We start from the raw sequence: 46,434 nt of genomic DNA, 5'->3' as shown, positions 1-46,434 counted from the left end.
TGTCCGGTCCCGGGAGATGCTTGACACTTCGGTCCCAGCTGATGCTTGACGGTGGCCGTGTTCGGCTTTTCTGTGCACGTCGTTGCGGCGTGTGGCAGGAGGCCGGGATTGGCGCTGGTGGAGTTGTCGGTTGTCGAGCAGAGATACCGGGCTGTGCTTGCGGTGCTGGCGGGTGCGACGGTGACGGAGGTCGCCGCCCAGTTGGGGGTGTCCAGGCAGACGGTGAGCGGGTGGAAGTCCCGGTATGAGGCGTCGGGTCTGGCGGGGTTGGCGGACCGGTCGCGTAGGCCGGCGTCGTGCCCGCATCAGGCTTCTGCCGAGGTGGAGGCGGCGGTGTGTGAGCTGCGGCGCAAGCATCCGAGGTGGGGTCCGCGGCGGATCGCGTTCGTGCTGGAGCGGTCCGGGACCGTCTCACCGGTGCCGTCGCGGATGACCGTGTATCGGATCCTGGTCCGGCATGGGCTGATCGAGCCGGGGGTGCGGCGCCGGAAGCGGTCGGATTACAAGCGCTGGCAGCGGGACCGTCCGATGCAGCTGTGGCAGATGGACATCGTCGGCGGGGTCATGCTCGTCGACCCGGTGACGGGTGAGCTGACCGAAGCCAAGATCGTGACCGGGGTGGACGACCATTCCCGGTACTGCGTGATCGCGCAGGTGGTGGAGCGGGCGACCGGTCGTGCGGTCTGCGCGGCCTTCGCGAGGGCCTTGGAGACGTTCGGGGTGCCGGAGGAGGTGCTGACCGACAACGGCAAGCAGTTCACCGACCGGTTCGGGCATGGCGGTGAGGTGCTGTTCGACCGGATCTGCCGGGAGAACGGGATCGCCCACCGGCTCACCCAGCCGGCCTCGCCGACCACGACAGGGAAGGTCGAGCGGTTCCACCAGACGCTGCGGCGTGAACTCCTCGACGACTGCGGTGCTTTCGAGAGCGTCGGGGATGCTCAGGCGGCGCTGGATCGTTGGGTGGAGGAATACAACTCGATGCGTCCGCATCAGGCCCTGGACATGCAGTCTCCCGCCGACCGGTTCACTCCCGTTCCAGACGAGGAGCGGGACATGCTGGGCTTGAGGGTGCCCGGGATGCTGGCGGTGGTGCCGCCGCAGCGGACACCTTCCGCGGAGCCGGAACCGGTCGACGAGGCGCCCGTGTCGCCCGGCCTTCCGGAGCTGGTCCCGGCGGTTCCGGTGGAGGCGGGTGGGCCGGTGGAGTTCGAGCGGGTGGTGCCGGCGAGTGGGAATCTGCAGGTCGCGGGCAAACAGTTCTGGCTCGGGCCGGCCCGGTCGGGGCTGACGGTGACGTTCTGGGCGGACACGTCGGTGATCCATCTGCTGATCGCCGGGACGCGGATCAAGACGGTGCGGTCGCACCTGTCCGTGGCGGACCTGGGTCGGCTGGCGGCCCGGGGCGGTCGTGCGGCCGGACCCTCGCCACTGCCGACCGGCGACGAGGCGGCGTTCGAGGTGGACCGGGTGGTGAACAACAGCGGCCTGGTGGGCCTGGGCGGGCACCAGGTGCTGGCCGCGGAGATCCTCGGCGGCCGCCAGGTGGGCGTCCGCATCGACGACGAGACTCTGTCGTTCTTCGACCCGGCCTCACGGGAACTGCTGCGGGTGCGGCCCAACCCGCTGACCGGTGAGGAAGTCCGCGGGCTGCGGGGCCTGCGGCCGGCCGGACCGCCACCACGGCCCCGCGTCGAGCCCGTGCGGGTGCAGCGGCGGGTCAGCGCGGTCGGCACCGTCATGGTCTGCCGCCAGGTCGTCTCCCTCGGCCGCCCCTACGCAGGCCAGACCGTGACCGTCCACGTCTCGGACACGACGATCACCGTCGAGCTGGACGGCCAGATCCGGGTCATCCGCCGCACGACCGACGTCCCGGTCCGTAACGTGAAAGCCAACAAGCCCCACAAGGTTTCCGATGTTGTCTAGGCCCAGCGTCAAACATCACCTGGGACCAAACCGTCAGGCATCACCTGGGACCCGACAGGCACGGCAAGGATCTTAGGGCTCATGTCACTCGGATGGCCCAGCTCCGGTGCACGCACGGGATCGTCACCCGAACGTGTGGTCCATTCCGGTCCCTCCCCGGTGGCTGCGGTGGGAAACGTAGCGTCAGGTGGCTGCGCCCGCAGCGGGCGGGAGGTCGCAGGCCGGCAAGGGAGAAGGTGGCATCGGGTGAGCGCGGGCACGGGTGACCGGGGCGGACTGTTCGTCGACGGCGCCGACAGCGGGCGTCAAGGCAGGGGAAAGCCGGATCGGGGCGCGGTGACCGGTGGGGGGTCGGTGATGTTCTCCCACGCCCCCGGCGTCGGTGGGTCGCCGTCGGCGGCCGCCGCCTCGGGTCGTCCCGGTGCGGTCGGTGCCGGGGCCCCCTCCGTCCCGCGCGCCCGGCCCGCCCCGCGTCCGCGGCCCGGTGGTGTCCCTGCCGGGCACCTGGGCGCGGGGCGGTGGGGGAAGATCGCCCAGCGGATCGTGCCGGACGACCTCCAGCCCGAGGTGCTGCGGCTGGAGCTGACCGAACTCGGGAACGCGTTCCGCGCGTACCAGCGGCGCCCCGAACCGGACCTCGCCGTCCTCGCCGAACTCCACGACCGCAAGGCCCGCGCCTTCGCGCTGTGGGCCGACGTCACCGACGACGCGTCCCTGCGGGAGGAGGCCGTACGGGCGGAGGCGGCGGCGCGGACCACCCGCGAGATGAACGCGAACCGCCTCGGCATCGAGGTGGACGGGGGTGGGCCGGTCGTCCAGCGGCTGCTGACCCGGGGGCAGGGCGCCCACGCCCGTGGCGTGCTGGAGCACGTCCGGGTCCACGCCCCGCTCCCCGGGGCCGAGGCGCGGCTCGCGGTGCTCATGCTCTCCCTGCGGGCCGCGCGCGCCGGCACCGGGAACGTCACCGGGCAGGATCTCAGTGGCTGGTTGCAGGGCGATGCCGAGCGGGTGCTCCACAATCTCGTCGACGTCGGCTGGCTGTGTCTGCCGGAGGGGGTCGACGCCGCCGACGCGCTGGACTCCCGGCCCGAGGAGCCCACCCAGGTCACCGTCCCCTCGCTGCTGCCCGCCGAGACCCGTCCGTTAGCCTTCGGCAAGGTCACCCGGGCGCGGCTGTCGGGGTGGGCGCAGAGGGTGGTGGGCGACCGGAAGCTGCGGAAGAAGAAGGCCTGCGCCGCCACCCGGCTCCTCGCCGTGTACACCGCCGCCCACAGCCGTCCCGACGGGCGTCTCGGTGAGCGGGCCGAAGGCGCCGAGTGCGACGGTGTCGGCCTGGACGCGGTCGCCTCGTTCTGTGGCCTGCGGCCCGAGGACATCACCGAGCACGCCGCGCTGCTGGTCGCCGCGGAATGGCTCGCGGAGGCCGACACCGCCGGGGGCAGGCTGCGGGGTCGGCTCGGCGAGCGGGTCCTGCCGCTGAGCGGGCTGCTGTGACCGACCACCCCGACAGACGGCGGACCGACCGCTACAGATGGCGGCCGTAGGGCCGAAACACCTGGTCAGGCAGGCGGGCGAAGCGGGATCTTCGAGGCATGACCACCGCTTTCACCGGCGTCACCTCCTTCACGGCCGTCGCCTCCTTCGCCTTCCGTTTCAGCGCCACCCCGCGCGGCGCCCGCCTGGCCCGGCGGCTGGCCTCGCACCAGCTCGACCGATGGGGGTGGCCGTATCGCACTCCGGTCCATGACGCCGTGGAACTGGTCGTGGGCGAGCTGGCGGCCAACGCCGTCACCCACGGGCGGGTGCCGGGGCGGGATGCCGAGCTGCGGCTGGCCCACGATGCCGCGGGGCGCCTCCTGGTGGAGGTGAGCGACGTGCGCGGGGAGCGACGGCCGGTGCTCGCGGAGGGCGGGCGGGGGCTCGCGGAGGACGGGCGCGGGCTGACGCTGGTGGCGGCGCTGGCCGAGGCGTGGGGTGTGGCCGAGCGGCCGGGCGCGCCGGGGAAGACCGTGTGGGCCTTGGTGGCGGACGGTCCCCTCCCTCGCGTCCCCTGAAGTGCCGTCCGGCGGGCCCCGAGCCCCGTCCGGCGTCCTCCCGCGGCCCCGCCCGCACCCTTCGTTCCCCTGCGGGATCTTTCCCGCTCCCTCCCTGCACCTCTGGGCAGCCTGGCAGGATAAGAGGGACTTGTGTGGGCTACGGGGAGCGGGAGCGGCTGATATGGCCAGGGGTGGCGACGGTGTCGTGCTGAGGGACGTCCTCGACATCAAGGAGGACGTGTACGCCGGCGATTTCAAGGTCGAGCTGTCCCAGGGGTTCACCGGGAAGGCCGCCGGGCGCGTCGAGGAGTACGTCGTCACGCCGCAGCTCCATGAGCAGTTCGGCAAGGCGCTGAAGCTGGTGCGCGGTGCCGTGCGCAAGAACGCGTCGTACGCCGCCTATCTCCACGGCTCCTTCGGCGCCGGTAAGAGCCACTTCCTGACCGTGCTGCACGCGGTGCTGAACGGCGACCCGTCCGTGCGCGCCAAGCCGCGGCTGCGGGAAATCGTGGCCGAGCACGACGACTGGCTGCGCGGAAAGCGGTTCCTCATGGTGCCGTACCACCTGGTGGGCGCCGCCAACCTGGACGAGGCGCTGCTCGGCGGGTACGTGCGGGTGGTGCGCGAACGCTACCCGGACGCGCCGACGCCGACCGTGTTCCGCTCCGACGCGATGCTCGCGGACGCGCGGGGCATGCGGGAGCGGCTCGGGGACGACGCCTTCGTCGGGCTGCTGCCCGCCGACGCCCCGGGCGGCGACGACGAGGACGGCGAGCTGAAGGTGATCGGCGCCGGCGGGTCGTGGACCTCCGCGGAGCTGGACGGCGCCTTCGCCGCGCCCGCCGGGGACGAGCGGCGCGAGCGGCTGGTGTCCGCCCTGCTCACCGGGCCGATGCGCTCGTACGCCGAGAGCGCGCACGGCGACGCGGCCAAGTACGTGCCGCTGGAGAACGGGCTGTCCGCCATCAGCCGGCACGCCCGCGGGCTGGGCTTCGACGGTGTGGTGCTGTTCCTGGACGAGCTGGTGCTGTGGCTCCAGGCGCACATGAAGGAACGCACCTTCGTCAACAGCGAGATCCAGAAGCTGGTGAAACTGATCGAGTCGGGGGACGCCGACCGGCCGGTGCCGATCGTGTCCTTCATCTCCCGGCAGCGCGACCTGTCCCAGCTGGTCGGCACCGACGTGCTCGGTGCCGACGTCAAGGCGATGGAACAGGCGCTGGAGTACCTCAACGAGCGGTTCGAGATCGTCGACCTGGAGGACCGCAACCTGCCGGAGATCATCAAGGAGCGAGTGCTGAAGCCGCTGCCCGGCAAGGAGCCGGTCCTGGAGACCGCCTTCGCGGGCATCGACCGCTCCAACCAGCAGGTCAAGGACATCCTGCTGGACGGCGGCGGTGCCACGCACGCCGACTGGGACGGCTTCCGGGCCGTGTACCCGCTCTCCCCGGCGCTCCTCAACGTCCTCGTCGCCCTCTCCGGCGCCCTCCAGCGCGAGCGCACCGGGCTGAAGCTCGTCCAGCAGCTCCTGCAGCGCAACGCCGACGCCGCCGTGGGCCGGCTGATCCCCCTCGGTGACCTGTGGGACGTGCTCGTCGACGGCACGGGCGCCGCCTTCACCGACCGGCTCAAGCGCGAGTCGGAGGCCGCCGTGAAGTTCTACGGCAAGGCGCGCACCCACCTGCTCGGCAAGTACGGCTCCGACACCCACACCGACTTCCTGGCCGACGACCGGTTCGTCAAGACGCTGCTGCTGGGCGCGCTCGCCCCCGACGTGCCCGCGCTGCGCAGGCTGACGGGAGCGCGGCTCGCGGCCCTCAACCACGGCTCGGTGCGCTCACGGACCGTGCCCGCCGGGGACGTCGTCGTACGGCGGATGCGGGACCTGCAGGCGACGTTCCCCTCCGAGGTGCGGTCCGACGGCGAGGCCGACCCCGTGTTCTCGCTCCACCTGTCCGACCTCGACATCGAGCCGCTGCTCGACGCCGTCGCCGAGGAGGACAAGGCGGGGGTGCGCCGGGTGTGGCTGCGCGACCGGCTGTGGGAGGCGATCGGGGTCCGCGACGGGCAGTTCGTCGCCGAGAAGGAGATCGTCTGGCGGGGCACCCGGCGCGTCGCCGAGTTCGTCTTCGGCAACGTGCGGGACCGCTCCGACCTGCCGGACGAGCAGTTCGCCCCGGCGACCGCGGGCAACGTGCGGTTCGTCGTCGACTATCCCTTCGACGACGGCGACCACTACCCCAGCGACGACTTCCACCGGGTGGAGGAGCTGAAGAAGGCCGGAGTCACCGCGCCCGTGCTGGTCTGGCTCACCGACTTCTTCTCCGACCAGCGCAAGGCCCAGCTCGGCCGGCTCATGCGGATCGGCTTCCTGCTGGAACGCGACCGGCTCACCGACTACACCGGCACCTTCCCGCCCGACGACCGGGCCAAAGTCCGGCGCCAGCTGGAGGTGGCCCGCGACACCCTCACCGACCAGCTGACCGGCGCGCTCGCCGAGGTGTACGGCATGGCCGGGCGGACCGACGCCAACCCAGGTCCCGAGGTGCCCGACGGGCGGCACGTGCTGTCGCTCCAGCCGGAGTACGCCCAGCCGCGCGAGGAGGGTGGCAAGGGCTTCGAGGCGAACGTGCAGCATCTGGCCGACGGCATGTTCTCCGCCCTCTACCCCAAGCACCCCGACTTCGGGCTCGACGGCAAGGGGCAGCGCAAGGCGGTGACGGCGGGTGAGCTGCGTACCGCCCTGGAGTGGGTCACCCGGGCCATGGACGAGGGCGGGCGCGCCCAGAACGTCGACAGCCACCACCTGAAGACCGTCAAGCGGATCGTGGAGCCGCTTGAACTGGGCACCGTCCATGACGGCCCCCTGGTCATGCGGCAGGACTGGCGCGCCCGCATCAACCAGATCGCCGCCGCGCACCACCAGCGCGGCGACCTCGCCGTCGAGGACATTCGCGGCTGGATCACCAAGGACCTCGGGTACGGCGGCCTCGACAAGCTCACCGGCAACCTCCTCATCACCGCGTACGCACTGCTCGACGACCGGGCCTGGGTGTACCAGGGCGGTCCGGAGCGGCAGGCGCCCGCCCTGCACGAGATCGGCCCCGGCTGGTCGCTGCGCGCCCAGCCACTGCCCAGCGAGGAGGAGTACGCGGCGGCACGGGAGCGCGCGGCGCGGTTGTTCGGCGTCTCCGCCAAACCGGCCATGTACGCGCGCACCGTCAACCGGCTGGCCGAGGACGTCAGGGCCAAGGCGGAGGTGTGGGAGAAGGACGTGGCGGGCGTGCGGACGTCACTGGAGCGGCACGCCACGCTGCTCGGCCTCGACGCGCCCGGCGAGCCCGCGCCCCGCCCGGTCATCCTGCGCGAGGCGGCCGCGCTGCTCGCTCGGCTGACCCGCCACGGCAGCGACGCCACCGCCCTCGTACGGGAGCTGGCCACAGCCTCGTTCACCGCGTCGGAACGGGACCTGAGCACCGCCATGGGAAGCGCGGGCGAGGTGCTGCGCGCGCTGGACGACGCGGCCTGGCCGGCCCTCACCAACGTGCGGGGCCTGGTCGGCCGCGAGGACGGTGTGGGCGACCGCGCGCGGCGGCTCTTCGACGAGATCGCCGTGGCGGCGCGTGCCTCCGAGTTCGAACGGTCGCTGGTGCCCGTACTCGCCGACTCCGGTGAGAAGGCCAACGCCATCATCAACGCGGCGCTGACCGTCGAGAACGTCTTCACCCCGCGCCAGCAGCCCGTCCCTGGGCCCGAGGACGTACGGATCGACGAGCCGGAGGTGGCCACGCACCACCCCGGGGGGCCGAACCGTGAGGTGCCACCGCCCGCCGAAACCGCCCCTGCCCCCGCCGGGCCGGGCGCGAACGGAACGTCCGCACGGACGCCCGGCACAGGGCGCCGGGTCGTCGCCCCCGCGGGGGCGACCCCGCTGGAGGAGCTGCTGGCGGGCGAACTGGCCGGGGTACGGGACGACATCCGGGCCTTCCTCGCCACGCACCCGGACGCCGCCGTCGAGATCAGCTGGCGTCCGGTACGGGCCGCCGAGGAGGCCACCGGCGCCGACTCCGCCGAGGGCGCCGGGGAGCCGCGCTGATGGGGGCACGGCCGGCCGCCGGGCGGCGCGCCGTCGAGGTGCTGCTGGAGGCGGAGCTGGATCGTGCCGACGGCCGGCGGCTGGTCCTCGTGGACGCCGTGTGGGCGGGCGCCGACGACGAGCGGGAGTTCAGCGTCCGGGTCGGGGACCGGCAGCGCCGGGTCCACGTCACCGACCAGGACTCACCGCTCGGCATCGCCGATGCCTGGCGGCGCCACCTCACCGAGACCGACCCCGGTGGGGACAGCGTCCTGGTCGTCACCGGCAGCGTCCCCGCCGACCAGCTCGGCTGGGACCTGCGGGGGCACGCGGTACGCCGTCGGCCGCTGGCCGTCGAACGGACGGACATCGTCAAGCAGCTCTTCGGCGCCGGTGATCTCGACACCCGCATGGTGCGGGAGACCTGGCTGCTGGACGCCCTGCTGGAGTCCGAGCCACCGGGCGGCTGGCCCAGGGCCGGGTCCGTCCTCACCCTCGACCGGGCCCTGCGCGCCCTGCTCGCCGCACGGGTGGGGCTCGGTGACACCGCCGGCGAGACACTGGACCTGGATGCCGACACCCTTTTCGAGTGGAGCCGCGCACCCGTCGGGCCGAGGCGCTTCGCCGAGCTGCACGAGCCGGAGCGTGCCGGGCTGACCGGCTGGCTGGAGCAGGTGGCCGGACCCGCGGCGCCCACCCTGCTCGCGCTCGCCGCCGACGGGCGCGGCGCCGACGCGCTGCCGCTCGGAGCGCTGGCCTCCGCGGCCCTGGCCTGTCCGGCGGCGGCGGACGCCGGGTTCGCCCTCGGCACCCTCTTCGGCCGGGCCCTGGGTTCCTTCGACGCGCTGACGCCGTTCGCGGCGGCGGCCACCGGAGTACTGACGCGCTGGATCGCCCAGGCGGAAGCGGGCGGTCCGGCCGGTGCCGACGCGCGCGTCCGGGTGCTGTCCGTATTGGAACGGGCCGACCAACTCGCCGACAGCGCACGGCTCACCGCCCTGCTGGCCGGGGACAGGCTGCTGCCCTCCGGATACCGGAGCAGGCTGCGCGCCGTCGCCGCCGCACTGGACGGCCGGTCCGCCGCGGCCCAGAACGCCCTGCGGGAGCTGGCCGACCACCAGCTCGCCGCACTGCACGCGGATTCCACCGAGCGGGCCCGCACAGCGATCCGCCTGCTGCGGTGGCTCGACACCCCGGCGCCCGAGCTGACGTCGGTCGGCCGGAGCGTGCGCCGGCACATCGAGTCCGCGGGCTGGGCGGACCTGGCCGTGGGGATACTCGCCGAGGGGGACATCTCGCGCGACGGTGAGGTCTCGAACGCCTATCACCGGCTGATCGGCCGGGTGCGCGACCGGCGCCGCCGCATCGACGAGCAGTTCGCCGCACTGCTCGCCACCTGGACGGAACGCGCCTGCCAGCAGGCGCCGGACGGGGCCCTGCTCATCGAGGACGTACTGGCGGAAGCAGCCGCGCCGCTCGCCCGGGACGGCGGCCGGCCGCTGATCCTGGTCCTGGACGGCATGAGCGCCGACGTAGCCGTCGAACTCGCCGCCGGTCTGGACCGGCGGACCTGGACCGAGATCGTCCCGACCGCGCCGACGGGCCGCCGTCCCGGCCGGCTCGCCGCCGTGGCGATGCTGCCCACGGTGACGCGGCTCAGCCGGACCTCACTGCTGTGCGGCGCCCCGACCGAAGGCGGACAGGACGCGGAACGCTCCGGATTCACCGCGTTCTGGAAGAAGCGGCACCGTGACGCGGTCCTCTTCCACAAGGGCGGTTACGAAGGGACCGCCGGACACCGGCTCGCACCCGAACTACTCGGTGCGCTCGCCGACGAACGCGCCATCGTCGGAGTGATCGTCAACACGATCGACGACGCACTCGCCGACGGACGCGACAACGGGCGTGCCCGGTGGCGCCCGTCGGACATCGCCAAGCTGACCGACCTGCTCGACGCCGCCCTCGGCGCCGGCCGGCCCGTCCTGCTCGTCTCCGACCACGGACACGTTGTCGACCGCAGCCCCCGGCACACCGGACCCACCGCCGCCGAAGGCGTGCAGGGAGCCCGGTGGCGCACCGGCCCGGCCCGGCCCGGCGAGGTCGAACTGTCCGGGCCACGCGTGCTGGCCCCGGGCGGGCGCATCACCGCCGCCTGGCGCGAGGACGTGCGGTACACCGCCCGTCAGGCCGGCTACCACGGCGGTGCCTCGCTCGCCGAGGTCACGGTTCCCGTCCTGGCGTTCGTTCCGGCGGGCAGCGAGATCCCGGCCGGCTGGACGGCCCTGCCCGCGGAGAACACCGCTCCCGACTGGTGGCGGGAAGGACACGAGACGACGCAGCCGCTCAAGCCCGCAGCGGCTCCGCGCGGCAAGGACGCACGGGCACGACAGCCGCAGCCCGAAGGGCTCTTCCCGCGGCCGGGACACGGCACGCCCGGTGAGCGGACCGTGCGCAGCAAGCCGTACGAGGTACAGCGCGAGTTCGTACGGAACGCACCGAGCGGTACGGCCGTCGCCGCCGCGCTCGACGCGCTGCTCGACGCGGGTGGCAAACTCTCCCCGGCCGCCGTGGCCTCGGCCGCCCAGTCCGCCACCGGCAAGTCGGAACGCAACCCGCAGCGGTTCGTCACCATGCTCGAACGACTGCTCAACATCGACGGCTATCCCGTGTTGCAGCTGATCGAGTCCGGACGCACCGTCCAGCTCGACAGGGAGCTGCTGCGGCAGCAGTTCCCGGAAGGTGACGCACAGTGAACGCCCTCCCCCGGTCCGACGGCCCCGGGATCAGTGCCGCCCGCGCCCGGGACGTCGTCGACGCGCTGCGCCGGGGCACCGTGCCGCAGCAGGGCCTCGGACTGTTCGCGGTCGGGCTCGACCGCTTCGCCGACGCGCTGGACGACGACCTCGCCACGGCCGCCCGCGGCGGCTCGGCGTTCCACGCCCTGCGGGGCGAGTACGGCTCGGGGAAGACCTTCTTCGCCCGCTGGCTCGCCGAGCGCGCCAAGCGGCGCGGGCTGGCCGTCAGCGAGGTGCAGATCTCCGAGACGGAAACGCCGCTGCACCGCCTGGAGACCGTCTACCGCCGGCTCACGGAACGGCTGACGACGTCCACGCACCCCCCGTCCGCCCTGCGCGCGGTGATCGACTCCTGGTTCTACGCGCTGGAGGAGGAGGTCCTCGCCGCCGGCGAGGCGGACGAGGACGACGAAGCCGCGCTGGGACGTGCCGTCGACGAGCTGCTGGAGCTGCGCCTGACGGGGGTGGCGCGCACCACGCCCGCCTTCTCGGCGGCGCTCCGCGGCTACCGTACGGCGGTCGCCGCCGGCGACGGCGCCCGCGCCGAAGCACTGATCGCCTGGCTCGGCGGGCAGAAGTCCGTGGCCGCCGGTGCCAAGCGAGCGGCCGGAGTACGCGGCGACCTCGACCACTTCGCCGCGCTCGGATTCCTCCAGGGACTGCTGACGGTGCTGCGGGACTGCGGGCACCCGGGGCTCCTCCTCGTCCTGGACGAGGTGGAGACGCTGCAGCGGGTGCGCGGTGACGTGCGGGAGAAATCCCTGAACGCGCTGCGTCAGCTCCTGGACGAGATCGACGCCGGCCGCTTCCCCGGACTGTTCCTCGTCATCACCGGCACCCCGGCCTTCTACGACGGGCAGCAGGGCGTACAGCGCCTCGCGCCGCTCGCCCAGCGGCTGGCGACGGACTTCAGCACCGATCCCCGCTTCGACTCCCCCCGCGCCGTCCAGCTCCGCCTGCCCGGCTTCGACCTCGCCTCCCTCGGCGACCTGGGCCGCAAGGTACGCCGGGTGTACGAGGCCACGGCCCACTACCCCGAGCGGGTCGCCGAGCGTGCCGACGACGCGTACCTCGACGAACTGGCCCGAGCCGTCACCGGCTCGCTGGGCGGGAAGGCCGGTATCGCCCCCCGACTCTATCTGCGCAAGCTGGTGGCCGACGTCCTCGACCGGGTCGACACGTTCGGTGACTTCGACCCCCGCGCCCACTACACGCTGACGGTCAGGGCCGCGGAACTGGACGAGGTGGAGCGCAACGCGGCCGCGAGCGCCGGGGACGTGGACCTGGAGCTGCCGTGAGCGCCGACGCGCTGGACCTGCTCGATCCGATCCTCACGCATCACATCGTCAACACGCTCGGCTGGCGCTCCCTGCGGCCCCTCCAACAGGAAGCCATCGGTCCACTGCTGGCGGGCCAGGACGCCGTGCTGCTGGCCCCCACGGCCGGCGGCAAGACCGAGGCCGCAGCCTTCCCGTTGCTGACCCGTGCCCAGCGGCAGGGGTGGAAGGGCACCGGCATCCTCTACGTCACGCCGCTCAAGGCACTGCTGAACAACCTGTGCCCGAGGCTGGAGACGTACGCGGGCTGGGTGGGCCGGACGACGGAGCTGTGGCACGGGGACGTCGCGAGCAGCCGACGCCGCCGCATCCTGGCGCAGCGCCCGGACGTCCTGCTGACCACGCCGGAGTCGCTGGAGGCGATGCTGGTCAGCACTCATGTGGACCATCGGGCGTTCTTCTCCGGGCTGCACAGCGTCGTGGTCGACGAGGTGCACGCCTTCGCGGGTGACGACCGGGGCTGGCACCTGCTCGCCGTACTGGAACGACTCCAGCGGCTCGTGGGACGGCCGGTCCAGCGAGTGGGACTGTCCGCCACCGTCGGCAACCCCCGGGAACTGCTCGCCTGGCTTCAAGGGTCCGGACGCGGCGAGCGGCCCGGACGGGTCATCTCCCCCGGAGTGACGCTCCCCGGTCCCGAGCGATCGGCTCCGGCGGACCCGCCGTCGTGCGATGTGGAACTGGACTACGTCGGATCGGTGGCCAACGCGGCAACGGTGATCGCGGCCCTGCACCGGGGCGAGAAGCGCTTGGTGTTCTGCGAGAGCAGGCGAACGGTCGAGGAGCTGGGCGAGCAGCTCCGGCTCCGGGGCGTCACCACGTTCCTCTCCCACGCCTCGCTCTCCACCGACGAACGACGGCGGGCCGAGCAGGCCTTCGGGGAGGCCCGGGACTGCGTGATCGTATCGACGAGCACCCTGGAACTAGGCATCGACGTCGGCGACCTCGACCGCGTCGTCCAGCTCGACGCGCCCGCCACCGTGGCCTCCTTCCTGCAACGCCTCGGCCGCACCGGGCGGCGTCACGGCACCCGTCGCAACTGCCTCTTCCTCGCCCTGGACGACGAGGGTCTCCTGGCCGCCACCGCACTGCTCCTGGCCTGGTCGCGTGGCTGGGTCGAACCGGTGACCCCACCGGGTGAGCCGCGACACCTCGTGGCCCAACAGCTTCTCGCGCTCTGCCTTCAGGAGCACCGGGTCGGAGAGAACCTGTGGCAGGAGTGGTGGGGCGGCCTCGACCCGTTCGGCACCGCCGCCGAACCGGTCGTACGGCATCTGGTGGAACAGGGCTACCTGGAGCGGGACTCGGGCACGCTGTTCATCGGGCCGGAGGCCGAACGCCGGTTCGGCCACCGGCACTTCATGAACCTGACGGCCTCGTTCACCGCGCCCCCCGAATTCACCGTGCTCAGCGGGCGGACGGAGATCGGGCGCACCGATCCCGACCTGCTCACCGAGGAGACCGACGGCCCGCGCAAGCTACTGCTGGCCGGCCGCAGCTGGCTGGTGACCTACATCGACTGGCGGCGCAGGCGCTGCTTCGTGGAACCAGTGGACGAGGGCGGACGCGCCAAGTGGAGCGGCTCGGGGGCACATCGCGTCCGGTCCTTCACGCTGGCCCGCGCCGTGCGGGACGTGCTGCTCGGCGACGACCCGCCCGTGGTCCTGACCCGCCGGGCGAAGGCCGGACTGGCGGAGGCCCGCGAGAACCACGTGGACGTGGTGCATCCGGCGGGCACCGTCATCACCCGTCGCGGAGCCAAAGACGTGCGCTGGTGGACCTTTGCCGGCCATCGGGCGAACGCCACCCTCGCCGCCTCCCTGCCGTCGGTCGTTCTGCGTCACCGGCTCGTCGACGACCGGTTCGTGCGACTGCGCGACGACGTGACCGCGCCGTCGTGGCGGGCGGCGGTTGCGGATGCCGAGGCGGGTCTCACCCTGCCCGAGGTGGACCCCGGCGCGGTCCGCGGCCTGAAGTTCGCCGAAGCCCTCCCCCCTCGCCTTGCGGAGGCCACCCTCGCGGCCCGCCTGACGGACGAGGAGGGGGCCCGGGCGGCTCTCGCGGAGCCTGTGAGGTTCGTCAGGGGGATCGCCCTGTAAGGGGGCGCGGGGAACTGCGCGAGCAAGCCCCACGCCGCCGCACCCGGTGCCGAACCCTCCGGGGCAGACGCGAACCCGGCACCACAAGCGAGGATGCCCAGCCCCCGCAGGGGGCTGGGCACCGTCAGCTCAGCGCAGCGCTCAGTGGGCGTGGCCGTGGCCGTGGCCCGCGGCGGCCGGCTCTTCCTCTTCCTTCTTCTCGACGACCAGGGTCTCGGTCGTCAGGAGGAGGGAGGCGATGGAGGCGGCGTTCTCCAGGGCGGAGCGGGTGACCTTCACCGGGTCGATGACGCCGGCCTTGACCAGGTCGCCGTACTCGCCGGTGGCGGCGTTGAAGCCCTGGCCCTTGTCGAGCTCGGCGACCTTGGAGGTGATGACGTAACCCTCCAGGCCGGCGTTCTCGGCGATCCAGCGCAGCGGCTCGACGGCGGCGCGGCGGACGACCGCGACACCGGTGGCCTCGTCGCCGGTCTTGCCGAGGTTGCCCTCGAGGACCTTGACGGCGTGGACCAGCGCGGAGCCACCACCGGAGACGATGCCCTCCTCGACCGCGGCGCGGGTCGCGGAGATGGCGTCCTCCAGACGGTGCTTGCGCTCCTTCAGCTCCACCTCGGTGGCGGCGCCGACCTTGATCACGCACACGCCGCCGGCCAGCTTCGCGAGGCGCTCCTGGAGCTTCTCGCGGTCCCAGTCGGAGTCCGTGGACTCGATCTCGGCCTTGATCTGCGCGATCCGGCCGTCGACCTCGTCACGCTTGCCGGCACCGTCGACGATCGTGGTGTCGTCCTTGGTGACGGTGATGCGGCGGGCGGTGCCGAGCACCTCGAGGCCGACCTGGTCGAGCTTGAGGCCGACCTCCTCGGAGATGACCGTGGCGCCGGTGAGGACGGCCATGTCCTGCAGCATCGCCTTGCGGCGGTCGCCGAAGCCGGGGGCCTTGACCGCGACCGCGTTGAAGGTGCCGCGGATCTTGTTCACGACGAGGGTGGAGAGGGCCTCGCCCTCCAGGTCCTCGGCGATGATCAGCAGCGGCTTCGAGGCGCCCGCCTGGATGACCTTCTCCAGCAGCGGCAGCAGGTCCCCGATGGAGGAGATCTTGCCCTGGTTGATGAGGATGTAGGGGTCGTCGAGGACGGCCTCCATGCGCTCCTGGTCCGTCACGAAGTACGGCGACAGGTAGCCCTTGTCGAAGGCCATGCCCTCGGTGAAGTCCAGCTCCAGACCGAAGGTGTTGGACTCCTCGACGGTGATGACACCGTCCTTGCCGACCTTGTCCATCGCCTCGGCGATGAGCTCGCCGACCTGCTGGTCCTGGGCGGACAGCGCGGCCACGGCGGCGATGTCGGACTTCTCGTCGATCGGGCGGGCGGTGGCGAGGAGGTCCTCGGACACGGCCGCGACGGCCGCGTCGATGCCCTTCTTCAGCAGCGCCGGGGAGGCACCCGCGGCGACGTTGCGCAGGCCCTCGCGGACCAGCGCCTGGGCCAGCACGGTGGCGGTGGTCGTACCGTCACCCGCGATGTCGTTGGTCTTGGTCGCCACCTCCTTCACCAGCTGCGCGCCGAGGTTCTCGTACGGGTCCTCGATCTCGACCTCGCGGGCGATCGTGACACCGTCGTTGGTGATGGTCGGGGCGCCGAACTTCTTGTCGATGACGACGTTGCGGCCCTTGGGGCCGATCGTCACCTTGACCGTGTCGGCAAGCTTGTTGACGCCGCGCTCGAGGGCGCGACGGGCGTCCTCGTCGAACTTCAGGATCTTCGCCATGGGAGCGTGAGCCCTCTTCCGGAAAGTCTTGGGGTTATACGGCACTGCGCCCCGGGCGCCCGGCTTTTTAATGGTCGCGGGAGCCAGGGGCGCAGCTGAAAAGCCAGGTACTTCGGTGAACTACTTCTCGACGATCGCGAGCACGTCGCGGGCCGAGAGGACGAGGTACTCCTCGCCGTTGTACTTCACCTCGGTGCCGCCGTACTTGCTGTAGAGCACGACGTCGCCGACGGTGACGTCGAGCGGAAGACGGTTGCCGTCCTCGAAGCGGCCCGGGCCCACGGCCAGGACGACGCCCTCCTGGGGCTTCTCCTTGGCGGTGTCCGGAATGACCAGGCCCGAAGCCGTGGTCTGCTCGGCGTCGAGCGGCTGGACCACAATGCGGTCCTCGAGCGGCTTGATGGCAACCTTGGAGCTGGCGGTCGTCACGATCCGACCTCCCCCTTCGGAGATCTCACGGGGTTAACTGTCTGAGGTGGCGACCAGGTCGATCCGTCGTCGCGGGTGCCGGACCTGCCCGTCGCTGTGTTGGCACTCTCCAGTGGGGAGTGCCAGACCCGAGACTATGACCGCGATTAGCACTCGGTCAAGCGGAGTGCCAATGCCGGCGGCGCGTGGCGGGATTTCCCGTGGCCGCCGGTGCCGTGAGACGCCGCTCTCCGGGCCGGAACTCGCCGGGGCAGCCGCCTCCGGGACCCCGGCTTTCGGCCCGGGCGGCCCCTCCTCGGGCGGCCCCTCCTCGGGCGGCCTCCTCCTCGGGCTGCGGGCTGCGGGCTGCGGGCTGCGGGCTGCGGGCTGCGGGCTGCGAACGACGGACGGGCTGAACGGGACCGGCCGGAGTCACCGGTCAGAGGTAGTCCTCCAGGCGTCCCACCCTCAGCCCCTGCTCCTCGATCGTCTCCAGCAAACGTGCCGTGCGCGCGCCCAGTCCCCGGCCCGTGGGGTGGTCCGGGTCGACGGTCACGATGTCACCGGGGTGGAGGCGGCGCTCGCCGCGGGTGTAGGTGAGGTCGCCGTCGGCGTTCAGGGCCGCCCGCCACAGGACGACCGCCGTGACGCCGCAGCCGGCGGCGGCGCGCAGGGTCGTGGTGTCGTACGTGCCGTAGGGCGGGCGGAGGAGGTGGGGGCGGACGCCGAAGCGGGACGCGAGCTTGGTCTGCTGGCCGCAGATCTCGGCGCGCTGGCCCGCGTGGGGCAGGCCGCGCAGGGAGCGGTGGTCGAGGGTGTGGTTCTGCAGGCTCGCGCCGACCGAGCGCAGCCGGGCGAAGTGGCCGTAGGCCGGTCCGGCGACCGTGTCGGTGAGGAACAGGGTGACCGGGAGGCGCCGTTCGCGGATCAGGGCGGTGAGGCCCGGGTCCCGCTCGGCGCTGTCGTCGAAGGTGAGGAAGACGACCGGGTCGGTGGTGCGGACGTGGTCCACGACGGGCGGCAGGTTCCGCTCCCGGTCGCCGCCCTGGGCGGGCTCGCCGGCCGCCGGGTGCTGCGCGGGGCCGGCGAACTGGGCGCAGCCGGTGAGGAGTACGGCGGCCAGGGCGGCCCCGGCCGGCCGGAGCCGCCCGCGCCTCACAGGTAGTCCTCCAGCCGGGCCACCGCGTATCCCTCGGCGGTGACCTTGTCGAGGAACGCGCGGACCATGTCGCGCATGGTGCCGTCCCAGTCGTCCTCGCCCCGGAAGTGACTGAGGACGATGTCGCCGGGGTGGATCTCCCGGTCCCACTCGCGGTAGTCCCAGTGGTCGGCGAAGACCTCCTCGTTCCAGATCGGGACGTACGCGATGCCGCAGGCCTTGGCCGCCCGCAGGGTGTCGCGGTCGTAGTTGCCGTAGGGCGGGCGGAAGAGGGTCGGGCGGGTGCCGTAGCGCTTCTCGATCACGTCCTGCATGCCGCAGATCTCGCGCTTCTGCCCGGCGTAGGACAGGCCGGGCAGGTAGGGGTGGTTCAGGGTGTGGTTGTTGAGGGTGACGCCCCGGTCCTGCATCTTCTTGAAGTAGCCGTAGTCCTCCTTCACCAGGTAGTCGCTGAGGAAGGCGGTGTACGGGATCTTCAGCTCGCTCATCATCCGCAGGAACGCCGGGTCCTTCTCGGCGCCGTCGTCGATGGTGAGGAAGACGATCCTCTCCTCGGTGGGGACCGAGGTGAAGACCGGCGGGAGGTTCTCCTGGCCCCTCACCTCGAAGCCCTTGCGCGCCTTGATCCGCGGCTTCTTCGCGGGCGGCGGCGGGGCCGCCAGCGGGACCCTCTTCAGGTTCCAGCGTTTGGCGGCGGCGGCCCGGGCGGCCTGGGCCGCGCGCAGCTTGGACGCGTAGGCGTCGAGCGCCCGGGCCTCGGGGGCCCGCAGGGGCTGCTGCCCGGCGGCGCCCTCCATCTCGGAGGCGTCCTGCGCACAGCCGGAGGCGAGGGCGGCGACGACGAGGGCGGCGACACCGCCGCGCATCCGGAGCCCCGGGGAGGGCGACCGGAAAGCCCTGAACATCCGGCTTTTGTCAGTTTGTACGACTGCTCGCATGGTGCCGGATCCTCGCAGTCCCCGGCCGTCGGACCCCGCCCGACACCGCACCGGAGGCACACCGTCCACCGACTGGCCCACAATGTCCCGGTGAACGACCTCGACGCCCTCCTCGCCCTGCTCACCCCCGAGGGCCGCGCCCTCCTCGACGAGGTGCGCGGCACCGACCCCGCGCGGGAGCTGGCGGTCGCCACCCGGCTGCGGCGCACGCACCCCGCCGAGCTGGTGTCGGCGGCGCTCGGACAGGCGCGGCTGCGGCAGCGGGCGGTGGCGAAGTTCGGGGCCGAGGACGCCGGGCGGATGTTCTTCACGCCCGACGGGGTCGAGCAGTCGACGCGGGCGAGTGTGGCCGCGTACCGGGCCGGGCGGATGTCGGCCCTGGGCGTGGCCTCCGTCGCCGACCTGTGCTGCGGGATCGGCGGCGACGCGGTGGCGCTGGCCCGCGCGGGCATCCGGGTGCTGGCCGTGGACCGGGACCCGGCGACGGCCGCGGCGGCCCGTGCCAACGCCGAGGCGCTGGGGCTGGCCGAGTTGATCGAGGTGCGCGAGGCGGATGTCACCGAGGTGGACACCGCCGGGTACGACGCCGTGTTCGTCGACCCGGCGCGGCGGGGCGGGCGGGGCCGCGTCTTCGACCCCGAGGCCTACTCGCCGCCGCTGTCCTGGGCGGTCGGGGCGGCCCGTGCGGCCTCTCGCGCCGCCGCGCTGAAGGTCGCGCCCGGGATTCCGCACGACGCGGTGCCGAAGGACGCCGAGGCCGAGTGGATCTCCGACGGCGGGGACGTGAAGGAGGCGGTGCTGTGGTTCGGCACCGCACCCGGGGCCGTGGGCGCCACGCTGCTGCCGGGGCCCCGCACCGTGCTCGGCACCGGTCTGCCCGACCCGGCGGTCCGCACGCCCGGACGGTACCTGTACGAGCCGGACGGCGCCGTCATCCGCGCCCACCTGGTCGCCGAGGTCGCCGAGCAGGTCGGCGGCGGGCTGCTCGACGCGACGATCGCCTACGTCACCGCGGACGAGCTGCGGCCGACGCCGTACGCCACCGCGTACGAGATCACCGACCGGATGCCCTTCAACGTCAAGAAGCTGAAGGCGCTGCTGCGGGAGCGCCGGGTCGGCAACCTGACCGTGAAGAAGCGGGGCTCGGCGGTCGAGCCGGAGGAGCTGCGGCGCAAGGTGAAGCCCCAGGGGCCGAACGCGGCGACGGTGTTCATGACCCGCGTCGCGGGGGCTCCGACGATGCTGATCGGGCACCCGGCGGACCGGACATAGGCACGCCTCTCCGCCCGGCGGACCGGACATAGGCACGCCTCTCCGCCCGGCGGACCGGACATGGGCCCGCTCCTCCGCCTGGCGGACCGGGCCTCAGGCGCACGCCTCCGCCCGGCGAGCGGACCTCGGACGCACGCCCCCTCGGCAAGCCGGGCCTCAGGCGCACGCCCCCACCTCGCGGACCGGGCCTGATGCGCCCCCCACCCGGCGGGCCGGGCCTGATGCGCCCCCCCCACCCGGCGGGCCGGGCGTCAGGCGCCTCCCACTCCTCGGACCGGGCCTGACGCGCCCCCACCCGGCGGGCCGGGCGTCAGGCGCACTCCTTCGCCCGGCGTGCCAGTAGTTCGCGTTCGCGTTCGTTGCGGGCCAGGGACGCGGCGCGCTCGAACGCCGTGCGTGCCTCGGCGGTGCGGCCGAGGCGCAGCAGGAGGTCGCCTCGGACGCTCGGGAGCAGGTGGTAGTCGCGCAGGGCGGGTTCGGCCGCGAGGGCGTCGACGAGGGCGAGTGCGGGGGCCGGGCCCTCGGCCATCGACACGGCGACCGCGCGGTTGAGTTCGACGACCGGGGAGGGGGCCCGGGCCGCGAGCAGGCCGTACAGCGTGGCGATGCGCGGCCAGTCGGTCTCCTCGTACGTGAACGCCGTCGCGTGGCAGGCGGCGATCGCGGCCTGGAGGACGTACGGGCCCGGGGCACCGGAACCGGTGGTGCGGGCACGGTCGAGGGCGGTGACGCCGCGGGCGATGAGCATGCGGTTCCAGCGGCGGCGGTTCTGGTCCCCGAGGAGTACCGGCACGCCGTCCGGGCCGGTGCGGGCGGCGGTGCGGGACGCCTGGAACTCCAGCAGGGCGGTCAGGCCGTGCACCTCGGGTTCCTTCGGCATCAGGGCGCAGAGCCCCCGGGCCAGCCGCAGGGCGTCCTCGCACAGGGCCGGGCGGAGCCAGTCGTCGCCGGCGGTGGCCGCGTAGCCCTCGTTGAAGATGAGGTAGACGACCTCCAGGACCGAGCCGAGACGGGCCGCCCGGTCCGGGCCGTAGGGCACCTCGAAGGCGACGTTCTTCGCGGCCAGGGTGCGTTTGGCGCGCACGATGCGCTGCGCGACCGTCGGCTCCGGGACCAGGAAGGCACGGGCGATCTCGGGCGTGGCCAGGCCGCCGACCAGGCGCAGGGTGAGGGCGATGCGGGCCTCGGCGGACAGCACGGGGTGGCAGGCGGTGAAGACCAGCCGCAGCAGGTCGTCGTCGATGTCCTCGGGGTCGGCGGGCTCCTCGGGCGGCTCCGCCGCGGCGGGCAGGTCGCGGCCGATCTCCGCGAGCTTGCGGGCGTAGGTCTCCCGGCGCCGGATCAGGTCGACGGCGCGGCGCCGGGCGGTGGCCATGAGCCAGGCGCCCGGACGGTCGGGCACCCCGTCGCGCGGCCACTGCTCCAGGGCCGCGACCAGGGCGTCCTGCGTGAGTTCCTCGGCGATGCCGACGTCCCGGACCAGGCGGGCGACGCCGGCGATGACGCGGGGCGACTCCAGGCGGAAGACGGTTTCGAGGGCCTCGGTGAGCTGTGGTTCCACAGCCCACCATGGAACACCCTCCGGCCTCCGCGGCAAAGCGGAACTCAGCCCTCCATCAGCTCCCGCACCTCGCAGGTCACCGTCCAGTGCTCCTCGTGCACCTTGAGGAAGCGCTTGGTCCACTCGACCGCCTCGGCCATGTCCTTGGCCTGCAGGAGCGAGTATCCGCCGACGACCTCCTTGGTCTCGGTGAAGGGCCCGTCGGTGACCGACAGCCGCCCGCCCTCGTAGTGGACGCGGGTGCCCTGGGCGGTCGGGGCCAGCCCGGCGGTGTCCAGCAGGACACCGGCCTTCGTCATCTCCTCCATCAGCGTCTCCATGCGCTGGACCAGCTCGGGGCTGGGGCCGCCGGAGAGGGCGTCGTTCTCCTCGATCCGGATCAGCGACAGGTAGCGGGGCATGGTGGCTCCTCGGGGTCGGGGTCGGGGACCGGGTCCTTCCCGGTCTCTCACCCCGTACGTCGAACGGGAGGGCCGTGGATCGACAGCCTCTCGTGAATTTTCCGGTTTTCTTACGGCGCGGCGGTTCCCGCAGGTCACAGGCCCGGGTCGCGGGCCCCGATCGGGACCCGGATCACGGACCCGGGTCGCGGGCCCCGATCACGGGCCCGAGTCCGCAGTCGTCCGCCCGCCGTTCGTGCCGGGTGCGAGCAAGCAGGGCGGGGGCGGGGTGCCGTCGAGGCGGGGACGCCGTCGAAGTCGTCGAAAGTTTCGCCCGGTGCGCGTCGGCCCGTCCCGGTCAGGCGGCGGGCGGTGCCGTACTGCTGCGCACCTCCAGGCTGGTGGCCAGTTCCACCCGGGTCGCCGCCGGGGAGCCGTCGTCGCGTCCGAGGTCCAGGACCAGCCGGGCCGCCGCCTCGGCCATCTCCATGAGCGGCTGCCGCACGGTCGTCAGCGGCGGCCCCACCCAGCGGGCCACCGGCAGGTCGTCGAACCCGACCACGCTGAGGTCCTGCGGGATGCGCAGCCCCAGCTCGCGCGCGGCCTCGTACAGGCCGAGCGCCTGGAGGTCGTTGCCGGCGAAGACCGCGGTCGGCCGGTCGGGACGGCGCAACAGGTTCAGGCCCTGCCGGTAACCCGTCTCGTGGTGGAAGTCGCCGGTCGTGATCAGCTCCGGGTCGACCGGCAGCCCGGCCGTCTCCAGGGCGGCCCGGTAGCCGTCCACCCGGGCGCGGCTGCACATCATCCGGGTGGGCCCGCTGATCGCGCCGATGCGGGTGTGGCCCAGTTCGACGAGGTGCCGGGTGGCGGCGAGCCCGCCCTGCCAGTTGGTGGCGCCGATGGACGGCACGTCGGCGCCCGGGTCGCCGGCCGGGTCCATCACCACGAACGGGATGGAGCGGCTGGTGAGGAGCGCCCGCTGGGGCTCGTCGAGGCCGGACAGGACGAGGATCACGCCGTGCGGACGGCGGGCGGCGACCTGGTCGGCCCAGGAACGGCCGGGGGTGAGGCGTCCCGCGCTCTCGGAGAGGACGACGCTGAGCCCCGTGTCCCGCGCCACGTTCTCCACGCCGCGGATGACCTCCATCGCCCAGGCGCTCTCCAGCTCGTGGAAGACCAGGTCGATCAGGGGCGAGCGGGTCGCCTCGGCGCGCCTGCGCCGGTAACCGTGGACGCGCAACAACTCCTCCACGCGGGCCCGGGTCGCGGGGGCGACGTCGGCGCGGCCGTTGAGGACCTTCGAAACAGTCGGCGCCGACACACCGGCCTCGCGCGCGATCTCGGCGAGGGTCGCGCTCTGGGCGGACCGCTTTGGTGTCCGGGTTTCAGCGGGCTGCGGGGATGTCATGGCGGCGATCGTAACCCTGCGGGCCTTCCCGGCGCAGTCTCCAGCGGTCCACGATCTCCCGGATCATTCGCTTTTCGATGCGAAACATTCGAACCGGAGTCGCATCGCATGTGCCCGCTTCAGGGAGGGGGCGCCACCCGGGCCACCCGAGCCGCCAGGCGGTCTGGCGGTCTGGGCGGTCTGGCGGTCTGGCGGTCTGGCGGTCTGACGGTCTGGGCGGTGACCTCCCCGGTCAGTCCGCGGCCACCGACTCGAAGCGCCACCGGTGCACCGTCCGCGTGACCAGCTCCCCGTCCGGCTCGGGAAGCTCCGGCAGCTCGGCGTCGTAGGCGGCGTCCCACCAGGTGATGACGAGGACCCGGTCCTGCGGGGCGCGCAGGACCTCCCTGCGCAGGGGCGTGCCGCCGAGCGGCTGCGCGCGGACCCAGGCCAGCAGTTCCTCGCCCCGGCCGGGCACGGCCCGCGCCTCCCACATCAGCGCGACCGTCACGAGTACAGGTTCTCCTTGCTGATCTCGTGGACGTGGTCATGGTCATGAGCGTGGTCGTGGCCGTGGCCGTGCGGGTGGCCGCGACCCGGCACGTGCGGTTCCGTCACCGGCAGCGACGAGTCCGCCGAGAGGTCCCAGTCGGAGGCGGCCCGGTTGCGGGCGACCATCTCCGCGCCGAGCGCCGCCACCATCGCGCCGTTGTCCGTGCACAGCTTGGGCCGCGGCACCCGCAGCCGGATGCCGGCCGCCTCGCACCGCTCCTGGGCCAGGGCCCGCAGCCGGGAGTTGGCGGCCACGCCACCGCCGATCATCAGGTGGTCGACGCCCTGGTCCTTGCAGGCCCGCACCGCCTTGCGGGTGAGCACGTCCACCACCGCCTCCTGGAAGGAGGCCGACACGTCCCGCACCGGCACCTCCTCCCCCGCCGCCCGCCTGGCCTCGATCCAGCGGGCCACGGCCGTCTTCAGCCCGGAGAAGGAGAAGTCGTACGCCGGGTCGCGCGGCCCGGTGAGCCCGCGCGGGAAGGCGATCGCGTTCGGGTCGCCCTCGCGCGCGTACCGGTCGATGACGGGGCCGCCGGGGAAGCCCAGGTTCAGTACGCGGGCGATCTTGTCGAAGGCCTCGCCGGCCGCGTCGTCGATGGTGGCGCCCATCGGGCGGACGTCGGAGGTGATGTCCGCCGACAGCAGCAGCGAGGAGTGCCCGCCGGAGACCAGCAGCGCCATCGTCGGCTCGGGCAGCGGGCCGTGCTCCAACTGGTCGACGCAGATGTGCGAGGCGAGGTGGTTGACGCCGTAGAGGGGCTTGCCGAGGGCGTAGGCGTACGCCTTCGCGGCCGAGACGCCGACCAGCAGGGCGCCGGCGAGTCCGGGTCCCGCGGTGACGGCGATGCCGTCGAGGTCGCGGGCGGTGACCCCCGCCTCCTTCAGGGCGCGCTCGATGGTGGGGACCATCGCCTCCAGGTGGGCGCGGCTCGCCACCTCCGGGACGACCCCGCCGAAGCGGGCGTGCTCGTCGACGCTGGACGCGATGGCGTCGGCCAGCAGGGTGGTGCCGCGGACGACGCCGACGCCGGTCTCGTCGCAGGAGGTCTCGATCCCCAGCACGAGAGGCTCGTCGCGTGAGTCAGCCATGGTTGTCGGTTCCTCGTTCGGTTCCCGGTACGGAGGTGGAAGGATCGGTCAGGCGCATCACCAGGGCGTCCACGTTCCCCGGCTGGTAGTAGCCGCGTCTGAAGCCGATGGGCTCGAAGCCGAAGCGTTCGTAGAGGCGTTGCGCGCGGGTGTTGTCCACGCGGCACTCCAGCAGCACCTCGGTGCACTCGAAGGCGGTCGCCGCCCGCAGCAGTTCGGTCAGCAGCCGCGCACCGAGGCCGGTGCCCCAGTGCTCGCGGGCGACGGCGATGGTCTGCACGTCGGCCTGCTCCCCGGAGGTGACCAGGCCCGCGTAGCCGACGACCCCGCCGTCCTGCTCGGCGACGAGATAGCGCCGGGTCGCCCCGGGGCCGCGCGCGTGGGCCAGCTCGGACCAGAACATCCCCCGCGACCAGGCGTCCTCCGGGAACAGCTCCCGCTCCATCCGGAGCACGGGGTCGATGTCCCACCAGCGCATCTCGCGCAGTTCGGCGTGCACGGTCGGGGTCACGGGCTCGGTCGCTCCGGTCACTTGGGGGTGACCACCTTGTAGTTCTTGGGGACCTGGGCGTCGGGCCGGCGCAGGTACAGCGGCCGGGGCGCGGGCAGTTCCTCGCCCGCCGCGAGCTTCTCGGCGGCCAGGCACGCGAGGGCGGCGGCGGAGACGTGCTCGGGTTCGTGCGCCTTCGGGAAGGTGTCCGGGTACAGCAGCGCACCGGCACCCACGGCGGGGAGTCCGGCCACCCGCTCGGCGAGGTCGGCGGGCCGGTCGACCGCCGGGTCGGTGAGGCGGGTGCGGGAGTCGGCGTACCGGGCCCAGTAGACCTCCTTGCGGCGGGCGTCGGTCGCCACCACGAAGGGGCCCTGCAGGTCGGCGGCGTAGGCGAGGCCGTCCAGCGTGCACACGCCGTGCACGGGCACACCGAGCGCGAGCCCGAAGGTGTCCGCGGTCATCAGGCCGACGCGCAGTCCCGTGTACGGGCCGGGGCCGATGCCGGCGACGACGCCGGTGACGGCGTCGAGCCGGAGTCCGGCCTCGGCGAGCACCCGGTCGACGGCGGGGAGCAGCAGCTCACCGTGCCGGCGTGCGTCCACCTGGCTCGACGAGGCGATGACGTCCGTACCGTCGTGCAGCGCGACGGTCACGGCGGGCGTGGCGGTATCCAGAGCGAGCAAGAGCACGCAAACAGCCTACGGCGCCGCGGGGCCCGTGTCGGACGCCCGGTCGCAGGACCCGGCCGGCACACCCGGCCGGCGGGCCCGGCACGGCGTCCGGTACGGCCGCGTCGCCCACCGCGATCATCTGCTCACGTACTGCTACCGTCGCCGGGAACGGACGCACGACGTACGACGTACGACGACGAGGTGGACGGCAGTGGTAAGCAGCAGCGCCGGTTTCGTCACCGGCCTCACCGCGGCGGCTCTTGCGGCGATCGGCGTACTCGCCCACCAGGCGTCGGCCGGCGCCCCGGCCGACCTCGGCCGGAGCCACGTGACCGGCACGCCCGCGCCCGGCGCCTCCAAGGCGCCCCGTGACCGGCGGCATCCGGAGGCCCTGCCCGCGGGGTCCGGGCGGGGCGAGCGGGTGGTGTACTCGGTGGACGACGACCGGGTGTGGCTGGTGGGCGCGGACGGCACGGTCACCCGTACCTTCAGGGTCACCCCCAGTACGGTCGACCCGGCACCCGGCACCTACGCGGTCACGTCCCGTGCGAACCGGGTCACCGGGTCCGACGGCATCCCGATCGAGCACGTCGTGCGGTTCGCCGGTGTCGAGGGCGTGGTCATCGGGTTCAGCGCGGCGGTGGACGGCTCGACGGCGAAGCCCGACCCCGGCGAGCGCACCGGCGGCATCCGGCAGACCCGCCCGGACGGCGACGCGATGTGGCAGTTCGCGACGATCGGGCAGCGGGTCGTCGTCGTTCCCTGAGACGCCGGGGCGCCAGGACACCAGGGCACCGGACGGGCACCGGTCGGATGCCTCGCAGCACCCGGCGGACGCCGGGCACGAACCGGGGTCCGGACCGGACCAGGCCGGACCGGGCCGGTCCGCGGGCGGGCACCGGACGGAGGCCGGACGCCCCCGGGCAGCCTCCAGCCACCGGATCGCGCAGGCCCTAGGCGGACGCCGGGCAGGCCAGGAGCCCGGGCCGGGCGGGCCCGGAGCCGGGACCCACGGACCCGGCCCCGGGCCGGCCAGGCCACAGAGGTCAGGCGGCCTCGCGGTGCTCCCCGACGGGCCGGCACGTGCGCGGCTCCGGCACGGGCGGGGGCGTCGAGATCACCGTCGCGGCGGCGCAGGACGCGAGCAGGTCCCGCATGGACACCCCGGCGAGCGCGGACGACTGCGGCCTCGGCCGGACCTGCGGATCGGTCTCCGACATGGACGCCTCCTGAAGGTCGGGGGCGGGCGTAGTTAGGCATGCCTAACTACGAGCTGGGTACCATGTGACCACGCGCAAGACCCCGAACGCAATATCTTGCCGACGTCCTGTCGGAACGTTCCCCGGAGGCGGCCGCCGGCTCAGCCGGCCAGCGCGCTCAGGTCCGCCGCGGCCCAGCGCTCACCGACGCCCGTCAGCGTCACGTGCCGCACCTCGTCGGTGGTGTCGCCCACGGCCCGCTCGATCCGGAGCCGCAACCGGTCCTCGGTCAGCTCCTCGACCTTGCCCTCGCCCCACTCCACCACGATCACCGAGTCGGACAGGGAGACGTCGAGGTCGAGGTCCTCCATCTCGTCCAGACCGCCCGACAGCCGGTAGGCGTCGACGTGGACGAGCGACGGGCCGTCGCCGAGCGGGGGGTGCACGCGGGCGATCACGAAGGTCGGGGAGGTGACGGCGCCGCGCACGCCCATGCCCTCGCCGAGCCCCCGGGTCAGCGTCGTCTTGCCCGCGCCCAGTTCCCCGCTCAGCATGAGCAGGTCACCGGCGCGCAGCAGTCCGGCGAGGGTGCGGCCCAGTTCCCGCATCTGCTCCGGGGAGGTGACGGTGATCTCGACGTCGGGGGCGGACTCAGCGGGCCCGGCCGGGCCCTGCGCTGCTGCTGGTGCTGGTGCTTCCATAGCCGTCCACGGTAGCCGCTGCGGGCACCGCTCCCACGCGGGCGAGCAGGTCGGCGAGGCGGTCGGTGACCAGCTCGGGGTGTTCGAGCATCACCAGGTGCCCGGCGTCGGGGACGAGCACCAGCTCCGCCTCCGGCAGCAGGTCGGCGATCGCCTCGCTGTGCTCGCTCGGCGTGACCAGGTCCCGCACCCCGGCCAGCACCAGGAGCGGCAGGCCGGCGAAGTGGGCGAGGGCCGCGGTCTTGTCGTGGTCGGTGAAGGCCGGGTAGTACTCGGCGACCACGTCGATCGGCGTCGACTCGATCATCCGCTCGGCGAAGCGGGCCACGGCCGGGTCGACCTCCCGCGAGGCGAACGAGTACCGCTTGATGATCCCGGCGAACAGGTCCGCCGTCGCCCGCCGCCCCTTCTCCACCAGCTCGGCCCGCTGCCCCAGCGCCTTCAGCACGCCCGGCAGCACCCGCCGGACCGCGTTGACACCGGCCACGGGCAGCCCGAAGTTGACCTCGCCGAGCCGCCCGGAGGAGGTGCCGACGAGGGCCACGCCGACGACCCGCTCGCGGACCAGGCCGGGGAAGGCGTCGGCCAGGGCCATCACCGTCATCCCGCCCATGGAGTGCCCGACCAGCACGATCGGGCCCTCGGGCACGGCCGCGTCGATGACGGCCTTCAGGTCGCGGCCCAGTTCCTCGATGGTGACCGGCCGGTCGTCCCGCACCTGGGACACGCCCCGCGCGGACCGGCCGTGGCTGCGCTGGTCCCAGTGCACGGTGCGGACGACACCCCGGAGGGCCGCCCGCTGGAAGTGCCAGGAGTCCTGGTTGAGGCAGTAGCCGTGGCTGAAGACGACGGTCACGGGAGCGGGCGCCTTGCGGCCGAACAGCCGGCGGCGGCGCCGGGTGAGCGCGGACTCTGTCTCCGGGTCGACGTCGTCGACCTCGTAGTACAGCTCGGTGCCGTCGTCGGCGTGCGCCCTGCCGGGGGTGCCGCGCAGTCCGCCGTACGGCCCCGCCGAGTCGAGTGCGAGCCGCGCCTTCTGGCGCATCCCGCGGCCGACGGTGAGCCGCTCTATCGCCACGCCGGCCGCGGCGCCCGCCGCGACCACGCCTACCGCGGCACCGGCGATGCCGGTCGCCCGGCGCCAGCCGCCGACGGCGACCTCGGTGGCGGCCTCCGCGGCGGAGGCGACGGCCGCGGCGGCGACGTCCGCGACGGCCTCCGCGTTGCTCTCGCTCACGTACCGCTCCTCTTCGCCGGGCCGCTGTGCGGATGTCCCTCTAGCTTCTGATGCGCCTGAACGCGCGCGTCATGCACGGCGGGCGCGCCGCACCTGCCGTGCCCGCCCCTCGGGGGGAGGACGCGCGTCACTCGTCGACGTAGACGCGCGGGACGCGTGCACCGATCCGGGTGACGATCTCGTAGCCGATGGTGCCCGCCGCCTGGGCCCAGTCCTCGGCGGTGGGTTCGCCCCGGTCGCCGGGTCCGAACAGCACCGCCTCGGTCCCCTCCGCCGGCCGGTCCCCGCCCAGGTCGACGACGAACTGGTCCATCGCGATCCGCCCCGCGACCGTGCGCCACTTGCCGTCGACCAGGACGGGGCCGGTGGAGGAGGCGTGGCGCGGTACGCCGTCCGCGTAGCCGAGGGGGACGAGGCCGAGGGTGGTCTCGCCGGGGGTGGTGTAGTGGTGCCCGTAGCTGACGCCGTGGCCGCCGGGGACCTGCTTGACCAGGGCCAGCGAGGCGGACAGCGTCATCACGGGGCGCAGCCCGAAGTCGGCGGGGACGCCGATCTCGGGGCTGGGCGAGACGCCGTACATCGCGATGCCGGGGCGTACGAGGTCCAGGTGGGTCTCGGGGAGGGTGAGCGTGGCCGGCGAGTTGGCGATGTGCCGCACGTCGGGGCGCACGCCCCGCTCCTCCGCGTACGCCGTCATCTCCCGGAAGCGGGTGAGCTGGGCGGCGATCGAGGGGTGCCCGGGCTCGTCGGCGCGGGCGAAGTGCGACCAGAGCCCGGTGACGCGGAGCAGTCCCTCGCCCTGGGCCCGCAGGGCCGCCCGGACGAGTTCGGTCCAGTCCTCGCCCGGCTGGCAGCCGCCCCGGCCGAGGCCGGTGTCGGCCTTCAGCTGCACGCGCGCGGGCTTTCCGGCCGCCCGTGCCGCCTCGACGGCCTCCTCCAGCGCCCACAAGGCGCTGACGGACACGTCGAGGGCGGCCTCGACGGCCTCCCGCCAGGGACCGCCCGGTGTCCACAGCCAGCACATGATCCGCAGGTCGTCCGGCAGCCCGGCCTCCGCGCGCAGCGCGAGGGCCTCCTGCGGCGTGGCGGTGCCCAGCCAGGTCGCGCCCGCCGCGACGGCCGCGCGGGCGCACGGGATCGCGCCGTGGCCGTAGGCGTCGGCCTTGACGACGGCCATGAGAGCCGCCCCGGGGGCCCGCTCGCGCAGGGCGCGGACGTTGGCCCGCAGGGCGGCCAGGTCGATCTCGGCCCGGGCCCGCGTCACCGCGTCCCGCCGAGCAGCTGTCTCACTCATCGTGCCCACAGTCTCTCAGAGCCCCCGGACCCGGTTTCCCCGCAGAACACGGATGCCGCGCGAAGGTCGTTAGGGTGCCCGGCATGAGCATCATCGGGGTCGGGATCGACGTGGCCGAGGTCGAGCGGTTCGGCCTGTCGCTGGAACGTACGCCGGCCATGGCCCGGCGGCTCTTCCTGGAGAGCGAGTTGCTGCTGCCCGGCGGGGAACGCCGGGGCGTCGCCTCGCTCGCCGCCCGGTTCGCGGCGAAGGAGGCGCTGGCCAAGGCGCTCGGCGCGCCGGCGGGGCTGCACTGGACGGACGCCGAGGTGTACGTCGAGGAGGGCGGCCGGCCGCGGTTGCGGGTCAGCGGGACGGTGGCGGCGCGGGCGGCGGAGCTGGGGGTGACGTCGTGGCACGTGTCGCTCAGCCATGACGCGGGGATCGCGTCGGCGGTGGTGATCGCGGAGGGGTAGGGCGCCCGCCCCGCTCGGTCCCCCGGCGGCCGGACCCGCGTGCGCGTCCGCTCGCCTGCGCCCCCGTACCGGTCGAGCCGCGGGTTGTTGCCGGTGTTCGAGATGTGGACCCATGCGCGTCGAGGGGTCCTGCGGGATTGACGGGGGTCGTGCACGTTCACGCGTGCGGGGAACACTCGACTCCATGCGGACTGCGTACAGCGTGGAGATGGTCAGGACGGCCGAACGTGAGCTGATGGCACGGCTGCCGGAGGGCGTGTTGATGCACCGGGCCGCGGCCGGGCTCGCCGCCGCCTGCGCCGAGGTGCTCGGGCGGGTGGCCGGCCGGGTGTACGGCAGCCGGGTGGTGCTGCTGGTCGGAAGCGGGGACAACGGCGGCGACGCCCTGTACGCCGGGGCTCGGCTGGCCCGGCGCGGGGCGGGCGTGACGGCCGTACTGCTCACTCCGGAGCGCGCGCACGGCGCGGGGCTGGCGGCGTTGCGCCGGGCGGGCGGAGCGGTCGCGGCGTCCGGAACCGGGGGTGAGGGCAGGTCCGGGTCCGGGTCCGGGTCCGCCGAAGCGTTGATCGCGCGGGCCGATCTCGTCGTCGACGGCATCGTCGGGATCGGCGGCCGGGGCGGGTTGCGGGAGGAGGCGGTGCCGTTGGCCGACGCGACCGCGCGGTCGCGGGCCGCCGTCGTCGCCGTCGATCTGCCGAGCGGCGTCGACGCGGACACGGGACAGGTGGCCGGGGCGGCCGTACGGGCGGACCTGACGGTGACGTTCGGGGCGCACAAGCCGGGGCTGCTGATCGATCCGGCGCGGGAGTACGCCGGGTCGGTTCGGCTGGTGGACATCGGGCTGCCGCTGCCGGCCGACGCGGCCGTGCTGGAGGCGTTGCAGCACGCGGACGTGGCGCGGCTGCTGCCGGTGCCGGGCACCGAGAGCGACAAGTACCGGCGCGGGGTGGTCGGCATCGCCGCCGGCTCGGCCCGCTATCCGGGCGCGGCCGTGCTCGCCGTCGCCGGGGCGCTGCGGGGCGGGGCCGGGGCGGTGCGGTACGTCGGCCCGGCCGGGGACGCGGTGATCGCCCGTTACCCGGAGACGCTCGTGTCGGACCGGGGGCCGGAGCGGGCGGGGCGGGTGCAGGCCTGGGTGGTCGGGCCGGGGGCCGGCGACGACGCCCGGACCGTGGCCGAGGTGCTGGCGGCGGAGGTGCCGGTGCTCATCGACGCGGACGGACTACGGCTGGCCGACGCCGGTGCGGTGCGGCGGCGCACGGCACCGACGCTGATGACACCGCACGCCGGGGAGGCGGCGGCGCTGCTCGGGGCGGCCCGGCAGGAGGTCGAGGGGGCGCGGCTGGCCTCGGCGCGGGAGCTGGCGGCGCGGTACGGGGCGACGGTGCTGCTCAAGGGGTCGACGACGCTGGTGGCCGGGGCGGAGGGAGGCCCGGTGCGGGTCAACGCGACGGGGACGTCGTGGCTCGCCACCGCGGGCAGCGGGGACGTGCTGTCCGGCCTGACGGGGTCACTGCTGGCGGCGGGACTGTCGGCACGGGACGCGGGCAGCGCGGGGGCGTACCTGCACGGGCTGGCGGGACGGTTCGCGGCGGAGGGGGCGCCGGTCGGGGCGCATGATGTCGCGGAGGCGATTCCGGGGGCGTGGCGGGATGTGACCGAGGTGGGGTGAGCGGGGTGGGGTGAGCGGGGTGGGGTGAGCGGGGTTCTTCCTCCCCGCACTCACGACCGGAGAGACAGCCGAGAGCTGTCCCGTGACGATCTCCAGGACGGCTGCGAGGCCGTCGTCACACCAGCCACGGCGGAAGCCTGACGAGGTCCGGACCTCCGCGGAACCACCACCTCCGTGATCGTCACGCGAACCGGCCACGCCGCGTACTGCGTGGCCGGTTCGGACGGCTCGGGCATGGCGGTACCCATCCGTCCGACTGTCGATGTACCCGGGAACGGCATCACACTGGACGCGCAGGGCGCCCGCGGGAGCGGCTCCGCTCGATTCCGTCACGTGGTCGCGTCGGTGGGCGCGGACGTGAAGGAGACGACCACGGTGAGCGAGACCTCGGACAGCTCGCCGCGTGCCGCCCGTTCGGGAGGGGCCGGCCGCCGTGCCTCATCCGGCCGACGGGTGGCTCACCCCGAGCCGCGCTCCTCCTGCGACTCGTCCGGCATGCCCGCGAAGAGTTCCTCGACCCGAGCGACCGTTCCGGCGCGGTCGAGCCAGTCGTCGAGGCGGGCGAGATCCAGGCAGCCGGTGATGCGGGCGCGCGCGTCGTCGGAAACGGTCAGGCCACGGACTTCGAGCACCCGCAGGACCCCCTGAGCCTTTCCTTTGGCCCTGCCCACGGCCTCCCCCTCGGCCCTGCCTTCAGCCCTGCCGTCGGCCTCCCCCGATTTCCGGGATTCGAAGGGCGAGGAAACGTTCACGCCACCCGCGCCGCGGCGCCCAGTTCGCACCAGACGTATTTGCCGCGGTTGCCCTCCCTGGCCAGCGGCTGCCACCCCCATACGTCGGCGCAGGCCCGCACCAGGGCCAGACCCCGCCCTTCCTCGGCATCCAGGCCCCGGCCGAAGGGGAGCGGCGGCTCCGGCGGCGTCGGGTCCGCGTCCCACGCGCCGAGCCGCAGCACGCCGTTCCCCGACCAGCGCACCCGCAGGGCGGCCGGCCCCTTGGTGTGCCGTACGGCGTTGGACACCAGCTCCGTGGCGAGCAGTTCGGCCACGTCGACCAGGTCGTTCGGGATGTAGAGGGAGTACTCCCAGGAATCGATTCCGGGCATGCGGCAGCTCCTCTTCGACAGGGGTGATGGTGAGCGGCGGCCGGTGTCATTGCCGCGCCCGTCACGGCAGGACGGAGCGGTGCGCTTCCGGCACCCGACACAGCGCAGGGTGCGCGACTCGTCACCGACAGTAGGTCTAACGAATTAAGTATCGCAACCCGCTCGCGTAATCTGACTCCGAACGAGTCGCGCCCACAGGCGCGTTGAAAGGGGCAGTGGATGGCATTGCGGCGCGAACCAACGGCACGGCAGATGCGTCTGGCAATCGAACTGCGCAGGCTGCGTCATGCCGCAGGACTCGCAACGCGCGAGGCGGCAGCACTACTCGGGGTGAGTTCCGCACAGATCAGCCAAATCGAAATGGGCCTCGCCGGAGTCAGCGAAAAGCGCCTGCGCCGCCTCGCCGGCAACTACGCCTGCACGGACGAGGCACTCATCAACGCCTTGGTCGCCATGGCGACCGATCGGACGCGCGGGTGGTGGGAGGAGTATCGGGGGCTGCTACCCACGCCGTTCCTCGACCTCGCCGAACTGGAACACCACGCCACTTTCCTCCGGGAGGTCCAGTTCATGTACATCCCCGGCCCTCTCCAGACAGAGGACTACGCCCGCGCCATCTACACCGGCAGAGTCCCCGAACTCCCCGATGAAGACCTGGAGTTGCGGGTACGCCACCGTATGCAGCGCAAGGTGGTCCTCGACGGCGACGAGCCCACACCGTATGAAGCGATCATCCATGAGGCGGCGCTGCGCATCCGGGTCGGAAACCGCGCCACGCTGCGCGCCCAACTCGCCGACCTCCTCGAACGCTCCATGGCGGACCGCACCACCGTGCGGATCATCCCCTTCGACATGGAAGGCTTCAGCGGGTCCTGGGGGCCCATGATGGTGGCGAGTGGTGCCGTCCCCAGGCTGGACACGGCCGTCGACGACTCACCTCACACCGCAGTCCTCATCGATTCCGAGGCCCAGCTCAGCGTTCTTCGAACACTTCTACGTAGACTGGAAGCCGCGTCTCTGGACCCCGCGCGTTCGCGTGACTTCATCCACAGCCTGGCCAAGGAAGTGTGAACACGTCGTGATCACCCCCGACAACTGGCGCAAGTCCTCACACTCGGGCGCCGGTGACGGCAACTCCTGCGTGGAGATAGCCCACTCCCCCACTCACGTCGCCGTCCGCGACTCCAAGACCCCGGCCAGGGCAACTCTCACCTTCCCCGCCGGAACCTTCACCACCTTCGTCGACGCCCTGAAGCCCCCTCACTCCACCGTCACCGACTTCGCCAGGTTCCGCGGCTGATCCACCTCGTTGCCCCGGGCCGTCGCCAGCTCGCAGGCGAAGACCTGGAGCGGGACCGTCGCCACCAGGGGCTGGAGCAGCGTCGGGGTGGCCGGGATGCGGATGAGGTGGTCGGCGTAGGGGACGACCGCCTCGTCGCCCTCCTCGGCGATGACGACGGTGCGGGCGCCGCGCGCCCGGATCTCCTGGATGTTGGACACGATCTTGTCGTGGAGGACCGAGCGCCCGCGCGCGGACGGGACGACCACGACGACCGGCAGGTCCTCCTCGATCAGCGCGATCGGCCCGTGCTTCAGCTCGCCCGCCGCGAACCCCTCGGCGTGCATGTACGCCAGCTCCTTGAGCTTGAGGGCGCCTTCGAGGGCGACCGGGTGGCCGACGTGCCGGCCCAGGAACAGCACCGTGTCCTTGTGGGCGAGGGAGCGCGCCAGCTCCCGTACCGGTTCCATGGTCTCCAGGACCCTCTCGACCGCGCCGGAGATCCGGGCCAGGTCGCGGACGACGTCGCGGATCTCGTCCCCGTACTTCGTGCCGCGCACCTGGCCCAGGTAGAGGGCGACCAGGTAGCAGGCCACCAGCTGGGTGAGGAAGGCCTTGGTGGAGGCGACGGCGACCTCGGGACCGGCGTGCGTGTAGAGCACGGCGTCGGACTCGCGCGGGATGGTGGAGCCGTTGGTGTTGCAGATGGCCAGTACCTTGGCGCCCTGCTCCCGGGCGTGGCGCAGGGCCATGAGGGTGTCCATGGTCTCGCCGGACTGGGAGATCGCGACGACCAGGGTCTGCTGGTCGAGGATCGGGTCGCGGTAGCGGAACTCACTGGCCAGCTCCACCTCGCAGGGGATGCGCGTCCAGTGCTCGATGGCGTACTTGGCGATCAGCCCGGCGTGGAAGGCCGTACCGCACGCGATGACGACGACCTTGCCGACCTCGCGCAGGACGCCCGCGGGGATGCGCACCTCGTCCAGGCTCAGCGTGCCGGAGCCGTCGACGCGGCCCAGCAGGGTGTCGGCGATCGCCTTCGGCTGCTCGGCGATCTCCTTGAGCATGAAGGAGGCGTAGCCGTCCTTCTCGGCGGCCGAGGCGTCCCAGTCGACGTGGTAGGAGCGGACCTCGGCCGGGCTGCCGTCGAAACCGGTGACCGTCACGCCGTCCCGGCGCAGCTCCACCACCTGGTCCTGGCCCAGCTCGACGGCGTCCCGGGTGTGGGCGATGAAGGCCGCGACGTCCGAGGCGAGGAAGGACTCGCCCTCCCCCACGCCCACCACGAGCGGTGAGTTGCGGCGCGCGCCCACCACCACGTCCGGTGCGTCCGCGTGCACCGCGACCAGCGTGAAGGCGCCCTCCAGCCGCCGGCACACCAGCCGCATCGCCTCGGCGAGGTCGGCGCAGGCGGAGAACTCCTCGGCGAGCAGGTGGGCGACGACCTCGGTGTCGGTCTCCGAGGCCAGCTCGTGGCCGCGTTCGGCCAGCTCGGCCCGCAGCAGGGCGTAGTTCTCGATGATGCCGTTGTGCACCACGGCCACCCGGCCCGCGTTGTCGAGATGCGGATGGGCGTTGGCGTCGGTCGGACCCCCGTGCGTGGCCCAGCGTGTGTGGCCGATGCCGGTGACGGCGGTCGGCAGCGGCCGTTCGGACAGTTCCTTGTCCAGGTTGACGAGCTTCCCGGCGCGCTTGGCGGTGGCGAGGCCGCCGTCCGCGAGCACGGCGACGCCCGCCGAGTCGTACCCCCGGTACTCGAGTCGCTTCAGTCCGGCCAGTACGACGTCGAGCGCCGACTGAGAGCCCACGTATCCCACGATTCCGCACATGACGGGCAGCCTACGATCAGATCCGTTCCCGAACCCGCCTTCTCGTGCCCGAAATCGGAAATTCCCACCGGGGTACGAACGTCCCGGCGGGAACGTCAGCGGTTCAGCGGCGCCGGGATCAGCCGAGCTTGGCGAGCTGGGCGTCGCTGATCTCCGCGGGGAACGGGAAGTCCTTGCCGGTCCCGGCGGAGGCGAGGTTGAGGACGGTGAAGGAGGCGACGGTGGAGCCCTTACGGGTGACGACCACCTTGACCGGGAACTCGTCGCCGTCGTCGCCGACCATCGTCATCGTCATCGCGACCGCCTCGTCGGCACCGCCGGGCGCCGCGTCCTCGGTCACCTTGGCGATCTTCGCCTGCTCACCGACGGCGGTGAAGGCGAATCCGCCGGCGCACGCGCCGGCGGCCTTCTTCACGTCCGCGAGGACCGCCTGGGCGCCGCCGTCGTCGTAGGTGGCCAGCGTCACCAGGGCCTTGTCCAGGTCGAAGGCGTCGCCGATGGCCTCCTCGGCCGACGTGTCCGCGGACGGCTTCTTCGGCGCCTCCGTCCAGCTCCGCTTCACGGTCGCCGCCGGCTCGCCCAGCGGGACGCCGGTCTCGGCGAAGGCGAGCGGCTCGCACTCCGCCTTCTCCCCCTCGACCTTGTCCTTCTCGACGTTGTCGGCGGCCGACACCTCGGTGACCTTGCCGTTCTCGACGTCCGCCTGCGCCAGGGCCGCCTTCTCCAGCTCGGCGGTGGTGAGCGCCTCGGCGGCGGCGGGGGCCGCGGAGGCGGTCGAGCCGCCCTCGGCCTTGGCGTCGCCGCCCTTCTCGCCGCCGTCGTCGGAGGAACCGCCGCAGGCGGTGACGAGCAGGGCGAGGGCGGCGGCGGAGGCCGCGAGGGCGGTACGGCGGACGGCGGTCGGTCTCACGTAGGTGACTCTTTCTTCCAGATCGCGGAGGTTCCGCGCACACGTGCGCACACCGTACGCACAGCCGGCCCAAAGATGATCACTCGTGCGTCACCCCGGTATCCGACCGTTGCGCCGACGTGATCTCCCGCCGGGGGCGGGAGCCGACGTGACACACCCCACCCGCCGCCCCGTGCGAAGTCCGTTAACAATGGACTGTGATCTCTCCGGTCCCCTCGATGCCCCGGAGCGCCCACCGGCAGCGGCCGGAGGCGACTCCCTACGTCGACCTCACCCGTCCCGAGTGGAGCGCGCTGCGCGACAAGACGCCGCTGCCGCTGACCGCCGAGGAGGTCGAGAAGCTGCGCGGCCTCGGCGACGTCATCGACCTCGACGAGGTGCGGGACATCTACCTCCCGCTGTCCCGGCTCCTCAACCTCTACGTCGGCGCCACCGACGGCCTGCGCGGCGCGCTGAACACCTTCCTCGGCGAACAGGGCTCCCAGTCGGGCACCCCCTTCGTCATAGGGGTCGCCGGCTCGGTCGCGGTCGGCAAGTCCACCGTCGCCCGCCTGCTCCAGGCGCTGCTGTCCCGCTGGCCCGAGCACCCGCGCGTGGAGCTGGTCACGACCGACGGCTTCCTGCTGCCCACCCGGGAGCTCCAGGCCCGCGGCCTGATGTCGCGGAAAGGTTTCCCCGAGTCGTACGACCGCCGGGCCCTCACCCGGTTCGTCGCCGACGTCAAGGCGGGCAAGGCCGAGGTGACCGCCCCGGTCTACTCCCACCTCATCTACGACATCGTCCCGGACCGGAAACTCGTCGTGCGCCGCCCCGACATCCTGATCGTCGAGGGCCTGAACGTGCTCCAGCCCGCGCTGCCCGGCAAGGACGGCCGCACCAGGGTGGGGCTCGCCGACTACTTCGACTTCAGCGTGTACGTCGACGCCCGGACCGCGGACATCGAGCGCTGGTACCTCAGCCGCTTCCGCAAGCTGCGCGCGACCGCCTTCCAGGACCCGTCCTCGTACTTCCGCAAGTACACCCAGGTGTCGGAGGAGGAGGCACTCGACTACGCCCGGACCACCTGGCGCACCATCAACAAGCCCAACCTGGTGGAGAACGTCCTGCCGACCCGGGGCCGGGCCGCCCTGATCCTGCGCAAGGGGCCCGACCACAAGGTGCAGCGGCTCAGCCTGCGCAAGCTGTGACGGCGGGGCGGCCGGCCGGGCCGGCCGTCCGCCGCCGTGCGCGGGCCCCGGGGGCGCGGGGGCGCGTGCCGCCGGCGCTCGCGCACGCGGCGGGCGTGACCGCGGCCCGGCGGACTCCGGGCGGGCACAACGCGAAGGCCGGGCGAAACGCGAGGAGCCGGGCACAACGCGAAGGGGCGGGCACAACGCAAAGGGCGGCCCCTCCGGGCCGCCCTCGCGCACCTCCGCGTCCTCAGCCGAGCGCGGACTTCACCGCGTCGGCCAGCCGCCCGGCCACCGACCGGGCCTGCTCGATGTCCGCCGCCTCGACCATGACCCGCACCAGCGGCTCGGTCCCCGACGGACGCAGCAGCACCCGCCCGGTGCTGCCCAGCTCCCGCTCGGACTCCGCGACGGCGGTCGCCAGCTCGGCGGAGGTCGTCACCCGCGACTTGTCCACGTCCGGCACGTTGATCAGCACCTGCGGCAGCCGCTCCATGACGGCCGCGAGGTCCCGGAGCGTACGGCCGGTCTGCGCGACCCGCGCCGCCAGCATCAGGCCGGTCAGCGTGCCGTCGCCGGTGGTGGCGTGGTCGAGGACGATGACGTGCCCGGACTGCTCGCCCCCGAGCGCGTAGCCGTGGGCCTTCATCTCCTCCAGGACGTACCGGTCACCGACGCCGGTCTGCACGAACCGGATGCCCTCGCGCTCCATGGCGAGCTTGAAGCCCAGGTTGGACATGACGGTCGCCACGACGGTGTCGGACCGCAGCGCCTCGCGCTCCCGCATCGCCAGCGCGAGCACGGCGAGGATCTGGTCGCCGTCCACCTCCGCGCCGGTGTGGTCCACGGCCAGGCAGCGGTCGGCGTCGCCGTCGTGGGCGATGCCCAGGTCGGCGCCGTGCTCGACGACGGCGGCCTTGAGCAGACCGAGGTGGGTCGAGCCGCACCCGTCGTTGATGTTGAGGCCGTCCGGCACGGCACCGATGGTGACCACCTCGGCCCCGGCCCGCGCGAAGGCCTCGGGCGAGACCCGGTGGGCCGCGCCGTGCGCCTCGTCGAGGACGATCTTCAGCCCGTCGAGGCGGTTCGGAAGGACACCCACGAGGTGGGCGACGTACTGGTCGAGCCCCTCGTCGTAGTCCCGCACCCGGCCCACACCGCCGCCGGTCGGGCGGTCCCAGGGGGCGCCCGTGCGGTGCTCGGTGTAGACGGACTCGATGCGGTCCTCCAGCTCGTCGGCGAGCTTGTGGCCGCCGCGGGCGAAGAACTTGATGCCGTTGTCGGGCATGGCGTTGTGGCTCGCGGAGAGCATCACGCCGAGGTCGGCTCCGAGCGCGCCGGTCAGGTGGGCCACCGCGGGCGTCGGCAGCACGCCGACCCGCAGCACGTCCACGCCGGCGCTGGCCAGGCCCGCGACCACGGCGGCCTCCAGGAACTCCCCGGAGGCGCGCGGGTCCCGGCCGACCACGGCGGTCGGCCGGTGTCCGGCGAAGGTTCCCGCCTCGGCCAGTACGTGCGCCGCGGCGACGGAGAGCCCGAGCGCCAGCTCGGCCGTCAGATCCGCGTTGGCGACACCGCGCACGCCGTCCGTGCCGAAGAGTCGTCCCACTTGTCCTCCTGAGGAAACGTCAATTCCGGGAGCCGGCCGCACGTGCGGCCCACGCGGCCGGCCTCCGTGGTCACGGACACGCGCCGTAACGCCTTGTCCGGCCATCCGATCACACAAGCCTGAGAGCTTCTGAACGTCTTGTGTCGTTATACGCCCAATGACGGGGATAAACGAACGCCCCGGCAGCACAGTGGCGTGCCGCCGGGGCGTTCGGAGTACAGGCAGCGAAGCTTAGCGCTTGCTGTACTGCGGGGCCTTGCGGGCCTTCTTCAGACCGGCCTTCTTCCGCTCGACCGCGCGGTCGTCGCGGCGCAGGAAGCCGGCCTTCTTGAGGGCGCCGCGGTTGTTGTCCACGTCGGCCTCGTTCAGGGCGCGGGCGACACCGAGACGGAGCGCACCGGCCTGGCCGGAGACGCCGCCACCCGCGATGCGGGCGATGATGTCGTAACGGCCCTCGAGCTCGAGCACCTTGAAGGGCTCGTTGACTTCCTGCTGGTGCACCTTGTTCGGGAAGTAGTCCTCGAGGGTGCGACCGTTGATCTTCCACTTGCCGGTGCCCGGGACGATCCGGACACGGGCGATGGCGTTCTTGCGACGGCCCAGGCCGGCGGCCGGCTGGGGCTCGCCGAAGGCGGAGGCCATGGACTCCGAGGTGTACTCGCCCTCGACGGGCACCTCGGACTCGGTGGTGTAGCTGTCGATGTCGATCTCTTCGAGCGGCTGCTCGGCAGTGGTCTCGGCCACGATGCTCCTCAGATTCTCTTCAGTCTTAGGGGGTGGCCGGACTTACTGCGCGACCTGGGTGATCTCGAACGGCTGCGGCTGCTGCGCGCCGTGCGGGTGCTGGTCACCCTTGTAGACCTTCAGCTTCGAGAGCATCTGACGGCCCAGGGAGTTCTTCGGGAGCATGCCCTTGACGGCCTTCTCGATGGCCTTCTCCGGGTTCTTGTCCAGCAGCTCGTCGTAGCGCACGGAGCGCAGACCGCCCGGGTAGCCGGAGTGGCGGTACGCCATCTTCTGGGTCCGCTTGTTGCCGGAGAGGTGCACCTTGTCGGCGTTGATGATGATGACGAAGTCACCGGTGTCGACGTGGGGCGCGTAGATCGGCTTGTGCTTGCCGCGCAGGATGGAGGCCGTAGTGGTGGCCAGACGACCCAGGACGACGTCCTGAGCGTCGATGACGTGCCACTGGCGCGTCACATCGCCGGGCTTGGGGCTGTACGTACGCACGGTTCGTAGCCTTCGCTTCTTCAGTGAGTGGTCCTGACATGGTCACCGAAGACGATCACGACAGCCTTGACCGCACCGCGGTGACGCAAACCGCGTGCTGGTCGCTGGTCATCGGTCCCGGTGGACCGGTGTAAGGGCCCCTCACGTGAGAATGAGCAAGCCAATACACATACGACTGTGCAGAATACCCGGGGCCCCACGGCCGGGTCAAAACGGAGTGGCCGGGGCCCGCTCGGGCTCCGGCGCGCGCCCGGCGTCCGCGTGATCGTCCACGGCCGCCTCGCCGCCCCGGGCCCGCAGGGCGACCGCCACCGCCAGCACGCACAGCGTGAACGCGTCCTTGAAGGCCCGCCGCTGCTCCGACTCCAGTCCGGGCCAGGTCAGCCCCGGTGCCTGGGGCACCAGGGCGACCCAGAACCAGGGCCCGCGGGCCACCGCGCCGGCGTACGGCAGCCCGGCCAGCAGCAGCGGCAGGACGACCAGGAGGTAGTGGTCGTAGGAGGGCCGGGAGACGAGGAACGCCGAGAGCATCAGTCCCGCGGCGGTCTCCGCGAGCCGCGGCGGTCCGGGGTCGGCGCGGCGCCAGCGGACGTACGCGCACAGCACCCCCGCCCCGGCGGCCGCCACCGCGACTCCCCCGGCGAGCCGCGCGGGCACGCCCAGCCGGGGCAGCACGGCGGCCGGGGAGGCCTCGTAGAGCCGTACGAAGCCGTCGTCGCCGTGGAGCAGGAAGGGCAGGGTGCGGGTGAGGAAGCCGGCCGGGTCGGGCATCAGCAGCGCCGCCGCGCCGGAGACCAGCACGGGCACCAGGACGACCGCCGCCAGCGCCCGCCACCGCCCGGCGAACAGGAAGAGCAGGAGTACGGGCGCGAGCAGCGGCTTCAGCGCCACGGCGGCGCCGATGACCACGCCCGCCGCCGTCCACCTCCCCCGGCCGGCCAGCAGCAGGGCCGCCGGCAGGGCCACCGCCGCCGTCACCGTCCAGTTGCCGAGGCGCACCAGGTGGCCGAACGGCGCGAAGCCCAGGGCGAGCCCGGTCAGCCCGAGCACCGCGAGCCGGCTGCGCGGCGGCACGCGGTGCAGCCGCAGCGCACCGGCCCAGGCCAGCGCCAGCAGGGCCGTCACCGCGCACGGCGCCAGCACCCGCAGCACGTCCGGAGGCAGCAGGGCCTGCGGGACGGCGGCGAGCACCGCGCCCGGCAGGTAGAGGAAGTGCGGGTCGTCGTACGGGGAGCCGCCGGCCAGCCAGGTGCGGGCCGCCCGCACGACGATCGCGTTGTCCATCCCGCCGCCCGAGGTCACGCGTACCGCGTGCGCCGTGGTGGCCGCCAGCACCGCCCCGAGCACCGCCCACAGGGGCCCGCTCGCCGGTCGCACCAACCACCCGGAGATGTCGCTTTTGCCCGTCCGCATGAACGGAACGCTAGGCGCTGCCGGGCTCCGGGAGCCGCACCAGCACGCCCCTCGGCCCGTCTAAGACCGACCGGCAAATGGATCACTTGAGGCGGCGGCTGGTGGGTCGGCCATCCCAGCGGTAGCGGCTGCGTGCCTGCCAGATCAGCATGCGAAGCGTGACGAGGGTAGCGGCGAGGTAGAGGTAGAAGTCCACGACCCTGCCGTTTCTCTCGGTGCAACGCCGAAGCTTGCCGTAGCCGTTCATCCACGAATGCGTGCGCTCGACGGGCCAGCGCCTGCTGGCCTGGATCGGGGCGGGCATGCCCTTGCGGGCGATCTCGGCAGCGAACCCCAACTCGGCTATCAACGCACGGGACTTGATGCTGTCGTAGCCCCGGTCGAGGTTGACGTTCACGGTGTCCGGCAGCATGCCAACCTGCTCCTGCGCGGCGTCCAGGGTCAGTCCGAGCAGTGGCGAGTCATGCCTATTAGCCCCCTCGGAGACGATCCCCAGCGGGACGCCGCGGGCGTCGCAGGCGGCTGAGCGCTTCAGCCCCTGCTTGCCCCGGTCGACCGGCGAGCGGCCGGCCTTCTCCCCGCCGGACGGGGCCTTGGTGATGCAGCCGTCCACCGAGATCTCGCCAAGGTCGAGGCCGATCATCCGGTCGTAGGCGTCCAGGGCGAGAGCGTGCAGCGCTTTGGAAATCCCTTGCCGCGACCACTCTTTGAGGCGTCGGCGGATGGTGCGGTCCGAGCACCCGGGCGTGGAGATCCGCTCGTAGCCGGAACCATGGACCAGCGCGAGCACGACGTGCTCGAAGACGGTTCGGTCGGGGATCCGGCGGCGGTGACAGCCCAGCGGGTGGCCGACGACAAATTCCTCCCGGACGGGGAGGAGCGCGGCGAACTGGTCCCACAGGGGTTCGAGCAGGCAAGCTGGCAGCGCGGGCACGGCCGTCCTTCGTGATGACTGAGCGCAGAGATTACGAGCATGAGGTACGCGCAGGGCTGCGGGTCGACTCACCCTGAGCTCAGGGCAGGTTCACCACGGGAGGTTCCCGGATCGGTCGATGAACTGTCCCGTCGGCCCATCCGGGCCGATCGTCGCGAGAGTCACGATGGACTCTGCGCCGTCGGCGACGCTGTGTCCGATGCCGCCGGTGAAGTCGGTCGCGGTCTGCCCGGGGTCTGCGGCGTTGACCCTTACGTCCTTCAGTTCCCTGGCGTACTGCGTCGTGAGCATCGTGACCGCGGCCTTCGAGGCGCAGTAGAGGGGCAGGGCATACTGCGACTCGATCCGTGCCGGGTCCTGGGTCATGCTGAAGGAGCCCATCCCGCTGGACACGTTGACGATGACGGGGTTCGGCGACTTGCGCAGCAGCGGGAGGAAGGCGTGCGTGACGCGCACGATCCCGACGACGTTCACGTCGAGCACGGCGCTCACGTCGGCCGCGGTGTACTCCTCGACGGGGCCGACCTTGCCGAGGACGCCGGCGTTGTTGACCAGGACGTCGATCGTTCCCTCATGCGCGGCGACATCCGCGGCCGCGGCCTGGACTGAGGTGTCGTCGGTCACGTCGATCTGAACGAACCGGGCGCCGAGCGACTCGGCCGCGGCCCGACCGCGCTCACGGTGGCGAGCGCCGAGGAGGACGGTGTGCCCCGCCTCGATGAGGCGACGAGCGGTTTCAAAACCGAGGGACTTGTTGGCCCCGGTGATGAATGTGGTGGTCATGCTGGCTCCTCCTGGTTCGAACAGCACGGTCGTGCGCTGTTCACGCACTCCAGGCTGGGCCTCTAGGAGGGCTGGCGGGAGCTACGGGACTTCCTGGTACCGCGCGTACCACCCAGCAGCCCGGTCCACCGGGCGCGTCAGAAGGCGGGCCTTCATCCCTGAGGAGACACCCTCTGGATCCCAATGGCCGCAAGGAATTCGAGTTTGCTGCGGGCGTCGGTGCCTGGCTGCGGCGTGTACACCACGAGGCGGAGGTTCGTGTCCTGGGTGTTGAGGATGTCGGAGTTCATGGCGATGTCTCCGACATCCGGGTGCTGGACGAGTTTGTGCGCACTCTGGTGACCGCCCACCGCTCGGCGGCCCCACAACTCGCGAAACTGTGGGCTGAGGTTCAGCCTCGATACCAACGCCGCGAGGTCGGGATCGTCGGGGTACCGGCTCGTCGTCGCGCGCAGGTCGGCGACGAGGGACTCCTCGAACGCCACCCGCTCGGCCGCCGTCTGCCGGACCCGGGGCAGCTCACCCAGGAACTGCCAGACCAGGACGTTGCGATCTCCCACACCGCGGACCGTGGGATCGCCGAACGTGGCCGCGAACAGCGGATTCCAGTGCAGCAACTGCCAGGTGGCGTCATAGATCGCCAACGGGTTGCCGGCGAGCTGGTCCACGATCCGGTACAGACTCCCTGGGATCACTCGCGGAACCCGGCTCGGACCCGTTGTGTGGCCGGCCATGCGCAATAGGTGAGCATGCTCGTCATCGGACAGGTGCAGGGCGCGAGCCAGGGCCGAGCAGACCTGCGCCGAGGGCGTCGCGACCCGTCCCTGCTCCAGCCGGACCACGTACTCGACCGAGATGCCGGCCAGCGTTGCCAGCTCCGCGCGTCGCAGACCGGGGACCCGACGGGGTGAGCCGTGTGCGAAGCCCACCGTCGCGGGGTCCAGCCGGTCCCGCCACGCCCGCAGCGCGGCACCGAGTTGATCCATGCACACCATCCTCCCGCACACCCCGCCCCGCTGGGTGGTACGCCCTGTACCACGAAGTCCCGTAGCTCCCGCCGACGCTCCCCGGCGCTCAGTATCGAGTCGTGAACAGCGCACAACGATGCTGTTCGGACCTGGAGGAGCAAACATGACCACCACGTCGAACCACTACGTCACCGTGCTGTGGGAAGCCCGGGCCAAATCCGGGAAGGAAGCCGCGATGAAGGCGTTCATGACAGGCGCCGTCACCGCATCGCGCTACGACGCGGGCAACATCGACTACGAGGCTCACCAGGTCGAGGGACAACCGGGCACGTTCGTCATCTTCGAGCGCTGGGAGAGCCGCGAGGCCCTCGAAGGCCACCTGCAGGCACCCCGCATGCAGGACCTGGTGCCCCAACTGCTGGAACTGATGGACGGCAGCGTCGAGGACGGGATCCGCTTCCTGCAGCCGTTCCGCCCGGCGCGGTAGGCCGCCCCGGAGCACGGCGGTCGTGATCGTTGTCCTCCGACGCTGAGCGGTTTCGAACAGCAAAACGGCAGCGCGGGCACGGCCGTCCTTCGTGATCACTGAGCGTAGAGACTCCATGATCACGTGGACCCGTGCCTGCTCTGCATCCTCCCCCACACCCGATGCCTATTGCCGGTCGTTCTAAGATGCGGCCCATGAGCTTTGGGCAGGGG

At 72.8% G+C, this 46,434-nt stretch carries 42 protein-coding genes (1 of these 42 only partly in view); 16 read left to right on the top strand and 26 right to left on the bottom strand.

The genetic code is table 11. The annotated features are described in order from the left end of the window. Positions 1 to 108: 108 nt before the first annotated feature. From ACVV2G_RS15795 to ACVV2G_RS15765, 7 genes are all read left to right on the top strand, one after another. Entirely contained in the window at positions 109 to 1,926 is a 1,818-nt protein-coding gene (locus tag ACVV2G_RS15795) for an IS481 family transposase (protein ID WP_453843315.1), read from the top strand. Positions 1,927 to 2,172: 246 nt separating this feature from the next. Continuing rightward, positions 2,173 to 3,420: a hypothetical protein gene (locus tag ACVV2G_RS15790; protein ID WP_453843303.1), complete on the top strand. Its 1,248-nt coding sequence runs from the start codon at positions 2,173 to 2,175 to the stop codon at positions 3,418 to 3,420. 98 nt (positions 3,421 to 3,518) lie between these two features. Beyond that, on the top strand, positions 3,519 to 3,980 hold the full coding sequence (locus ACVV2G_RS15785; protein WP_453843302.1) for an ATP-binding protein: 462 nt from the start codon (positions 3,519 to 3,521) through the stop codon (positions 3,978 to 3,980). A 163-nt stretch (positions 3,981 to 4,143) separates the two neighbouring features. Then, the gene (locus tag ACVV2G_RS15780; RefSeq protein WP_453843301.1) at positions 4,144 to 8,058 is read left to right on the top strand and encodes a DUF6079 family protein; all 3,915 of its coding nucleotides are present in this window, start codon (positions 4,144 to 4,146) and stop codon (positions 8,056 to 8,058) included. Further along, positions 8,058 to 10,790 carry a BREX-2 system phosphatase PglZ gene (gene pglZ, locus ACVV2G_RS15775; protein ID WP_453843300.1) on the top strand — a complete coding sequence of 911 codons (2,733 nt, stop codon included), beginning with the start codon at positions 8,058 to 8,060 and terminating at the stop codon, positions 10,788 to 10,790. The genes ACVV2G_RS15780 and pglZ overlap by 1 nt, the downstream gene beginning before the upstream one ends. Then, positions 10,787 to 12,130, top strand: coding sequence for a BREX system ATP-binding protein BrxD (brxD, locus tag ACVV2G_RS15770; RefSeq protein WP_453843299.1), 1,344 nt, complete (start codon positions 10,787 to 10,789; stop codon positions 12,128 to 12,130). The genes pglZ and brxD overlap by 4 nt, the downstream gene beginning before the upstream one ends. Next, positions 12,127 to 14,268 (top strand): DEAD/DEAH box helicase, encoded by a 2,142-nt coding sequence (locus tag ACVV2G_RS15765; protein ID WP_453843298.1) that lies wholly within the window; start codon positions 12,127 to 12,129, stop codon positions 14,266 to 14,268. The genes brxD and ACVV2G_RS15765 overlap by 4 nt, the downstream gene beginning before the upstream one ends. Positions 14,269 to 14,409: 141 nt before the next feature. Here the strand turns inward: ACVV2G_RS15765 and groL are convergent, their stop codons facing one another. The 4 genes from groL to ACVV2G_RS15745 form a co-directional block, all read right to left on the bottom strand. Continuing rightward, positions 14,410 to 16,035: a chaperonin GroEL gene (gene groL, locus ACVV2G_RS15760; RefSeq protein WP_453843297.1), complete on the bottom strand. Its 1,626-nt coding sequence runs from the start codon at positions 16,033 to 16,035 to the stop codon at positions 14,410 to 14,412. Between the two features lie 120 nt (positions 16,036 to 16,155). Continuing rightward, on the bottom strand, positions 16,156 to 16,464 hold the full coding sequence (groES, locus tag ACVV2G_RS15755; protein ID WP_010986397.1) for a co-chaperone GroES: 309 nt from the start codon (positions 16,462 to 16,464) through the stop codon (positions 16,156 to 16,158). A gap of 418 nt (positions 16,465 to 16,882) precedes the next feature. Next, positions 16,883 to 17,602, bottom strand: a complete 720-nt coding sequence (locus ACVV2G_RS15750; RefSeq protein WP_453843296.1) for a polysaccharide deacetylase family protein — start codon at positions 17,600 to 17,602, stop codon at positions 16,883 to 16,885. Beyond that, on the bottom strand, positions 17,599 to 18,468 hold the full coding sequence (locus tag ACVV2G_RS15745) for a polysaccharide deacetylase family protein (protein WP_453843314.1): 870 nt from the start codon (positions 18,466 to 18,468) through the stop codon (positions 17,599 to 17,601). Before ACVV2G_RS15745 ends, ACVV2G_RS15750 begins: the two co-directional genes overlap by 4 nt. 162 nt (positions 18,469 to 18,630) lie before the next feature. Between ACVV2G_RS15745 and ACVV2G_RS15740 the strand changes: the two genes are divergently transcribed. Further along, positions 18,631 to 19,812, top strand: coding sequence for a class I SAM-dependent methyltransferase (locus tag ACVV2G_RS15740; RefSeq protein WP_453843295.1), 1,182 nt, complete (start codon positions 18,631 to 18,633; stop codon positions 19,810 to 19,812). A 310-nt stretch (positions 19,813 to 20,122) separates the two neighbouring features. On the opposite strand, the gene ACVV2G_RS15735 is transcribed toward ACVV2G_RS15740, so the two are convergent. From ACVV2G_RS15735 to tsaB, 7 genes are all read right to left on the bottom strand, one after another. Then, positions 20,123 to 21,373: an RNA polymerase sigma factor gene (locus ACVV2G_RS15735; RefSeq protein ID WP_453843294.1), complete on the bottom strand. Its 1,251-nt coding sequence runs from the start codon at positions 21,371 to 21,373 to the stop codon at positions 20,123 to 20,125. A gap of 44 nt (positions 21,374 to 21,417) precedes the next feature. After that, on the bottom strand, positions 21,418 to 21,774 hold the full coding sequence (locus ACVV2G_RS15730) for a YciI family protein (protein WP_453843293.1): 357 nt from the start codon (positions 21,772 to 21,774) through the stop codon (positions 21,418 to 21,420). Between the two features lie 337 nt (positions 21,775 to 22,111). Further along, entirely contained in the window at positions 22,112 to 23,161 is a 1,050-nt protein-coding gene (locus ACVV2G_RS15725; RefSeq protein ID WP_453843292.1) for a LacI family DNA-binding transcriptional regulator, read from the bottom strand. Between the two features lie 232 nt (positions 23,162 to 23,393). Continuing rightward, positions 23,394 to 23,651, bottom strand: coding sequence for a hypothetical protein (locus ACVV2G_RS15720; RefSeq protein WP_453843291.1), 258 nt, complete (start codon positions 23,649 to 23,651; stop codon positions 23,394 to 23,396). After that, positions 23,648 to 24,784 carry a tRNA (adenosine(37)-N6)-threonylcarbamoyltransferase complex transferase subunit TsaD gene (gene tsaD / locus ACVV2G_RS15715; protein ID WP_453843290.1) on the bottom strand — a complete coding sequence of 379 codons (1,137 nt, stop codon included), beginning with the start codon at positions 24,782 to 24,784 and terminating at the stop codon, positions 23,648 to 23,650. The genes ACVV2G_RS15720 and tsaD overlap by 4 nt, the downstream gene beginning before the upstream one ends. Then, entirely contained in the window at positions 24,777 to 25,262 is a 486-nt protein-coding gene (gene rimI, locus ACVV2G_RS15710; protein WP_453843313.1) for a ribosomal protein S18-alanine N-acetyltransferase, read from the bottom strand. The genes tsaD and rimI overlap by 8 nt, the downstream gene beginning before the upstream one ends. Positions 25,263 to 25,312: 50 nt before the next feature. Then, a complete protein-coding gene (tsaB, locus tag ACVV2G_RS15705; RefSeq protein ID WP_453843289.1) occupies positions 25,313 to 25,966 on the bottom strand; it encodes a tRNA (adenosine(37)-N6)-threonylcarbamoyltransferase complex dimerization subunit type 1 TsaB in 654 nt (217 codons plus the stop codon). 193 nt (positions 25,967 to 26,159) lie between these two features. Here tsaB and ACVV2G_RS15700 point away from each other — a divergent pair, with 193 nt between their 5' ends. Continuing rightward, complete coding sequence (locus ACVV2G_RS15700) at positions 26,160 to 26,714, top strand: hypothetical protein (RefSeq protein WP_453843288.1); 555 nt, start codon at positions 26,160 to 26,162, stop codon at positions 26,712 to 26,714. Positions 26,715 to 26,994: 280 nt separating this feature from the next. On the opposite strand, the gene ACVV2G_RS15695 is transcribed toward ACVV2G_RS15700, so the two are convergent. The 4 genes from ACVV2G_RS15695 to alr all read right to left on the bottom strand — a co-directional run bounded on the left by ACVV2G_RS15695 (position 26,995) and on the right by alr (position 30,379). Continuing rightward, entirely contained in the window at positions 26,995 to 27,168 is a 174-nt protein-coding gene (locus tag ACVV2G_RS15695) for a hypothetical protein (RefSeq protein ID WP_453843287.1), read from the bottom strand. 140 nt (positions 27,169 to 27,308) lie between these two features. Beyond that, complete coding sequence (gene tsaE / locus ACVV2G_RS15690; protein ID WP_453843286.1) at positions 27,309 to 27,848, bottom strand: tRNA (adenosine(37)-N6)-threonylcarbamoyltransferase complex ATPase subunit type 1 TsaE; 540 nt, start codon at positions 27,846 to 27,848, stop codon at positions 27,309 to 27,311. Next, positions 27,799 to 29,085 carry an alpha/beta fold hydrolase gene (locus ACVV2G_RS15685; RefSeq protein WP_453843285.1) on the bottom strand — a complete coding sequence of 429 codons (1,287 nt, stop codon included), beginning with the start codon at positions 29,083 to 29,085 and terminating at the stop codon, positions 27,799 to 27,801. Before ACVV2G_RS15685 ends, tsaE begins: the two co-directional genes overlap by 50 nt. Positions 29,086 to 29,212: 127 nt before the next feature. Beyond that, the gene (gene alr, locus ACVV2G_RS15680) at positions 29,213 to 30,379 is read right to left on the bottom strand and encodes an alanine racemase (protein WP_453843284.1); all 1,167 of its coding nucleotides are present in this window, start codon (positions 30,377 to 30,379) and stop codon (positions 29,213 to 29,215) included. Between the two features lie 83 nt (positions 30,380 to 30,462). Between alr and ACVV2G_RS15675 the strand changes: the two genes are divergently transcribed. Next, the gene (locus tag ACVV2G_RS15675; protein ID WP_453843283.1) at positions 30,463 to 30,834 is read left to right on the top strand and encodes a holo-ACP synthase; all 372 of its coding nucleotides are present in this window, start codon (positions 30,463 to 30,465) and stop codon (positions 30,832 to 30,834) included. Between the two features lie 184 nt (positions 30,835 to 31,018). Next, complete coding sequence (locus ACVV2G_RS15670) at positions 31,019 to 32,506, top strand: NAD(P)H-hydrate dehydratase (RefSeq protein ID WP_453843282.1); 1,488 nt, start codon at positions 31,019 to 31,021, stop codon at positions 32,504 to 32,506. A 458-nt stretch (positions 32,507 to 32,964) separates the two neighbouring features. Here ACVV2G_RS15670 and ACVV2G_RS15665 read toward each other — a convergent pair whose 3' ends face one another. Together ACVV2G_RS15665 and ACVV2G_RS15660 are read right to left on the bottom strand one after the other, a co-directional pair. After that, entirely contained in the window at positions 32,965 to 33,138 is a 174-nt protein-coding gene (locus tag ACVV2G_RS15665; RefSeq protein ID WP_453843281.1) for a hypothetical protein, read from the bottom strand. Positions 33,139 to 33,254: 116 nt separating this feature from the next. Then, positions 33,255 to 33,611 carry an ATP-binding protein gene (locus ACVV2G_RS15660; RefSeq protein ID WP_453843280.1) on the bottom strand — a complete coding sequence of 119 codons (357 nt, stop codon included), beginning with the start codon at positions 33,609 to 33,611 and terminating at the stop codon, positions 33,255 to 33,257. A 219-nt stretch (positions 33,612 to 33,830) separates the two neighbouring features. On the opposite strand from ACVV2G_RS15660, the gene ACVV2G_RS15655 reads away from it, so the two are divergent. Together ACVV2G_RS15655 and ACVV2G_RS15650 are read left to right on the top strand one after the other, a co-directional pair. Beyond that, positions 33,831 to 34,682 (top strand): helix-turn-helix domain-containing protein, encoded by an 852-nt coding sequence (locus ACVV2G_RS15655; protein ID WP_453843279.1) that lies wholly within the window; start codon positions 33,831 to 33,833, stop codon positions 34,680 to 34,682. A gap of 7 nt (positions 34,683 to 34,689) precedes the next feature. Next, positions 34,690 to 34,911, top strand: a complete 222-nt coding sequence (locus ACVV2G_RS15650) for a DUF397 domain-containing protein (RefSeq protein WP_453843278.1) — start codon at positions 34,690 to 34,692, stop codon at positions 34,909 to 34,911. Here ACVV2G_RS15650 and glmS read toward each other — a convergent pair. After that, entirely contained in the window at positions 34,872 to 36,719 is a 1,848-nt protein-coding gene (gene glmS / locus ACVV2G_RS15645) for a glutamine--fructose-6-phosphate transaminase (isomerizing) (RefSeq protein WP_453843277.1), read from the bottom strand. The genes ACVV2G_RS15650 and glmS overlap by 40 nt on opposite strands. A gap of 118 nt (positions 36,720 to 36,837) precedes the next feature. Next, the gene (locus ACVV2G_RS15640) at positions 36,838 to 37,629 is read right to left on the bottom strand and encodes a hypothetical protein (RefSeq protein WP_453843276.1); all 792 of its coding nucleotides are present in this window, start codon (positions 37,627 to 37,629) and stop codon (positions 36,838 to 36,840) included. 218 nt (positions 37,630 to 37,847) lie between these two features. Between ACVV2G_RS15640 and coaA the strand changes: the two genes are divergently transcribed. Next, entirely contained in the window at positions 37,848 to 38,816 is a 969-nt protein-coding gene (gene coaA / locus ACVV2G_RS15635) for a type I pantothenate kinase (protein ID WP_453843312.1), read from the top strand. Between the two features lie 232 nt (positions 38,817 to 39,048). Here the strand turns inward: coaA and glmM are convergent, their stop codons facing one another. The 7 genes from glmM to ACVV2G_RS15600 form a co-directional block, all read right to left on the bottom strand. Then, positions 39,049 to 40,407 carry a phosphoglucosamine mutase gene (glmM, locus tag ACVV2G_RS15630; RefSeq protein ID WP_453843275.1) on the bottom strand — a complete coding sequence of 453 codons (1,359 nt, stop codon included), beginning with the start codon at positions 40,405 to 40,407 and terminating at the stop codon, positions 39,049 to 39,051. Positions 40,408 to 40,638: 231 nt separating this feature from the next. Beyond that, positions 40,639 to 41,151, bottom strand: a complete 513-nt coding sequence (gene rpsI, locus ACVV2G_RS15625; protein ID WP_052839842.1) for a 30S ribosomal protein S9 — start codon at positions 41,149 to 41,151, stop codon at positions 40,639 to 40,641. 42 nt (positions 41,152 to 41,193) lie between these two features. Beyond that, positions 41,194 to 41,637, bottom strand: a complete 444-nt coding sequence (gene rplM / locus ACVV2G_RS15620; RefSeq protein WP_453843274.1) for a 50S ribosomal protein L13 — start codon at positions 41,635 to 41,637, stop codon at positions 41,194 to 41,196. A 207-nt stretch (positions 41,638 to 41,844) separates the two neighbouring features. After that, positions 41,845 to 43,050: a glycosyltransferase 87 family protein gene (locus tag ACVV2G_RS15615; RefSeq protein WP_453843273.1), complete on the bottom strand. Its 1,206-nt coding sequence runs from the start codon at positions 43,048 to 43,050 to the stop codon at positions 41,845 to 41,847. A gap of 82 nt (positions 43,051 to 43,132) precedes the next feature. Continuing rightward, positions 43,133 to 43,984 carry an IS5 family transposase gene (locus ACVV2G_RS15610; protein WP_453843272.1) on the bottom strand — a complete coding sequence of 284 codons (852 nt, stop codon included), beginning with the start codon at positions 43,982 to 43,984 and terminating at the stop codon, positions 43,133 to 43,135. Positions 43,985 to 44,074: 90 nt separating this feature from the next. Next, positions 44,075 to 44,767: an SDR family NAD(P)-dependent oxidoreductase gene (locus ACVV2G_RS15605; RefSeq protein ID WP_453843271.1), complete on the bottom strand. Its 693-nt coding sequence runs from the start codon at positions 44,765 to 44,767 to the stop codon at positions 44,075 to 44,077. A 152-nt stretch (positions 44,768 to 44,919) separates the two neighbouring features. Beyond that, a complete protein-coding gene (locus tag ACVV2G_RS15600) occupies positions 44,920 to 45,753 on the bottom strand; it encodes a helix-turn-helix transcriptional regulator (protein ID WP_453843270.1) in 834 nt (277 codons plus the stop codon). Positions 45,754 to 45,898: 145 nt separating this feature from the next. On the opposite strand from ACVV2G_RS15600, the gene ACVV2G_RS15595 reads away from it, so the two are divergent. Then, on the top strand, positions 45,899 to 46,222 hold the full coding sequence (locus ACVV2G_RS15595; protein ID WP_453843269.1) for a putative quinol monooxygenase: 324 nt from the start codon (positions 45,899 to 45,901) through the stop codon (positions 46,220 to 46,222). Positions 46,223 to 46,416: 194 nt separating this feature from the next. Continuing rightward, positions 46,417 to 46,434, top strand: partial view of a hypothetical protein gene (locus ACVV2G_RS15590; protein WP_453843268.1) — the start only. The gene runs 867 nt beyond the window's last position; the window shows 18 of its 885 coding nt (coding positions 1–18); its start codon is at positions 46,417 to 46,419; its stop codon lies beyond the right edge, outside the window.

The organism is Streptomyces sp. JK94, from assembly GCF_053613315.1.
The sequence above is the reverse complement of the archived record's forward strand: the minus strand, read 5'-3'. Positions and strand labels throughout refer to the sequence as shown.

What these genes read in the sequence shown, in the direction of transcription:
- groL (WP_453843297.1), bottom strand. Translation starts at nt 16,035, where the DNA reads ATGGCGAAGATCCTGAAGTTCGACGAGGACGCCCGTCGCGCCCTCGAG.
- ACVV2G_RS15730 (WP_453843293.1), bottom strand. Translation starts at nt 21,774, where the DNA reads ATGCCCCGCTACCTGTCGCTGATCCGGATCGAGGAGAACGACGCCCTC.
- ACVV2G_RS15675 (WP_453843283.1), top strand. Translation starts at nt 30,463, where the DNA reads ATGAGCATCATCGGGGTCGGGATCGACGTGGCCGAGGTCGAGCGGTTC.
- tsaD (WP_453843290.1), bottom strand. Translation starts at nt 24,784, where the DNA reads ATGGCTGACTCACGCGACGAGCCTCTCGTGCTGGGGATCGAGACCTCC.
- ACVV2G_RS15600 (WP_453843270.1), bottom strand. Translation starts at nt 45,753, where the DNA reads ATGGATCAACTCGGTGCCGCGCTGCGGGCGTGGCGGGACCGGCTGGAC.
- ACVV2G_RS15780 (WP_453843301.1), top strand. Translation starts at nt 4,144, where the DNA reads ATGGCCAGGGGTGGCGACGGTGTCGTGCTGAGGGACGTCCTCGACATC.
- ACVV2G_RS15745 (WP_453843314.1), bottom strand. Translation starts at nt 18,468, where the DNA reads ATGCGCGGCGGTGTCGCCGCCCTCGTCGTCGCCGCCCTCGCCTCCGGC.
- ACVV2G_RS15660 (WP_453843280.1), bottom strand. Translation starts at nt 33,611, where the DNA reads ATGCCCGGAATCGATTCCTGGGAGTACTCCCTCTACATCCCGAACGAC.
- ACVV2G_RS15785 (WP_453843302.1), top strand. Translation starts at nt 3,519, where the DNA reads ATGACCACCGCTTTCACCGGCGTCACCTCCTTCACGGCCGTCGCCTCC.
- tsaE (WP_453843286.1), bottom strand. Translation starts at nt 27,848, where the DNA reads ATGGAAGCACCAGCACCAGCAGCAGCGCAGGGCCCGGCCGGGCCCGCT.
- ACVV2G_RS15615 (WP_453843273.1), bottom strand. Translation starts at nt 43,050, where the DNA reads ATGCGGACGGGCAAAAGCGACATCTCCGGGTGGTTGGTGCGACCGGCG.
- glmS (WP_453843277.1), bottom strand. Translation starts at nt 36,719, where the DNA reads ATGTGCGGAATCGTGGGATACGTGGGCTCTCAGTCGGCGCTCGACGTC.
- ACVV2G_RS15670 (WP_453843282.1), top strand. Translation starts at nt 31,019, where the DNA reads ATGCGGACTGCGTACAGCGTGGAGATGGTCAGGACGGCCGAACGTGAG.
- rimI (WP_453843313.1), bottom strand. Translation starts at nt 25,262, where the DNA reads ATGCGCTGGTGGGACATCGACCCCGTGCTCCGGATGGAGCGGGAGCTG.
- pglZ (WP_453843300.1), top strand. Translation starts at nt 8,058, where the DNA reads ATGGGGGCACGGCCGGCCGCCGGGCGGCGCGCCGTCGAGGTGCTGCTG.
- ACVV2G_RS15725 (WP_453843292.1), bottom strand. Translation starts at nt 23,161, where the DNA reads ATGACATCCCCGCAGCCCGCTGAAACCCGGACACCAAAGCGGTCCGCC.
- ACVV2G_RS15605 (WP_453843271.1), bottom strand. Translation starts at nt 44,767, where the DNA reads ATGACCACCACATTCATCACCGGGGCCAACAAGTCCCTCGGTTTTGAA.
- ACVV2G_RS15655 (WP_453843279.1), top strand. Translation starts at nt 33,831, where the DNA reads ATGGCATTGCGGCGCGAACCAACGGCACGGCAGATGCGTCTGGCAATC.
- coaA (WP_453843312.1), top strand. Translation starts at nt 37,848, where the DNA reads ATGCCCCGGAGCGCCCACCGGCAGCGGCCGGAGGCGACTCCCTACGTC.
- ACVV2G_RS15695 (WP_453843287.1), bottom strand. Translation starts at nt 27,168, where the DNA reads ATGTCGGAGACCGATCCGCAGGTCCGGCCGAGGCCGCAGTCGTCCGCG.
- alr (WP_453843284.1), bottom strand. Translation starts at nt 30,379, where the DNA reads ATGAGTGAGACAGCTGCTCGGCGGGACGCGGTGACGCGGGCCCGGGCC.
- ACVV2G_RS15595 (WP_453843269.1), top strand. Translation starts at nt 45,899, where the DNA reads ATGACCACCACGTCGAACCACTACGTCACCGTGCTGTGGGAAGCCCGG.